Raw genomic sequence first — 57671 nt, forward strand, 5'->3', positions numbered from 1 at the left:
CGCTTCGTGCTGGCCGGTCCGGACACCGGCGCGCTGGCCGGCACCCTCGCCCTCGCGCGGAAGCTGGGTGTGGCCGACTCCCTCGACCATGTGGGCCCGTTGGAACACGACGAGGTCCTCGCCGCCGACCGCGAGGCCGATGTGTACGTGCTGCCCGCGATCGAGGAGCCGTTCCCGGTCTCGGTGCTGGAGGCGATGTCGGTCGGCACCCCGGTCGTCATCACCCGCACCTGCGGACAGGCCCCCGATGTGGCGGCGGCGGGCTCGGGCCGGGTCATCGACAGCCGCGTCGGCGAGGACGCGGCCAACGCCCGGAAGGTCGCCGACGCCATTCTGGAGCTGCTGGCGCCGGAGGCGGCCGAGCAGGCGGGCAAGGCCGCCTGGGAGCTGGTGAACGAGCAGTTCACCATCGAGGCCATCACCGCCACCCTCCGGCGGACCTACGAGGACGTGGTCCGCCGGAGGCGGGGGTGAAGCCGTACCCGTCAACGTAGGGGCTTCTCCCTGGATTTGAGAGCGATCTGCCAGCGGTAGAAGCTCATCGCCAGCGCGAAGTCGAAGCCCGCGCGGCCGTCCAGGAACCCCCGCTTGTAGAGATACATGTAGGCGAAGGACACCACCGGCTTGAACGGCGCCTTGTGGAACAACTGCCCCTGGCGCGACTTGACCTGCCGCACCTGCTCCTTCACCTCGGGGTGATGCTCCAGCCAGGCCTCCCAGTCCGAGTAGCGGTTGTGCCGCTCGAACCAGGCGGTCACCGGGTCGAGGTCCTGGTGCTCGATCGGATGGGTGAGCGTCCCCACCGTCGCGGCGACCGGCTGGTAGTGGCCCTCCACCTCACCGATGCCGGGGGCGTCGAGGTCCCCGACCTCCGGGTAGTGGCAGCGGGTCCGGTCGGTCAACGACCGCTTGCGGATGGTGTATCCGTGGCGCAGCCGCTTCCCGGAGAACCAGTAGCCGAGCGGTATGTCGTACGCGGCGGGCTTGGGCGCCGCCGGGTTCCGGAAGGTCTCCCGCAGTTCGGCCAGCAGCCCCGGGCTGAGCCGCTCGTCGCCGTCGAGCAGCAGGATCCAGTCCAGATCGGTACGGACGTTCTCCAGGCACCACTGCTTCTTGCGCGGGTGGCCCCCGTCCCAGGTGTACGTGACCACCTCGGCCCCGCACTCCTCGGCGATCTTGACGGTGTCGTCGGTGCTGTGGGAGTCCACCACCACGACCGCCTCGAAGTGGCCGAGCACCGATCTCACCGCCTCCGCGATGTTCAGGCCCTCGTTCTTCGTGGGGATCGCCACGGCTATCGGCAGCTTCGGTGTTCCTGCGGTCATCCCTCGGCTCCTTCGGGCAGCCAGGCGTAGCAGCCTGTGGAAGTGAACGTGCGCGCGGACTTCGGGATCGTGATCTTCCGGGAGACGCCGGTGTCGGAGGAGCCCGAGGACAGTTCCCTGCCGTCGGCCCCGGTGATCTGCCAGGAGCAGGCCGCGGTGGGGGAGGCGGACCGGTAGCCGCCCGGCCGGAGCTTCTTCCCGGTGTGGGTGCCGTCCGGATAGGCGTGCGCCGCCTCGTCCACCAGGTCCTGGTGCCGGGGGCAGAGCCCGGCGACCGCGTCCGCCGCGTCCGGGATCTCGCCCGTCGCGATGGCGCCGACGGCGGTGTCCCGGTCGGCCTTGACCAGATAGCGGAGCTTGTCGCAGGTCTCCTGGCCGGTCTCGAGCACGGCGGCCGGGTCCATGCCCTTCGGCACCCGGTCCTCCAGGTACTCCTTCTGCTTCTTCGTGAACGTCCCGGTGGCCGGGGTGATCGCGTCGGACGGCGTGTTCGGGCCCGTGGCCGGAGCGGAAGGGCCGGCCGTCGGCTCCTCGGGCTCCCCGGCGGAGGGCGTGGCGGGCGGGGCGGGCGTGGAGGCGGACGGGCCGGGGACGGCGGGCCCGGAGGCCGCGGGACGCTGGGCGTCCGCGGCCTGCGGACCGTTCCCGTCGGCGGACGAGCCGCAGGCGGCCAGCGCCGCCGTCATGACGACGACGGCGCCGGCCAGGAACGGGTTCCTCATCTGATCAGCTGTTCCTCAGTGCGTAGTGCGCGCTGACCTGCGAAGCGCTCAGCGCGGTCGGGTAGACGGCGGTCTCGTCGATCTGCCCGGCGAAGAAGTTGCTGGTCGGACGGTTCGGCCAGCCGGACAGGTTGTCACCGCCGACCCGCCAGTAGCCGGGGTTGCCGTCGTTGTTGGAGACCAGGATGTTCGACGCGCGCAGCTGGCCGTCGACGTACAGCGCCATGCCCTGGCCCAGGGGGCCCTGGGTGGCGACGACGTGGTGCCACTGTCCGTCGTTGTAGGCGGCCGGGGTGGTGATGGTCCGCGCCCCACCGCTCTGGACGCCGAACACGAGCCGCCCGTCGTTGCGCATGTAGACGTTCTTGTCCTGACGGGTGCTGTTCTGCTGGGTCTTGTTCCCGAAGCCGATGATCTTCCCGCCCCGGGTGGTGGTGGTCCTGATCCAGGTCTCCACCGAGAAGCGGGCCGGTGCGGCGTGCTGCCGGTTGCTGTACGCGTATTCATCGGTGCCGTTGAAGCCGATCGCCGTCGAGGGGCCGGAGACCGCCGCCGGGGTCTGCCGGTAGGCGGGGCCGTTGCGCAGGAAGCCGTTGTTCAGGTTGCCGCTGCTGTCGTGGGCGAACGTGGACGTGTCCTCGTCGTAGCGCCAGTAGAGGTGGGCCCCGTCGGATCTGACCCGCGCCGGGTACGCCTCCGTCGCGTTCGCCACGGTCGCGGACCGGGCCGGGGACTTGGCGCTGGTGTTGGGGCCGTCGCTCGCGGTGATCCGGTACGAGTGGGTCTCGCCCGGCTCGACGTCGGTGTCCGTCCAGGTCAGCTGGGGCCGGTCCCAGAAGACGGAGTAGCCGGTCGTCGTGTGGACCGGGGTGTTCGAGCCGTCCTTGTAGATCCGGTAGGTCAGCTCCCCGTCGTCGGTGTCGAAACTTGTCTGCCAGTTCACGTCGATCTGCCCGGGCGTCAGCGTGGACAGGCTGACGTTGGGCACCCAGGGCGAGCCCGTGTCCGGGCCGTCCGCGAACCGGGTCAGCCCCTGCTGCGGCCTGCTGTTGACGGTGGTGAACTCGCCGCCCACCCACAGGTAGTGGCGGCCCCCGCTGCTCGCCTGGCTCATCACACGCGGCCCGACCGGCTCACCGATGCCGTCATTGGTGTCCGGGAACCACGGCAGCAGCTTCGGATCGTCGACCGACTGGGCCAGCAGATGCTTGCGCTGCTGGTCGGGGAAGGCTCCCATACTGGCGCAGTCATGGGCGTGGCTGCCGCTGTACAGCACGCCGGAGTGCACCAGCACCGCCTGGGTCGCGCCGAGGCAGGTGTCCCGCCAGCGCTGCTGGAAGTCGTCGAGGTTCAGGGCGATCCGGCCGTCGAACACGCCGCCGCCGGTGCCCTCGTTGCCGGTGTAGAAGCCGGTGGCGTCGGTGGTGATGTCCTGCACGGTGGAGTTGTTGTGAATGAACCCCGGGTAGGACTTGGTGAGTTGTCCGGTGGTCGCGTCGACCACGGCCAGGGCGTGGGTGGTGGTGCCGTTGATGCGGAAGAAGTCGCCGCCGAGCAGCACGTGTCGCCCGTCCGGGGTCAGCTCGACGGCCCGGGCCACCTCGTCGGCGTTGGCCGTGAAGGGCAGCAGCGACGCCCCGGCGGCGGTGACGGCGGCGAACTTGTTCCTGGTCTGGCCTCCTACGCTGTTGAAGTCCCCGCCCAGATAGACCGTGTCGGCGGTGACGGCGAGCGCCCGCACGGTCGCCGTCACGGAGATCTTGAAGTCGTGGCGGGGAGCGCAGGTCGCGGTGTCGATCGCCACGATATTGCTCACCCCGACTCCGTTCACCGCCCCGAACTGACCGCCCGCGTACAGGGTTTCGCCGTCCGGGGACAGCGCCAGGGCCCGGACGGTCGCGGTCCCCGAGGAGATGGTGAAGGACAGCGAACAGTCGGTGGGCGCCCCGGTCGCCGCGTCGAACGCGGCGAAGTTCACCGCGGGCTGTTCGCCCGTACCGGGAGCGGCCGTGGGGGGCCGCAGGGTGGAGAAGGTGCCGCCCGCGTAGACGACGCCGTCGCCGGCGGCCATCGACCAGACGATGCCGTTGGTCTGCCAGGTGGTGAGGTCGTCCGCCGTGATGGCGACCGGCGGTGTCAGTGCCGCCGCCGCGGTGGTCCCGGCCGCGGTCGCGGTCAGGGCTCCGGCCAGCAGGCCGAGAGCGGCGGCAGCGGCCCGCACACGGCCGCGTCCTCCGGTTCTCTGCCCCGTACTTCCGTTCATCATTCAGCTCCGAAGGTGAGATTCGTGCTGCGGCCGGGAGGCCGCGGATCCTGCCTCGTCCGACCGGGCGAGCGGACTGTCCGTCCCGCTGCCGGTCGGTACGAGTGAGTAGGCGGAGCCGAGGGGCCCGCCCGGTGCCGGCGCGGAGAGCTCCACCGAGGGGTCGGTGGAGACGGCGGTCGCGCCGGTGATCGTCCCGGGCACGGACGCGGCACGCGCCGGCCGGGAGGCAGTGGTGAGTGCTGGATCGGGCCGGGCGCCGGGGAATCCGGCGCCCTGTGTGCCGACTTGTCGGCGGAGCCGGACACCGGGCCGGTCGCGCCGACCGGGCGGTCGCGCGCCACCGTGCCGCCCGGCCGGTTCATCGGTCCACCCGGACGGCGGCCCCGGTCAGCTGGTCGTCCAGCCGGCGGATGTCGGCGTCGACCATGATGCGGGCCAGCTCGCGCGACTTCACCGAGGGCTTCCAGCCGAGGAGCGTCTCGGCCTTCGACGCGTCCCCGATCAACGCGTCGACCTCGCTGGGGCGTTCGTACTTCGGGTCGTAACGCACGTGCTCGCGCCAGTCCAGCTCCGCGTGCTCGAAGGCGAACTCCAGGAACTGCCGGACGCTCACGCCCTCACCGGTGGCGACCACGTAGTCGTCGGGGGCGTCGCACTGGAGCATCCGCCACATGGCGTCCACGTACTCCGGCGCGTATCCCCAGTCGCGGACCGCGTCCAGGTTGCCCAGGTTCAGACGGTCCTGGAGCCCGGCCTTGATCCGGGCGACGCCCCGGGTGATCTTCCGGGTCACGAAGGTCTCGCCCCGGCGCGGCGACTCGTGGTTGAAGAGGATCCCGTTCACCGCGAACATGCCGTACGCCTCGCGGTAGTTGACCGTGGCCCAGTAGGCGTAGACCTTCGCCACGCTGTACGGGCTGCGCGGGTGGAACGCGGTGTCCTCGTTCTGCGGGGGCGGGCTGGCGCCGAACATCTCGGAGGACGAGGCCTGGTAGATCCGCGTCTGGATGCCGCTGGCCCGGACCGCCTCCAGGAGCCGGACGGTGCCGAGGCCCGTGACGTCTGCGGTGTACAGCGGGGCGTCGAAGGACACCCGCACATGCGACTGCGCGCCCAGGTTGTAGACCTCGTCGGGCCGGATGTCGCGCAGCAGGTTCACCAGGGCCACTCCGTCGGTCAGGTCCGCGTGATGCAGGACGAAGGAGCGCTCCGGCTCCTCGGGACCCTGGTAGATGTGGTCGATCCGCTCGGTGTTGAAGCTGGAGGAACGGCGTATGAGCCCGTGCACCGTATACCCCTTGTCGAGCAACAACTCGGCCAGATACGAACCGTCCTGGCCGGTCACTCCGGTGATGAGCGCGGTCTTCACCACGATTCCCCCTTCTCTGCTGGTCGCTTCGACGGCGACGTTCACCGACATTTCGGTATTGGAGCGTTCTGCGGTGACGCGTCACCGCAGTCCCTTTCTGCTGGCACAATCCGAGCCATGACGACCGAACTCCCCGTCCCCTCCAAGGAATCCGCCCGCTCGCTACTGCGGCCCGGCTCCCGCGTGTTCGTCGCGGGACACCGTGGCCTGGTCGGCTCGGCGGTGGCCCGCCGCCTCGCCGACGACGGTCATGAGGTGCTCACCCGCGGCCGCGACCTCCTCGACCTGCGCGATGCCGCGCGGACCGGGGCGTATCTCAAGGAGGTCCGCCCGGACGCCGTGGTGCTGGCCGCCGCCAAGGTCGGCGGGATCATGGCCAACAGCACCTACCCGGTGCAGTTCCTGGAGGACAACCTGCGCATACAGCTCAGCGTGATCGCCGGCGCGCACGCGGCCGGGACCGAGCGGCTGCTCTTCCTCGGCTCCTCGTGCATCTACCCCAGGCTCGCGCCCCAGCCGATCCGCGAGGACTCGCTGCTCACCGGCGAGCTGGAGCCCACCAACGAGGCCTACGCCCTCGCCAAGATCGCCGGAATCGTCCAGACCCAGTCCTACCGCCGGCAGTACGGCGCCTCCTACATCAGCGCCATGCCCACCAATCTCTACGGACCGGGCGACAACTTCGACCTGGAGACCTCGCACGTCCTGCCCGCGCTGATCCGCCGCTTCCACGAGGCGCGGCGGGACGGGGCCGACGAGGTGACCCTGTGGGGATCCGGCACTCCGCGCCGCGAGTTCCTCCATGTCGACGACCTCGCCGCCGCCTGCGTGCGCCTGCTGGAGGCCTACGACGGCGACGAACCCGTCAACATCGGCTGCGGCGACGACCTCACCATCCGTGAACTCGCGGAAACGGTCAAGGAAGTGACGGGCTACCAGGGGCGCATCGGCTGGGACACCACGAAGCCCGACGGGACGCCCCGCAAGCTGCTCGACGTCACCCGCCTCACCTCTCTCGGCTTCACGCCGCGGATCCCGCTGCGCGACGGCATCGCCCGCACCTACGCCTGGTGGCTCGGGCAGCTCCCGCCCGGACAGTGACCGTTCGCCGCCGCCGGGAGGCGTCTCGCGGCGGCACACCGGTCGCGCTCCTCGCATCCGCACGCCCGCCGCTCTCAGTACGCCCCGCGGCCGTCGGTGACGGCGCGCACGGTGCGGGCGAGGAGTCCCATGTCGATGGCCACCGACCAGTTGTCGACGTACCAGAGGTCGAGCGAGACGGTCTCCTGCCAGGTCAGATCGGAGCGGCCGCTCACCTGCCACAGGCCTGTCAGCCCAGGCTTCACCGCGAGCCGGCGGTGTTCGCGCTCGTCGTACCGCGAGGCCTCCTCCGGCAGAGGCGGCCTCGGGCCCACCAGTGACATCTGGCCCAGCAACACGTTGAAAAGCTGCGGTAGTTCATCGATCGACGTCCGCCGGAGCATCCGTCCGACCGGCGTCACCCGGGGGTCGCCGCGCATCTTGAAGAGCGGTCCGTCGACCTCGTTGCTCGCGGCCAGCTGTGCCTTGAGCTTCTCCGCGTCCGCCACCATCGTGCGGAACTTCCACATGGTGAAGGGCCGGTTGTGCCGCCCGTGCCGGACCTGCCGGTGGAAGACCGGGCCCCGCGAGGTCAGCCGGACGCTCAGTGCCACCGCCAGAAGCAACGGGGTCAGCACCAGCAGCCCGAACAGGGCCCCCGTACGGTCCAGCGCGTTCTTCAGCACGGCCTGCGGGCCCCCGCGCAGCGGCGGCGCGATGTGCAGCAGGGTGAGCCCGGCCGCGGTGACGGGACGCACCCGCTCGGCCGCCACCCCGGACAGCTCCGAGACCACGGAGAGGGCGACGCCCCCGTCGTGCAGCCCCCAGCCGAGCCGGCGCAGCCGGTCGCCGGTCAGCTGGGGTCCGGGAGCCACCAGTACGAGGTCGGCCGCGTGGGCGTAGACGGCACCGAGCACCGTCGTCACGTCGTCGTCGGCCGGGCGGGACGCGAGGCGCCCCGGCACCTGCACACCGTCCAGCTCCAGCCGGGCGGTGCCCACCGGAAGGGCGGCGACCAGGGAGTAGCCGTGATCCGTACGGGAGTTGAGCAGCTCGGCCGCCCGGCCCACGCTCGATGGCTCGCCGACCAGCAGCACCCTGCGGGTCGGGTGGCCCCGGCGTCGGGAGAGAGGCCACCGGCGCAGCCCCGCCACCGCTGTGGCGATCAGCAGCCCCGGCGCCACGGCCACGACGGCCGTGGCCGGGTCCACCGGGCTTCCCGCCGCCGTGTGCAGCACGGCCAGCAGGCCGATGAGCGCGAGCCAGTCCCGGGCCGGGCCGAGCGCGCCGCCGGGCCCGGCCCCCGGCCGGTCCGTGTACCGCCCCCGGGCGCCGCGCAGCCCGGCCCAGATCAGCCCCGCCACCGCCGCGGCCACCAGCGGGCGGGGCTGGTCGCCCGCCCGCAGCAGCAGCCAGGCCGGACCGGCCAGGCCCAGCAGGTCGGTCAGCGCGGCCAGGGCCGGGCCGGGCGCCGGCTTCCGCCGGGCGGGCGCCCGCCCGGCCGGGTCGCGCTGTGCCGTCGGGGCCCTCCACAGCTGTTCCAGGGCCGCCGTGCGATTCCGGGACGCGGGGGTCCGGGGGCGCGGCGCGCCCCGGATCCCCACCGTTCCGGGTAGGTCGGTATCAGGTATTTCGACATGCCCCATGAGCCCCCCAGCCACAGTCGCACCCCCATGAACGGGACGTATCCGCCGATCCCATGGGGTGACGGACGCGCCCTCGCTCGGTGCACGATATCCACACACGTGGCATTTCGCTGGAGTTCCCGTGAAGTTCAGACGGCTCGGTCCAGACGCCTCCGTTCGGCTGGAACCGTCCGATGTCGCCCTGTGCGCACGGATGTTGATGGATCGACAGACGGGTAAGCGCTTGTGCCGGGCGGCGTCGGGGGGCGGTCCGCGGAGGCCCTGGCTCCGGTGGGGGCGTCCCCGGCCGTCGTCGCCGCCCCGGCGATGTCCGGGGGGCCACGGAAGCCGGCGCACTCCGCCGTGCTCGCCGCGCTCACGGCGCGACCGGCCCGGTTCCTCACCCGCGGATCCCGCCCCGCCCGGGAACGGCACAACCGCGGTGCCCCGGCCGCGCCCGCCGGCCCGTGGTCAGCGCACCCCGTCGGGCCGGAACTGCACGCTGATGCGCGGCCCGACGGCCCGCGCGGTCTTGGGGACCGCGTGCTCCCAGGTGCGCTGGCAACTGCCGCCCATGACGATCAGGTCGCCGTGTCCGAGCGGTCTCCGGACGGGGGCGGGGCCCGGGCGGCGCGGTCGCAGCGCGAGGTGCCGGGGGGCTCCCAGGGAGAGGATCGCGACCATCGTGTCCTCGGTGCTGCCCCGGCCGATGGTGTCCCCGTGCCAGGCGACCCCGTCCCTCCCGTCCCGGTAGAAGCAGAGCCCCGCCGTGGTGAACGGTTCGCCCAGCTCGGCCGCGTAGTGCTCGCCGAGCCGGGTGCGGGCCGGCTCCAGCGCCGGGTGCGGCAGGGGGTCGCGGCGGCCGAAGAAGGCCAGCAGCCGGGGGACCGCCACCACACGCTCGTACATGACGCGCTGCTCGGCCCGCCAGTCGACCTCGCGCACCAGCGTCTCGAACAGGGTGTCCGCGCCCCGGAGCCATTGCGGCAGCACGTCGATCCAGGCCCCGTGGCCCAGATCGGTACGCCGCACTCCGCTCAGGGGGCCGACGTCGGCCTCGGCCTCCTGGTCGAAAAGTGAGCTTTGCAGGTGTACGGCCATGAGGAGAGCCTAACGCTATTCGAGCAGGTGTGCGAATAGGAGGGTCCGGTGGGCCGTCCCGGCGAGGCCGGGACGGCCGGGTGCGGGCCTCCGCGCGGACCGGCCGCCCGTAGCGGCGGACGAGCGCCGCGACCGGAGCGGAGGGCAAGCGCTCACCCCGGACGCCTGTTCGGCTACCGTTCCCCCCGTACCAGCGGACGTCTCCAACCCGTGTCGCTCTCCGAGGAGTTGCCTTCCATGCCGCAGATCACCGTCGACTACTCCGGCACGCTCGCTGCGGCCTTCGACCGTCAGGCCTTCGCGCTCGCCCTGCACCCGCTCGTCGCCGCCACCGCCGACGCCCGCCCGGAGGCCTGCAAGACCCGCTTCCGGCGGGTCGAGGACTTCGTCATCGGCGATCGGACCGAAGGCCATGCCGTCCTGCACGTCGAGATCGGCCTGCTCCACGGCCGCACCGACGAGACCAAGATCCGCCTCGCGGACGCCGTACTGGCTCTGATCGCCGCCCGGGTCAAGCCGGTCGACGGCGTCACCCTGCACTCCTCCGTCGAGGTCCCCAACCTGGACGCGTCCTACCGCAAGCGCTGAACGGTCACCGCGTCGGGCGGGCAGGACCGGAAGGCCGGAACAACGAATGAGTGGAGTGACAGACATGCGTGGAGGCAGCGTCGCCGTGGTCGGCGGCAGCATAGCGGGGTGTGCCGCGGCGCTGGCCGCGTCGCGCGGGGGAGCGGAACGGGTCACCGTCCTGGAACGCGCCGATGCCCGGCTCCGTGACAGGGGCGTGGGCATCGCCCTCCACAGCGACCGGTACGAGGAGTTGAGGGCGGCGGGATATGTCGCTCCGGAGATGCCCTGGGCGCCGCTGACCCGGCGGGTGTGGAGCGTGCGGGACGGCGAGGCCGATCACGGCCGGGTCGTCGGCGAGCAGCCCTTCCCCTTCCGCGCCTACAGCTGGGGTTCCCTGTGGAGCGAACTGCGCCGCCGGGTGCCCGAGGAGGTCTCCTACCGGTCCGGCGCGGTCGTCACCGAGGTGGAGCCGGACGCCGACGGGGTGACGCTGCGGCTCGCGGACGGGCACCGGGAGCGCTTCGACGCGGTGATCGGGGCGGACGGTTACCGCTCGGTCGTCCGCGAGGCCATGTTCCCGGGGGCGGCCGCCACGTACGCCGGATACGTCGGATGGCGCGGGACGTCGCCGGACGTCGCGGACCTGCCGTCGGACGGCCACGACGCGCACAACATCGTCTTCCCCGGCGGCCACTGCATGATCTACCGCATCCCGGACGGCGTCGGCGGACACGTGCTCAACTGGGTGCTCTACACCGCGCCCCCCGAGGCCGACGGCCACCACCCCGACCTGCGGGCCCCCACCTCCCTGCCGCCGGGCCGGCTCGACTCCGAGCTCACCGCGCACCTGCGGGCCCTGGTCGCCGACCACTTCCCGCCGTACTGGGCGGCCAGGGTCCTCCGCACACCCGCCGAGACCACCTTCATCCAGCCCATCTACGACCTGGAGGTACCGCACTACACCTCGGGACGGATGGTGCTCGTCGGCGACGCCGCCAGCGTCGCCCGGCCGCACATCGGCGGCGGCAGCGTGAAGGCGCTCCAGGACGCCACCGCCCTGGAGGCCGCCTGGCGGGCCGGGGGCAGTTGGAAGGAGGTCCTGGAGAGCTACGACGCCGGGCGCGGGCCCGTCGGATCGGCCATGGTCGCGCTCGCCCGCCGCATGGGCGCCGCGCAGGTCGAGAACACACCCGACTGGTCCTCCATGGGCCGGACCGAGTTCGACGCGTGGTGGCAGGAGCAGAACAGGGGATCCGACCGGCGCAGCGGCTTCGGCGGTCACAGCATGAGGGCCGGGTAGCCCGTCCCGGGCGGGAGGAGGGCGGTCCCGTACGCGCCGCGCCCCTCCCGCCCGCGGGTCAGACCGCCGTCGGCGCCAGCTCCAGCGCCGCGTGCAGCGCGGTGCCGTCGGCGCGGGCGTCCGCACCGTCCATGCGCAGCGCCGTCCGCCCCGAGGTGAGGACCGTGATCGCCCCGGCGGACGCGACGGCCTGGGCGGGGCTGGGGGACACGAGCAGGACGGCGATGCCCTCGGCCGCCAGCGTGGCCACCAGCTCGTGGACCTGGCGGACGAGCACCGGCGCGAGGCCCTCGGTCGGCTCGTCGAGCAGCAGCACCCGCGGCGAGCCGAGCAGGGCGCGGGCCAGCGCCAGCATCTGCTGTTCGCCGCCGGACAGATCCGTACCCCGGTTGCCCCGGCGCTCGCCCAGCCGGGGCAGCAGCTCCACGACGCGCGCGGGGGTCCACACTCCGGGCCGCTCGGTGTCGCCCCGGCGCGGCGGACGGTACGACAGCCGCAGGTGCTCGTCGACGGTGAGCCCGGCGAACACCCGGCGCCCCTGAGGTACGAGTCCGATGCCCGCCCGGGCGATCCGGTGTGCGGGCTGCCCCGTCACGTCGCGGCCGTCGAGGCGTACGGTTCCGGCGCTCGGGCGCGTCAGCCCGGCGACGGTGTGGACGAGGGTGGTCTTGCCGGCGCCGTTGTGGCCGACGACGGCGTGGACCGTGCCGGCGGGCACCGACAGGTCGAGCCCGTGGAGGACGGTGCCGCCGTGGTACCCCGCGGTCAGGCCGGTGATGTCGAGCATCGGGCGTCGGTCATCCTCTCACTGGTGCGGTGGACGGTCCGGCGGACCCGGCCCCCCGGCGCGGTGCGGCGGCGCCGGCTTCCCGGCCCGGGGCGGCGGCCGGACCCGCCGCCGGGCCGGCGCCGTGGTACGCGTCGCGGACCTCGGGATGCGCCAGCACCTCCTGGGTCGGGCCGGTCACGAGAACCTTCCCGGCGGCCAGCACCGTGACGGTGGAGGAGAACTGGGCGACGACCTCGACGTGGTGCTCGACCAGGATGACCGCGACGCTCGGCGGCAGGCCGTCGAGGATGGAGAGCAGCCGCCCGATGTCGCCGTCGGTCAGCCCGGCCGCCGGCTCGTCCAGGAGCAGCAGCCGCGGGTCGCCCGCCAGCGCGGCGGCGAGGTCGAGCATGCGGCGCTGCCCGTGCGAGAGCGTGGCCGCCGGCCGGTGGGCGAGGTCCGCCAGGCCGACGGTCTCCAGATGGTGGCCCGCGGACTCGGTGTGCAGCCGGTAGCGGGACGGGCTGCGCCAGGCCCCGCGACGCTTCGGGTGGTGCGGCCAGCCGGCCAGGACGACGTTGTCCAGCACCGACAACTCACCGATCACCGAGGGCTGTTGGAAGCTGCGGGCAATGCCGAGCCGACTGCGCCTGGCCGTCGGTGTCCGGGTGATGTCGGCGCCTTCCAGGGCGATGGTGCCGTGGTCGGGCCGGTCCGTGCCCGCGATGAGGTTGAGCAGGGTGGTCTTGCCGGCGCCGTTGGGGCCGATGACGGCGTGCCGGGCGCCCGCCGGCAGCCGCAGGCTGACGTCGTCGACGGCGGTGAGGGTGCCGTACCGGCGGGTGAGCCGGGTGAGGTCCAGTACGGGAGGCTCCGGTGCCTCGGCGGTCGGTGCTGGTGTCATGGGGAGACCTTTTCGGCGGGGTTCGGGGCGGGCGCCGACGGGGGCCGGTCCTCGGTCACCGGCGGCCCGGACGGCGGCCCGCTCCCGCCGCCGGAGCCGCCGAGCAGACCCGCGAGGCCGCGCGGCAGCACGTACACGGTGGCGACGAAGAGCACGCCGAGCAGCAGCGGCCCGTGGCCCGGCCAGGAACCGGCGACCCAGTCCCGGGTGGCGACGATGAGCCCGGCGCCCAGCAGGGCGCCGATCACGGACGTCGAACCGCCGATGACCACCGCCAGCAGGGCGAACGCGGCGATCTCGAACCCGACGTCGGCGGGGGAGAGGTACTGCTGGACGGTCACCATCAGCGAACCGCCCACTCCGGCCAGGGCGCCCGCGCAGACGTGGGCCACCAGCAGGTAGCGGCCCACGGGGTGCCCGGAGGCGCGCATCCGCGCCTCGGCGCCCCGGGTGCCGGTCAGCAGCTTCCCCGCCGGCGAGCGCAGGACGAGCAGGGTGACGGAGACGGCGACGACGGCGACGGCGAGCGCGTAGTTGTACAGCTCGCTCTCCTCCAGCATCCCCTCCCCGCCCCACAGCGCCCGCGTGGCCGGGAAGCCGACGAGACCGTCGGCGCCGCCGGTGACGGACTTGAGCTGGTTGACGACCGCGCCGGTCAGCTCGCCGATGGCGAGCGTGATCATCAGGACGGTGGTGCCACGGGCCCGGATCACCGCCGGCCCCACCACCGCGGAGAAGACGGCGGCGGCGAGCGCCGAGAGGACGATCTGGACCGGACCCACGGTCCACCCCGCGTCCGCGAGGTTCGCGGTGGCGTACGCGCCCACGGCGAACGGCGCGGTCTGCCCGAGGGTGGGCAGTCCGGCGTAGCCGGTGAGGATGGTGACACTGACCGCGAGCAGCCCCAGGGCCAGGGCGGATCCGGCCAGCGAGATGCTGTACGCGTCGAGCAGGGCGGGCAGGGAGATCAGCACGACGAGCAGGACGAGCAGCGGGGCCGCCCGGCGCCACGCGGCCCCGCCCGGCAGCCGCCCCGTCCACGCCGCCAGGCGACCGGCGTGCCCGCGGGGCGCCGCGCCGGAACGGTCCGCCCCGGTCGCCTCCGACGCGGCAGGTGTCCCCGACGCCGCTGCCGCTCCCGGCGGCCGGGGCGTCCCGAGCGGCCGTCGTCGCAGACGGCCGGCCAGGTGACTCCGGAGCCGGGCGACCGGATCCGGGGCGGGGCCCTCGGGCCCGTGCGCCGTCGCCGGCTCCGCGAAGCGGGAGCGCAGCACCAGCACCGCCGCCATCGCGGCGAAGAGCAGGTACGGCGCCAGATCGGGCGCCAGCGAGACGCCCAGCGTCTGCACCTCGCCCACCGCGACCGCCGCGAAGAAGGTCGCCCACAGGGAGCGCAGCCCGCCGAGCACGACCACCACGAGGGACAGCATCAGCACGTTCTCGGACGTACCGGGGCCGGGGCCGATGATCGGCGCCCCGAGCACGCCCGCCGCCCCGGCCAGCGCGCCCGCCGCCGCGAGGACACCGGTGTGCACCGCCCGGGGGTTGTGACCGGTGGCCGCGAGCATCTGCGGATCGTCGGCGGAGGCCCGTACCGCCGCACCCATCCGGGTCCGGGTCAGCACCCAGGTCCCGAACGCCGCGAGCAGCACGGCCATCACGATGAAGCAGAGCCGGTAGGCGGGGTAGCGGTGCCCCAGCAGCGTCACCGAGGAGTCGAGCGCCTCGGGGACGCGTACGGGCAGTTCGTCCGCCCCGAAGAGCTGGATGAGCAGATCACCGCCGATCAGGGCGAGCCCGAACGTCAGCAGCGCCTGCGCGAGATGCCCACGCCGCGCCAGCGGCGCCGTCGCGGCGGACAGCCCCACCCCGGCGACGCACGCCGCCGCGGTTCCGGCGGCCAGGCCGAGGGCGAGACCACCCCAGGTCCCGTCGCTCAGCTCGGCCCCCGTGTAGGCGCCGATCGCGTACAGCGTGCCGTGCGACAGATTCAGCACACCGGCCGTACCGAAGGCGAGGCTCAGGCCGGCGGCGACCACGAACAGCAGCAGCCCGAAGGCCACTCCGTCCACCGCCGGTATGAGGTGGGCATCGAGGAGATCCATGTCAGCTGCCGAGCGTCGCCAGGTCCTGGACCATGACGTTGGCCAACTGGGAGCCGTCCGGCCGCACCTGGCGCAGGTACCACGTCTGTACCGGCGAGTGGGCCTTGTCGCCGAACTCCCAGGCGCCGCGCGGGCTGTCGATCTGGCCGAGACCCGCGATGGCCTTGTTGATGGTCTGCGGCGTCACGTCGCCGTCCTTCGCCGCGTCGGCGATCGCCTTGTCCAGTACGGCGGCCGCGTCGTACGACGCCATCGCGTAGGTGGTGGGCTGCGTGTCGTGCTCCGCGGTCCAGTCGGCGGCGAACGTGCGGTTCGCCTCGTTGTCGAGGTCGGCCGCGTAGTTCAGGACGGAGTAGATGTCCTTCGCCGCGGCGCCCTGGGCCTGGAGAACGCTTCCCTCGGTGACGAAGGCCGTGTACAGCGGCAGATCGGCGATGTCCGACTGGGCGTACTGCTTGGCGAAGTCGATCGCGGCCTTGCCGGCGTAGAAGCAGTACACCGCCTTGGCGTCCGTCTTGGCGATCTCCGCGAAGTACGGCATGAAGTTGGTCGTCTTCGGGAACGGCGTCCAGGTGGTCTCGCCGTCCGGGTTGGCGAGCTTCCCCTTGATCCGCTTGAACTCGTCGGTGAAGCCGCGTAGTTCGTCGTGGCCGCCCTGGTAGTCGGGGCCGATCGCGTAGACCGGTCCGTCGACCTTTTCCTTGATGTACGGGGCGATGGCCCGGCCCGGCTCGTCGGACAGGAAGCTCGTCGTCCACACGTATTCGATGTCCTTGACCGGCGGCCGGGCGTTCGACCCCAGGAAGGGGATCTTGGCCTGCTGGACCAACGGTAGCACCGCGTTGACCGAACCGCCGCCGACCAGGCCCGTCAACACGTCGACCTTGTCCTTCTTGACCAGCTTGGTGGCCGCCGGCACGGCGGTCGGCGGGCCGTCGCCCTCGTCCGCCACGATGAGCTCGACCTCGCGGCCGCCCAGTTTGTTGCCGTGGGTCTCCAGATACAGCTTGAAGCCGTCCCGCAGCTCCGTGCCGACCGGCTCGTAGGTGCCCGACAGGGAGGCCACCAGACCGATCTTCACGGTGTCGTCGTCGGCGCCGCTGTCGCCGCTGCAACCGGTGACGGCTGCCAGGCCGAGGGCGAGGGCGGCGGCGCCGACCGGCCGGAATCTGCGGCGGCGGGGGCTGGAGTGGGCGAAGAACATGGGGGCTCTCATCACAGTGTCGGGGGCGGGAGTGTCGGGAACGCCGGTCGGGACGGGCATGGCGGGCGGCCGCCGCCCGGGGGAGTCCGACCGGCGCGCGGCGCCGGGGGCGGGAGGAGATCCGGACCGGCGGTCAGCGAAGGGGCGGCAGGTTGGGATCGCGGACCTGGGGAGACAGCGAGTCGCCGACCTGGTTGATCAGTTCGGACATCATGTAGCTGACCTCACCGATGTCCGCGTCCCTGGTGGTGGTGACGAGGAGTGAGGCCCCGCTGGAGACGGCCATCGAGAACATGTAGCCGCCCTCCATCGCGGTGAGACTGTGCTCCACGGGGTCGGTGTTGGTCAACTGGGCCGCCGCGGAAAGCAGGTTGACGACGCCGGACGCGATGGCGGCCAGCCGCTCGGCGTCGTCCCGTTCCACACCGGTGTACGCCAGCGCGAGTCCGTCCACGGACACGGCTACCGCCTGGGTGACTTCCGGGAGACGCCCGGCGAAATCGCTCAGGATCCAGCTCAGGTCGGAGGAGGTGGTCATTTCTCGGTCCGTTCGGTGTTGTCGTCCGGGGCGGAACGCCCCCGGTGGTTCGTGCTCCGGTTGATCCCCTGGGCGTAGGCCGCCAGCACGTCGGAGACCTGTCGGGAGTCCCGGCGGCGGGGTGAGGGCCGGGGAGCGCCGGCTCCCGGGCGCTGGTCCGCGCCCTCCCGCCTGCCCGCGGCGGGCCACTGCTGAGGCGCTCTGCGCTTCCGCACGGGCAGCCCCGAGGAGCTGACGCCGGCGACACGTGACACCGGCTCCTCGTGCACGGGGTGCGGCGCGGGCGTGTTGCCGTGTTCCCGCTCGGCTGTGCCGCCGCGGGGCCCCTCGTGGCCGGTCCGGGCGGTGCCGACGCCCGCCCCGACCGGAGTGCTGTCGCGGCCGGGGCGCGCGTTCGCTCCGGCCGGCTGCCGGCGGCCCTCCGGCCCCGGCGGTGTGATCGGCCGGGGCGCCTCGTAGCCGACATCGTTGCCGAGCGCGCCCGGCGTCGGCCCGTGGTCTTCCTTCAGGTCCAGCGCCAGCACCTTCGCGGGCAGCGTGACCTCGGCGATCGTGCCGGGGCCGGAGGAGTCGCGCAGTTCGACGACGATGCCGTGGCGCGCGGCGAGCCGCGCCACCACGTGCAGACCCATGGACCGTACGTCGCCGATGCCCGCCTGCGGTTCGAGCAACGCGGCGTTGTGGACCGCGCGGCGTTCCGCCGTGATGCCCACGCCCTCGTCGACGATCTGTATGACGGCCCGGTCCGCCAGCCGCCAGACGGCGACCCCGACCTGCTTGTCCGGGGGCGAGTACCGGGTCGCGTTGTCGAGCAGCTCCGCCAGGATGTGCGCCACGTCGTGCACGGCGCGGGCGGTGACACCGATCCCCGACTCGATCACACCGAGGGAGACGCGGTCGAACCGCTCGATCTGCTGGGCGGCGGCCACGATGACGGTGGAGCACCCCACGTCGGCCGAGCGCACCCGGGCGTTCCCGTAACCGCCCAGCACCAGAAGGTTGTTCGTGTTGCGCTCCATGCGGACGGCGAGGTGGTCGAGAGCGAAGAGGGTCTTCATCCGCACGGGGTCGGCCTCGTCGCGCTGCACCGTGTCCAGCTCGGACACCATGACAGCGGTCAACCGTGCTCCCCGGCGTGCGACGCCGACCAGCGTCTCAGCCAACTGTTCATGGACATGCGCCTGTTGGGCCGCGAGGCGGACGGCTTCGTGGTGGACGGCGTTGAACGCCTCACCGACCTCGCCGATCTCGTCCTCGCCCGTGGTCCGGACCGGGTCGCCGGTCCGCCGGGCCACCTCCTCGGGCGTCGCGCCGCGCAGCGCGCCCGGCTGGGACAGCTCGCTCATCACGGCGGGCAGTCCCGAATGGGCCACCTCGTGCGCGGCGTTGCGCAGATCGCGCAGCCGGCGGACCATGACGCGGCCCAGGCGGATCGCGACGACGACGACGCCGACCAGGGTCAGCACCACCAGCGCGACCTCCGCGCCGGCCGTCCAGATGAGGGTGGCGCGTACGTCGGAGACCTGGGCGAGGACGGCCGCGTCGACCCGCTTCTCGACCGAACGCAGCAGCTCCTGACGGTCGTCGGAGGCCTTCTGCCATTCCTCCGGGGTGACCGTGATGTCCTTGCCGGTGCCCGTCCGCCCGATCTCGTCCTCAAGGCGTCGCGCCTCCAGCGCCTTCGCCCCGGAAAGGGTGCGCTCCAGCCAGGTCCGCCATTCGCCCGGTCCGAGGTCGAACATGGCGCCGGTCGACTCGGTGTAGCCCATCCGGCCGGCGTCGAAGGTCCGCTGCGAGGCGGTGGTGAAGCCGCCCGCGGCCTGCGCCCTCATGACGGTGACCTGCTGCTGGGCCGTGTGCTCGGCGGCCTCCGACAGGGCGGCGGCGGCGCGGATCCGGTCCGCGATGTCGGCGTCCACGCCATCCGCCTGCGCGATGCCGTCGCGGTAGCTGTTGAGGTCGGCGATCACGATGCGATAGCCGAAAGCGAGGGCGGAGACGGTGCTGCTTCCCGAGCGCACCTGGGCGCGCAGGCCGGGCATCTCTTCGACGAAACGCTCGATACGGTCCAGAGCGCGCTGTGCGTTGCCGGGTACCGAGGAGAGCCCCTTCGTCCTGCTGCGGAATCCGGCGATGCTCTCGTCGGTCGCGTTCGCACGTAACCGGAAGGCCTCCGCGTCGCCCTGCCCGGAGACCAGGGCGGTGGCCGCCGCCCGCTCACGCTGTAACCGGCTGGCCAACTCGCTCGCCCCGTCGGCGGCTTCGACCATCGAGGTCAGCCGGTCCGCCTGGAGCGCCTGGTTGGTCTCGGGTGCCAGGGCCAGCACCGAGAAGGCGACGGCCACGGTGAGCGGCGCGGTGACGAGGAGTACGAGGCGACGATTGATTTTCACTGCGCGGCTCCGTCGCCGGAACCGGGCTTGAGTATCGGTGACACGCAGATACCTGTACCTGTTTACGGATGGTGGGGGGTGTCGGTGAGGGCGTGCCGCCGGGAGCGGTGGTGCTGGTGGGACAGACGAGGCCCCAGGGGCGCGCGGCATGATCCTATGCCGTAGTGCGCGCCTCCCGATGGGTGAATCCGCGAAAATCTGCGCATGGATTGCACGGAGGTGCTCCGACTTCGCTCACAAGTGAGCACAAACCAAGGGTTTTTTGACCGTGCGCGGCGCCGGGGGGCCGGGGCGGCCGACGGGGCGGGGCAGCCCGACGGGAACGTCCACCGGGGCCCCGCCGACCACGAAGTCCGACACGTGTCCCGGAAGTTGTGCGGACGCCGTCGCTCAACCGGTGCGCAGGCGCTCCTGCGGAGAGTGCGTGGGACGGGGCTGGTGCAGCAGCACCGCGGCCGGGACGGGAGCCGCGTCCGCCGGAAAGAACCTGGCCAGTTCGTGCCGGCCGTTGATGCGCAACTTCCGGTAGGAGTGCGTGAGATGGGACTCGACGTTCCGCAGGCTCACCTTCAGGAGCTGGGCGATGCCGCGGTTGCTCAGGCCCCGGGCGGCCAGCTCGGAGACCTGTCGTTCGGTCGGGGTGAGCAGCGACTCCGCGGAGTCCTTGCGCGGGTCGGGCCGCCCGCCCGCGTGCCGCAACTCCTGCTGCACCGCCTCCACCAGGCCGTCGGCGCCGAGCGAGATGGCGACCTCGTTGGCCCGGTGGAGCAGCTCGCGGGTACGGCGGACCTTGCCGCTCCGCCGCTGGGCGCTCCCCGCCGCGAACAGGGCGTGGGCGAAGACCAGCGGAGCCGGGGTCGGTTCGAGAAGCTCCACGGCACGCTCGGCGAGCTGGAGCGCCTCGCTGCCCGAACCGGCCGAGGCCTGGGCGGTCAGGGCCCGGCCCAGCGCCAGGGGAGCGCCCCAGCGCTGGGCCCGTTCGGTCTCCTCCCGGGCCGCGCTGCGGGCCGCGGCCACATTGCGGAGGGACAGCCGGAGGGTGGACAAGCTGGAGAGCCAGGGCAGGATCGCCGGGTTGACGATGCCCCGGCGGGTCAGCTCCTCCCCGCAGCGGGCGAGCAGTGTGAGGCCTTGCTGCGCCTGGCCCATCCTGCCCAGGGCACGCCCGGCGCTGTGCAGGAGGTGCAGCCGCCACCAGGTGCCGGGTTGTTCCCCGAGGAGCATCGGGGCCTCGTCGAGCAGAGCGCCGGCCATGGCGATGTCACCCCTCTCCAGCGCGACGTCGATGAGGACGCTCCGGGTGAGCGCACCGACGTGGTACTTGTCGGCGTGTATCGACGTGAGCAGTTCGAGCGCCGTGCGGGCGTCGTGCTCGGCCTCCGCGAGCTGGCCGCGGTGCAGCTGCACCAGGCCGCGTACGGCGTGGGCGTCGACGATCCTGGTCGCGGTGCCCTCGGCGTGCGCGAGCCGCACCTCCGTGTCCATGTGCCGCCCGGCCTCGTCCACGTCGCCCGCCCAGAGCTGCGCGAGGAGCGCGTGGTACCAGGTGGTCGAGCCGTACGGGGTGCGCGGCACGGTCAGGATGCGGTCGGCGATCCGCCGTACCGCCGCCGCCGAGTCCCCGGTGGCCGTACGCAGCAGCAGCACCCGCTCCAGCCGGTCCTCCACCCCGTCCCCGTGCCGGTAGGTGCCCTCGTGGATCCGGATGCGGGTGAACCGCTCGCGCAGCCGCGCGGCGGTGGCGGGATCCGGCGTGCCGCTCGCCCGCAGGGCTTGCTCCAGGGCCTGGCGGGCGCAGGCGGGATCGTCCAGCCGCAGGTGGATGTCCGACAGCCGCAACGCCTCCCGGAACCGCTCGACGGGGCCACAGGCGCCGGCCGCGTGTGCCGTCAGCGCGCGGGCGGAGGCGGGCAGGTCCAGGGCGGTGAGCGTCTGGATCCGTAGCGCTTCCGCGTGGGCGGCGTGCTCCTCGGGCACGCCGTGCAGGACGGCCCTGTCGATCAGGCGCCGGGCCCCCGAGGGGTCGCGGCCGACCATTCCCTGGGCGACGTCGAGGAGCAGACGGACCATCCACGGCTCGTCCAGGCGGTGGGAGTGCAGCAGATGGGCGGCGATGTCCTCGCAGGAGGCTCCGTGCCGGCGCATGAAGCAGGCGGCGAGGCGGTGGAGCTCCCCACGCTCGGCGCACGGGATGTCCTCGTAGAGCAGTCCGGCGAGCACGGGATGTCGAAACGTCATCCTCTCGGCGCACAGCAGGCCCGACTCGGTGAGCCGGGTGAGGGTATGACAGGCGTCCTCCGTGGGGACGCCGCAGAGAGCGGCGAGGATGGAGGGCTCCAGGGGGGTTCTGAGGATGCTGGCCGCCCTGGCGATGGCCAGGCCGTGCGGGCCGAGCCGCCTGAGCAGACACAGGATCCGTTCCCTGACCGCCCCCGGGCGCAGCCCCTCGCCCGACGGCTCCGCCGGTCTCCTGTCGGAGGGGTGCGTCGACGCGGTGCGTAACTGCTCGGTCAGCAGGTACGGGTTGCCGCCCGTGTCGGCGACCAGCGCGGCCACGGAACCGTGGTCCTGACCACGGAGCGTGACGGCCAGGTCCAGGGCGGCGCTCGGGCTGAGGTCGTGCAGGTGGATGTGCCGGTCGGGGCGGACGCCCTCCATGATCTCGACCAGGAGGTGCTGGTCGAGCGCCGGTTCCCCGCAGCGTTTGGTGGCGAGCAGCACGACGGGGAGGTTGTCCAGACGGCGGCCGAGGAAGCCCAGCCAGAGCAGGGACCTGCTGTCGGCGTGCTGGACGCAGTCGACCGTCAGCAGGACGGGGGCGCGCCGTGCGGCCCTCCCCAGGCCGGCGCACAATTCCGCGAGGAGCGCGTAGTCCGGGATGTCCGGGCCTCCGCCCGAAGGGGCCCCGCCCGACGCGAACGCTGCGTCCCATTTCTGCGCGGTCTCGGGGAGCGTGCCGAGGAGTTGGTGCACGACTCCCAGCGAGAAGTGCTGTTCGGTGGGGGAGGCCGTGGCGGAGAGGATGACCATGCCCTGCTCACGGGCGGTCTGTTCGGCCCAGCGCAGGAAGGAGGTCTTGCCCGTGCCGATGATGCCCTCCACCAGCGCGACCGAGCCCACTCCGCCTTTCGCGGACTCGAGCATCTCCACGACGATCTTCGATTCCGCACTCCTGCCGAACAGTTCCTGCGGCACGGTCCTGCACCTCTTATCTGAAGAGTGAATCGCCTCGGACGAGTTGTCCGGTCCGGCGAGCAGCATGCTCTCGTCCGCTTGCCGACCGGAGCGGGTGCGCTCTTCATCGGGATGGGGTGGCAGGCCGGTCGATGTCTCGTGTACATACGGAACCAGCACCGTGAGGGTCGTTCGCCGAGCATGAGAAAAGCCGTCGGCTCCCTTGCGGAAAGGGCATCTTTCGACGGTGTGGAGGAAGCCCGGGCCCCCACTTCGATCCCCCGATCGCCGGTGAACGACGTACACCTCTGATGAGTGCCGACGCTAGCACGGTCAGGCATCGAATTTGTATGACTGCTTCCGACCGAAGGGCCGGGAGCGTATTTCTTCGGCCATTGCTTCGGTGCCACCGTATTGATGTGCGCAGGTACCGCACAGGTACGTTCTGCAGGCACCGCTGCGGTGACCTGTGATCCATACGGAAATCAGCTCATGGCGTCCGACGTATTCAGCCGCGGCCTAATGGCGAAAACCTGATGGAGGGATCGGTGCCCGCGTGACCGTGATCAGTGAGGAGCAACGGCCGGCGAGGGCGATCCACCCGACCCGGCGGCCTCGGCCGAACACCCCGTCCGAGGCGGACCGCACGGAGAGATTCGTGTTGTCCCTGAACCGTGTTCTGCCCCTGGTGTACGAGCAGGCCTGGCAGGCCGTCCTGGACGACACGCCACTGTGCCGCACCGCCCTGTTACGGACGCCGGACGGCGGACTGCGCCGTACGGTCCGGGCGCACGCCCGCTTCCCCCTGCACACCGTCGACTGGCGGGCCACCCGCCCGGAGGTGCAGGACGCCCGTCTCCGCGAACGGCTGGCCCGGGAGGCGGCCATCGGACTCCCGCTCGACCGGGCGCCGTTGATGTGCGCCACGCTGATCCGGCGCTCCGACCGGACCTGGACCTTCGCCTGGCGGTACGCCCGGGAACTGATGGGCCGACGGGCGGGGCTCCGCCTCCTCGACGCGGCCACCGAGGCGTACGGGGCACTGCTGAGCGGGGCTGCCCCGCGACACGCCGACACCCGGCCCGGCGCGGCCGGCGGACTCGTGGGGACGGTGGCCCGATGACCGGCGACACTTCGGTGCGGCTGTTCTGTCTCCCCTTCGAGGGCGCGTCGGCGGGCGTGTACCTGCCGTGGGCCGAGGCCCTCGGCCCCTCCGTGGTGGTCACCCCGGTGGAACTGCCCGGACGGGGCCGCCACCCCCGCACCCGCCCCTGCGGCGACCTGGAGCCGCTGCTGGCCGAGATCATCCCGTACGTGGCCCGCATGTGCGACCGGCCCTTCGCGCTGTACGGGCATGGCTTCGGCGCCCTCCTCGCGTATGAGATAGCGGCGCGGCTCGAATGGGAGCACGACGCGGCCGCCGAGCGGCTGTACGTCTCGGGCTCCGGCGTGCCGCACCGGCCCGCGCCCGAGCGGGCGGTCGGCCATCTGCCGGACGCGGCCATGGTCCGCAGGCTCCGCGACCGGGGCCGGATGCCGCCGGTCGGGCGGAGCCCGCGGCGCGCGGCCGGGACACTGGCCACGCTCCGTGCGGACCTCTCCGTCATGGAGGCGTACCGACGCGACCCGCGCCACGTGGTGCACTGCCCGGTCACGGCGATGCGCGGGCGGCAGGACCGGAGCGTCTCGGGGGCGGACCTGGCGGGCTGGGGCCGGTGCAGCCGGCGCGCGCTGCGGGTGGCGGTGTTCCCCGGCGACCACTACTTTCCGCTCACCGCCCGGGAAGAGCTCCTGGGCACCTTCGCACGGGACTTGATCCGCCCGGCAGCCGTGCGCCGCAGCCGGTACGCGGCCGCGTACTGACAGGGCGCCTGCCGCGCTCCGGCCTCCTCCGACCGGCCTCGTGGGACCGGTTGTACGAGGCCCGCGGCGGCCACCGCGGGGGGCGCCCGGACCGGTTGCTGAATCGGCAACAAGAGTTGTCCGGGATGCACGGCGCCCCCATGCTGGCCGCCGGAGGTGACCGTATGACACCCACAGACCGCACCGAGGGCCTCGACGACGAGGCCCTCGGCGCTGCGCCGGAGCACGAGGCGGAACCGCACTCCGGCTTCCTGACGGACGCGGCGCACTGGCTGAGCGGCGTCCTCGGACCCGAGCAGCGGAGTGCGGCGACGATCCGCCGTGTCCTGGACGTGGGCAGTGGGCCCGGGGCGGCCTCCTGCGTCCTGGCCGAGGTCTTCCCCCGGGCGGACGTCGTCGCCGTGGACCGGTCGCCCGCACTCCTCGCCCGGGCCCGGGCCCGCGCCGCGGAGCGCGGGCTGACCGGACGGATCACGACCAGGCGGGCCGAACGGCCCGATGAATTCGGGCGGCTGGGTCCGGCCGACCTGATCTGGACCGGCAATGTGTGCCGTCATCTGGGTGACCAGCAGCAGGCCCTGCGGAGCCTGGCGTCCGCACTGCGGCCCGGCGGGATGCTCGCCGTCGCCGAACGGGGGCTGCCGCCACGCTTCCTGCCCCGTGACATAGGCATCGGCCGGGCCGGGCTCCAGGCACGCCTGGACGTCGCCCTCGAAGCGCAGTTCGCCGACACCCGGGCCGGCCTGCCGGACGCCACCTCCGTGGCCGAGGACTGGCCGTGCCTGCTGGCCTCCGCCGGGCTCGTGCCCGCCGGCACCCGCACCTTCCTGATCGACTACCCTGCCCCGCTGGACCTGTCCGTGCGCCGCCATCTGCAGGCCCGCCTGCAGCGCACACTCACCGAGCTCGGCGAACGGCTCGACCCCGTCGACCGGCTGACGCTGGAACAACTCGTGGACGCCGAGGCCGAAACCGGCGTGCTGTGGCGCCCCGACGTCTTCTACCTCACGGCGATCACGGTGCACACCGCCCGCCTGTGCCGGGACCGGACCTGACCCGACCCGGCCCGGCCCGGCCGACCTGACCGTCCGGATGCCGTCGGCGTGCTCGCCCGGCCCCCTCGCACGGCTCCCGACGTGCGTACGGTCCCCGAAGTCCGAACGGCCCGCGATGCCTTCTGTCGCGGGCCGTTCAGCCATGTCCGCACGTCCGCACGACCGTAGGGCGACCCCCCACAGATTCTTCGGTCAGCCCTACGGTGCGACCGTATTGAGCCCCCCACCCCCGCACTCCTACGTTCCTTCCCAGAGCAGCCGCTTCGCCGGGCCGAGAGGCCGGAGGCGCCTACGCCGGAGACGGAGGACGCGTGAAGATTCAGCTTCTGGGCCCGCTGCACGCCGAGGCGGGCGGAGTTCCGATCGCCCCTACGGCGGCGAAGCAGCGGCAGATCCTGGCGCTCCTCGCCCTCCACCCGGGGCAGTTCGTCCCGGTGACCACCCTGCGGAAGGAGCTGTGGGGGACCGTGCCGCCGCGCAGCGCGCACGCCACCTTCCAGACGTACATCCTGAGACTGCGCCGCACCCTGGCCACCGCCCTCGGCGGCCCGGACGGACCGGCCCGCGCGCGGAGCCTGCTCGTCACCGGGCAGGGCGGCTATCTGCTGCGGATCGCCGAGGAGGACGTGGACGCCTTCGCGTTCCGGCGGACGGCCCAGGCGGGCCACGCCGCCTTCGCGGAGGGCGACAGCGAGCTCGCGTCCCGGCTGCTGCGCCGGGCCCTGGCGTCGTGGCGGGGGCCGGTGCTGGCGGACGTACGGGTGGGAGCGCCGCTGCGGATCGAGGCCGCCGGCCTCGAAGAGAGCCGACTGCTCGCGACCGAGCGCCGTATCGACGCCGAGCTGCGTCTCGGCCGGCACGGAGAACTCCTGCCCGAACTCGTCCGGCTGACCGGACTCCACCTCAACGACGAGCGGTTGCACGCCCAGGCCATGGTGGCGTTCTACCGCTCCGGCCGGCAGTGCGCCGCACTCGACCTCTACCGCGGCCTGCGCCGGCGGCTGATCGAGGAGCTGGGCCTTGAGCCCGCTCCCCAACTCCAGCGGCTGCACCAGGCGATGCTCTCGGTCGATCCCCGGCTGGACACGGTCGCCCAGGGCGGCCGGCCCACCCCGACCTTCGATCTGTACGCGTCCTGAGCGCACCCCGGCCCCGGACGACGGCTACGCCGAGAACACCCAGCACGCACGGACACAGGGACACCCGCGCCTCCGCCCAGGACGGCCGAGCGAAAGGTGACACAGTGACGGACCAGACACCCACCCTCTACGAATGGGCCGGCGGCGCCGAGGCGCTGGAACGGCTCACGGAGGACTTCTACCGGCGCGTCCGCAAGGACGAGCTGCTCGCCCCGCTCTTCCAGCACATGGCCGACGACCACCCGCAGCACGTCGCCACCTTCATCGGCGAGGTCCTCGGCGGCCCCGAGCGCTACACCGAGGAACACGGGGGCTACCCCCACATGGTCCGCCAGCACCGCGGCCGGGCCGTCAAGCCGGAGCAGCGGGCGCGCTGGGTGGAGCTGATGCTGGAGGCCATGGACGCCGTGGGCCTTCCCCAGGACGCGGAGTTCCGCTCGGCGTTCGTCGGCTACATCGAGTTCGGGTCGCGCCGCGCGATGGCCAACTCGCAGCCGGGCGTAGGGCCCACGAGCCGTACGACCATCAAGAAGTGGGGCTGGGGCGAGGCCCAGCCGGGCGATGACTGACCGGGTGGCGGGCCCTCGCGGGCAGCCCGGACGGGCCCCCGGCCGACGTCCCGGAATCGGCAACAAAAGTTGCCCGCTCGCCACGCTCGGTTCCAGCATGGGGACCAGCGGTGACCGCCATGATCCAGCGGGTCGCCGAGGCGCCCGTGCCACCAGGGCGTCCACCGACGGGGCCCGGCGCCGTACTCCCGCCACCTGGCAGCTCGGCGCGCACCCGCCCTGATTCGTCCCCGAACCATCCGAGCAAGGAGTTCGCCCATGCGTTTGACCAGTCCTGGGCCGGTGCGCGATGACATCGCGCACCCGCGTTCCCAGCGTCCCCCGCGGTCCCCCCGGCAGTCGGCCCCCCAGCTGTCGGGAGGTGGCAGCCGATGAGCGTCGAGACCGACGTCCACGAGCCCGCGTCCGGCAAGGCGAGCAACAGACTGCCGTTCGCGGTGTACCTGCTCGCGTTCAGCCTGTTCGCCATGGGCAGCGCCGAATTCCTGCTCGCCGGTGTCCTGCCGGACATCGCCGACGACCTGAACATCTCCCTGTCCTCCGCCGGCGCGCTGATCTCCGCGTTCGCCATCGGTGTGGTGATCGGTGGCCCGCCGCTCGCCGTGCTCACCCTGCGCTGGCCGCGGCGGACCACCCTGGTGGTCTCGCAAGTGGTGTTCGCCCTCGCCGTGGGCATCGGCATCCTGACGGACAACTTCACCGTGCTGATGGTCACCCGCTTCATCGCGGGCCTGGCCTACGCCGGGTTCTGGGCGGTCGCCGCGGTCACCGCGATCGGACTCGTCACCCCGGACCGCACCGCGCGGGCCTCCGGCGTGGTCGTCAGCGGGCTCAGCATCGCCATGGTCGGCGGCGGCCCGGCCGGCGCACTGCTCAGCCACTTCACCGGCTGGCGGGGCGGGTTCTGGGCAGTGGTCGTCCTGACCCTGATCGGCGCGATCTCGACCGCCATCGCCGTACCCGCGACCCGCGCCGCCGAGGAACCCAGCGTGCGGCGGGAACTGCGCACGATGCGACAGCCCCAGCTGTGGGTGGTGTACGCGGCCACCCTGCTCAGCACGGCCGCCTACATGATCACCTACAACTACCTCGCGGCGTTCCTGACGGACACCACCGGAATCGACTCCGTCTGGGTGCCCCCGATCCTCGTCCTGTTCGGTGTCGGTGCCTTCGTCGGCATCTCCGTCGGGGGCAGGATCGCCGATGGACGACCACACCACGCGCTGCTGATCGGCGCCGGCGGGATCCTCATCACCTCCGTCCTGCTCGCCCTGCTCGCCGAGTCGGCCATCTCCGTCGTCGTCCTCGTCCTGCTCCTGGGCGTCGCGGGCTTCGTGCTCAACCCGGCCATCTACGGGCGGGTGTTCACCGTGGCGGCAGAGGCGCCCACGCTCGCCGGAGCCACCGCCGTCTCCATGTTCCAGCTCGGCATCAGCATCGTCCCCGTCATCGCGGGCATCGCGCTGGGGGCCGGCGCCGGTCTGACGTCGATCCCCTGGCTGGGTGCCGTCCTGGCCGCCATCACCATCCCGGTCGTCCTGATGGACCGGACGATGGCCCGCAACCGGGCCCGGAGCGCCGCGACCGGCGAGAACTGACCCCCGCTCCGAGCTCGTCGCTTCCCGTCCGGCGTGGCACGTCGCGCTCCGCCGGCAGCTTTCCATCGCCAGGAGCCGCAGAGAGACACCGAGAGGGTTTCTCTGCGGCTCCCCTTGAGGGAGGACCGCATGGACAACAAGCTCGGCTACGAATTAGGCAATTGGGTGGTGTCACAGATCCAGAGCCCGGACCGTCCGACGCAGACGACCTTCTCACTGCTGGACATGGAATGGGACCTGCTCCCGGAGGTGTTTCCCCCGTACACGGACCCGGGGCCCGGCCTGTTCGCCTCCTGGGTGCCGTACCGGAGCGACGGCCGCTTCCTGGAGATGGGCTGCGGCGCGGGCGTCGCCTCGGTGCTCGCCGCCCAGCGCGGCAGCAAGCACGTGGTGGCCCTGGACATCAACCCGGCGGCGGCGGAGAACACCCTGCGCAATGCCGCCCGGCACGGAGTGTCCGACCGGGTCACCGCACTGGCCAGCGATCTCTTCGACGCACTGGAGCCCGCCGAGCCGTTCGACCTCGTCTTCTGGAACACCCCCTTCATCGAGGCGCCCGAGAACCGCCCCTACGCCGGGCAGATGGAGCGCGCGGTCTTCGACCCCGGGTACGAGATGGTCCACCGGTTCTTCCGTGACGTGGTTCCGCACCTGGCGGCGGACGGGCGCGTCTATCTCGGCACCAGCGAGGCGATGGGCAACAAGGAGAAGATGCTGCGGGCCGCCGCGGAAGCGGGTTTCGAGGGCCACCGGTACCGCAGCGAGTCCGTCGAGCTGCCCGCCGCGGAATTCGGCGACTCGCCGGTCGTCGCGGCCCACACCAACGAGCGCGGAATCGTGGACATGGACTTCACGATGTACGAGTTCCAGCGCAGCTGACCTTCTGTTCCAGGCCCGGCCGACCATTTTCCTGTTTCGAGCCCAGGGCCACCGGTTCCGACTAATTCGATTCACGACTGGGCGACACGAGCGCCCCGGAGGATGGGAATGTCATGAGCGCCAACGGGAACACGAACAGCACCGGCTTCGATGTCGTCATCGCCGGCAACGGAGTCCTCGGTCTCTCGCTCGCCTGGGTCCTGGCACAGCGGGGCAAGCGCGTCGCGGTGCTCGGCGAGCCGAACCGCCCCTGGGCCGGTTCGGCCGCGGCCGGCGCCATGCTCGGCTGTTTCGGCGAGGTCACCACCTCGCTGCTGGCCACCGAGCACGGCCGCGCCAAGCTGGAGCTCGGCATGGAGGCCACCAAGCTGTGGCCCCAGTGGCTGGCGGAGCTGGAGGACGGGACCGAGGGTGCCGGCGTCAAGACCGCCGAAGGCACCACCGTCGTCCTCAACACCATCGGCACGGCCGAGATCGACGACGCCAACTACAACGCCATCCGCGCCGAGCTCACCCGCTACTCGGAGCCCTTCGAGGACGTCGAGCCCGCCGACCTCGACTGGGTGGACGCCGAGCCGATCTCCCGCCCGCTGAAGGCCTTCCACATACCGGGGGAGCACGCGGTCGACGCCGCCGCCCTCCTGGAGCGGCTGGAGTCCGCGGCCGTCCGGGCCGGGGTCGTCCTCGTCCCCGAGTCCGCCACCCGCGTCGAGTACCGGGGCGAGCGGGTCACCGGAATCGTCACCTCCTCCGGCAGAACGATCGCCGCCGACCAGGTGACGCTGGCGGCGGGCGCGCGTACCCAGGAACTTCTCGACAGCCTGCCCGTCGGCCCGCGCATCCCCCGGCTGGTCAGCGGCTACGGTGTCTCGGCCCTGGTCAAGTCCGTGGACGGAAGCACGCCGGACAGCGTCATCCGGACCCCGAACCGCTCCTTCGCCTGCGGACTCCACGTCGTCCCCCGAGGCGAGGGGCATGTCTACCTCGGCGCCACCAACGTCATCTCCGTGGAGCCCCGCGACACCGCCGAGATGCGCGACCTGGTCTTCCTCCTCCAGTGCGCCCACCGCCAGGTCCGCCGCAGCCTCTGGAACAGCGACGTCACCAAGGTCCAGGTGGGCAACCGTCCTGTGTCGATGGACGGGTTCCCGCTCCTCGGCGAGGGCGGCATGCAGGGCCTGTGGATCATGACGGGCACCTACCGTGACGGGCTGCACCTCTCACCGCTGCTGGCCCAGGACTTCGCCGCCCGCATCCTGGGTGAGGAGCCGCTGGCCGACCTGGACCGGTTCGCCCCGCTGCGTCAGCCCATCCAGGCGGGGTCCCGCCAGGAGATCGTGGACCTCCTCATCGACCACCAGATGGGCATCGGCTACGAACAGGACTGGACGATCCCCGTCGAGTGGCACCAGTGGATCGAGATGGACCTGCGGCCGGCCACCCTCGCCTGGGCCAACGAGCTGGACCCCGAGTACACGCCGCCGGCCGAGCTGCTCTTCGCCTCCCGCTTCGACCCCGAGGTCGTCAGCCTGCTGCGCAAGTACTACGCGACCTGCCGCGAGTACAGCTGACCGGGCGGGGCGCGTCCCACCGCGCCCCGCGCCGCCCCTCGCACCGATGACCGCCGCGCGGGCGGATGCAGGTCCGCCGCCCGCGCGGCACTTTGAGAAAGGACATGCCATGGCAGTAGAAGCGATCGACCCACCCGGCCTCCCGAAGCCCTTCGGGTGGCGGCAGCTGGCCGTCGGCACCGGCACCCGGGTGGTGTTCCTCAGCGGTCAGACGCCGCGTACCGCCGACGGTGAGCCGGTGGGTCTGGGAGACCTCGCGGCCCAGACCGAGCAGGTCTACCTCAACATCGCCACCGGTCTCGCCGCGGCCGGTGCCACGTTCGACGACGTCCTCCGTCTGACCGTGTACGTCGTGGACTGGTCGCTGGACAAGTGGGCAGCCGTCACCGCGGGCGCCGAGCGCGCGGCGGCCAAACTGGGCGCCGACGTCATCCGGCCCACCACCCTGGTCGGGGTGGCCACGCTCGCCGAACCCGACTTCCTCATCGAGATCGAGGCGACCGCCATCGCCTCCTGACGATGCCCGCACAGCCGTACGGCCCCGCCGGATCCGATCCGGCGGGGCCGTACGGCTGCGCGGGTCAGTGCCGCTTGGCGAGGAGCTCCCGGACCACCGCGGCCACCGACTCCGGTGACGGCAGATCGGGGTGGTGGCTGGCGGTCCCCGTGGTCGGGTCGAAACCGTCGTGCCACTCCGGCTCGTTGACGAGCCCCCCGTCCTCGCGGATCCGGGCGATGTTCCGCTGGACGGCCGGCTTCTCCCACATCCGGGCCCCCATCACCGGGAAGTAGACGACCGGGCAGTCCACCGACAGCGCGACCGTCATCAGACGGTTGGGCGCCGCTCCTCCCGCGGCCGCGGCGAGCGTGTGCGCGGTGGCCGGCAGAACCACCAGCACGTCGTGGTCGGCGGCGAGCCGGGACGGCTTGTCGGTCGGCCAGTCCGCCGGGGATTCGCCGCTCACCACCCGCTCGGCGAACAGCGCCACGCTCTCGGGGGAAATGAACGAGGCCGCGGTGTGCGTCAGCAGAACCGTGAACGTGCTGCCCGCGATCTCTCGGCGCATCGTCCCGACGTACGAAGGAAGGCGGGACACCGCGATGGATCCGGTGCCACCGACGAGTATGCGATTCCCGGCTGTCCCCGGGGATTTCTGAGTTCTCATGCTTCGATGATGTCGTCGAGTTCCCGGTATCGGTCAATGGGCCCTGCCGGGCTGGACGGGGGAAGTACGCCGCCGGTCCAGCGGCGGTCGAGCGCGGGCCAAATCCTACGGTCGTCCCTACGGTCCGACCGTATTGAGGCTCTTTACCCCCATTGCTTAGCCTCGATTTCCGTACGAATTCGATAGCCCGCCAGGGCGTCCGATGAAAGGCGGAAATCGATGGAGGATCTTTTCGCGAAGCTGCGCGGCGGTGCCGGCCACCCCGGTCGGAAGGCGGTCCGGCTGCCCGATATCGAGCCGCGGCCGGAGCGTCGTCACGAGCCGTTCCCGCTCACCGACATTCAGCAGGCCTATCTGATCGGCCGCCACAAGGGCCTGGAACTGGGCGGCATATCCAGCCAGTTCTACCTGGAGTTCGACTGTCCGGATCTCGACGTGGACCGGTTGGCCGAGGCCCTGGACAAGGTCGTCGCCCGGCACGACGCGCTGCGCACCGTGGTGGGGCCGGACCAGACCCAACGCGTGCTGCCCGCCGACGAGGTGGAGCCCTACCGCATGCGTGGCACGGACCTGCGCGGCCGGACCCCGGACGAGCAGGAGGCCCAACTTCAGCTAATACGTGATGAGTTGACCGACGAGGTGCTGCCGGTGGACCGGGCGCCGCTGCTCGATGTCCGGACCACGCTGCTCGACGGCGACCGGGTACGGCTCCACCTGGCCGTGGATCTGCTCTTCCTCGACATGCGCGGCCTCTACCGGATGCTCGACGAATGGCGCCGGTACTACGACGCCCCGGCCTGGCAGCCGGAACCGCTGGAGCTGGCATTCCGCGACTACGTGCTCGCCCAGGAGGAACTGCGGGGCGACACCCCGGGCAAGGAGGCCGCCGCGTACTGGGCGGACCGCCTGGACAGCCTGCCCCCGGCGCCCGAGCTGCCACTGGCCACGGCCCCCGAACAGCTCGGCACCCCGCGCTTCGTCCGACACCGCGCGGTGCTCGCACCGGGACGCTGGGAAGCGCTGCGGGCGACGGCCGGCCGGCACGGGCTGACGCCGTCGGCCGTGCTGCTGGCCGCCTACGCGGAGGTGGTGCGGACCTGGTCGCGGCGGCAGGAGTTCACCCTGACCGTTACCCAGTTCCACCGGCTCGGCCGCCACCCGCAGATCGGCCGGATCATGGGCGACTTCCTCGCCCCGAGCCTGCTCGCCGTCGGCGGACGGCCCGAGGAGACCTTCGAGCAGCGGGCACGGGACCTGCAGGAGCGGGCCCTGGAGGACCTCGCGCACTCCGCGCACGGCGGCATCCAGGTGCTGCGCGACCTCGCCCGCCGCAGGGACGACGGCCGGGCCTCGATGCCCGTCGTCTTCTCCAGCACGCTCGGCGCCGACGACGACGGCGAGCCCCGCCCCAGGAGCCTGGAGTCGTTCGGGGAGCTGGTCCACGACTACAGCCGGACCCCCCAGGTGTGGCTGGAGAACCAGATCCTGGAGCTGGGCGACCGGCTCTCGGTGAACTGGAACGCGGTCGAGGGGCTCTTTCCCGACGGCGCCCTGGAGGCCATGTTCGAGGCGTACGTGACGCTGCTCGACCGGCTGACGGACGACCCCGCCGTATGGGACGCCACCCGCGGGATCGTGCCGCTGCCCGCCGCGGACGCCGCGGAGCGGGAACGGGCCAACGCCACCGCCGAGGACATCCCGCCTGCCCTGCTGCACGAGCTGGTCGCCGAGGCGTCCGCGCGCCGCCCCGACGCGATCGCCGTGATCACGCCCGGCGAGGAGACCACCTACCGCCGGCTCACCGAGAACGCGCACCGGATCGCGCACCGGCTGCTCCAGGGCCCCGGTGCCGGGCCGAACGAGATCGTCGCGGTGTCGATGCGACCGGGCGCCGCCCAGTTCTCCGCGCTGCTCGGCGTGCTGCACACCGGTGCCGCCTACGTGGCCGTCGACCCGGAACTGCCCGAGGAGCGGCGGCTGAAGCTGCTGGCCCGGTGCTCGGCGCGGGCCGTGGTGACCGAGCCGGGGCTGCGCGACGAGCTGGCCTGGCCGGCGGATGTGGCGGTGGTGACCGCCGACGACGAGGAGACCCTGGCGTGCTCCGCCGAGAGGCCGGAGCGCCGCCAGGGCCACGACGACCTGGCCTACGTCATCTTCACCTCGGGCTCCACCGGCGAACCCAAGGGCGTGATGATCACCCACCGGAGCGCCGCCAACACCGTGCAGGACATCAACCGGCGCTTCGCCGTGGGCGAGGAGGACCGGGTGCTGGCGCTCGCGCCGGCCGGCTTCGACCTGTCGGTGTACGACGTCTTCGGCGTCCTGGGCGCCGGCGGCACCGTCGTCGTGCCCGACCCCGCGCGCGGCAACGACATCGCCCACTGGTCGCAGCTCATCGGCCGGTACGGCGTGACCATCTGGAACAGCGTGCCCGCTCCGATGCGGATGTGGATCGACTCGCTCGGCGAGGGGAACGTACCGCGCGGCTGCCGGCTGCGACTGGCCCTGCTGAGCGGTGACTGGATCCCCGTGGACCTGCCCAACCGCATGCGGGAGAAGGTACCCGCGATGCGGGTGATCAGCCTCGGCGGAGCCACGGAGGGATCGATCTGGTCGATCCACCATCCGATCGAGACCGTTCGGCCCGAGTGGTCGAGCATCCCCTACGGGAAGCCGCTGGCCAACCAGACCATGCACGTGTTCAACCAGTGGCTGGAACCGTCTCCCGTCGGCGTCACCGGCGAGATCCACATCGGTGGCGTAGGCGTGGCACAGGGCTATCTGGGCGACCCCGAGCGCACCGCCGAACGCTTCCCCGTCCACCCGGTCACGGGAGAGCGCGTCTACCGCACCGGCGACCTCGGCCGCTATCTGCCGGGCGGCGACATCGAGATCCTCGGCCGCGAGGACTTCCAGGTGAAGATCAACGGCTACCGCGTCGAGCTGGGCGAGATCGAGGCGGCCCTGGTGCGCAGGCCGGAGGTGCGCACCGCACTCGTCACCGCGCCCGCCCACGCCCGCACCGGGCAACGGCAGATCGTCGCGTACGTGGTCCCCGAGCCCGGGACGGAACCGGACCCGGCCGTGCTGCGCGAGGCGCTGACCGCCCGGCTGCCCGGCTACATGGTGCCCAGCCGCTTCCTGACCCTGGACACCCTTCCCGTGACGGCGAACGGCAAGATCGACCACAAGGCGCTCCCCACGCCGTGGAACGAGGACTCCGCCGGCGTCTCCGCGCGCGTGGCACCACGCAGCCGGGTCGAGGAGAGGCTGTTCGCCCTCTGGTCCCAGCAGCTGGAGCACAGTGACTTCGGCGTCGAGGAGGGCTTCTTCGACATCGGCGGCGACTCGCTGCACGCCGTCGGCCTGCTGGCGCTGCTGCGCACGGAGTTCGGCACCGAGGCCGACATGGAGCAGGAGATGGTCGAGGGCCTGTTCATGAACGCGTCGATCGCCTCGTTCGCCGAACTGATCGCATCCGTCGAGGAGTCCGCAACGTGACCGCCACCCCTGAGCCCGTCGCGCCGGTCCGCGAGTGGGAGTACGTGATCGTCGGTGCGGGCTCCGCCGGAGCCGTGACCGCCGCCCGGCTCGCCGCCCGTGACGCCGGGGACGTCCTGCTCCTGGAGGCCGGCGAAGACCAGCCGCGCCCCCGGGACCGCACCCACCCCCTGGCCGACGCCGGCCGTCTCGTACTGTCCGGCCACAACTGGGACTACCGCGCCAACCTTCGTACCAGCGACAGCAGTTGGGAGGAGGTGATCCAGGGCCGCGCCGGGGGCCGCGCGGCGGCCCGGGCCCTGTGGGAGCGTTTCCCCTATCAGCTCGGCAAGGTCGTCGGCGGCGGCTCCGCCGTCAACGGCGCCATCGCCCTGCGGGGGCTGCCGCGCGACTTCGCCGCCTGGGAGGCGGGCGGCAACCCGGACTGGTCGTGGGAGCAGGTGCTGCCGTTCTACAAGGACATCGAGAACGACGCCGACTTCCCCGGCCGCCTGCACGGGGACAGCGGACCGCTGCCGATCCGCCGCACCCCGCGCGCACAGGTGCACCGGCTGGACGCGGCCTTCTGGGAGGAGTGCAACCGCCAGGGCGTCACCGACCTCCCGGACCTCAACGCCGGCCTGGAGGGCGGAGTCGGCCCGATCCCCGGCAACGCCGTGGACGGCGAACGCATCGACGCCTCCACCGCCTTCCTGGCCGGCGTCCGCGACCTGCCCAACCTCCACCTGCGCACCGGCGTCCGGGTCACCCGCCTGCTGTTCGAGAAGGACCGGGCCGTCGGCGTGGAAGCCGAGATCGACGGGACGCCCACCACGATCCGGGCCCGGAACATTCTGCTGACCGCCGGTGCGGTGGGCACGCCCGTGATCCTTCAGCGCTCCGGCGTCGGCGGCGCCGGACTGCTCCGGTCCCTCGGCATCACCCCCGTGGTGGACCTGCCCGGGGTCGGCCGTGACCTGGTGGACCACCCGTCGGTGGTCATCTGGTCCAAGCCGGCCGACGGGGTCTGCACGGCCGGCCTGCCCTGGCGGCAGGTGGCGGCCCGCATGAGCAGCGGCTTCGACGACGACGTCGACATCCAGGTGGGCCTTCTCAACAACGTGGAGAGCCACACCATCCCCGGCTTCGTCGACCGCCTCGGCTGGCCGCTCGTCGTCGGCATCTCCGTGATGCTGATGCGCCCGCGCTCCCGGGGCCGGGTCTACCTGGACAGCGCCGACCCGCAGGCCGCGCCCGTCATCGAGCTGGGCCTGGGCACCGAGACCGAGGACGTGGACCGGCTGTGCCACGGCGTCCGCCGGGCCTGGAGTTTCCTGCGCTCGCCCGGTCTCTCCGGCAACCTGACCCGGACCCAGTTCTGGAGCGACCGGATGGTCGCCAACGACGGCGTACTGCGCAGCGGAGTCCGGCACATCATGAACCCCGGCTGGCACGCCGCCGGTTCGTGCCGGATGGGTCCGGAGAGCGACCCGTGGGCGGTCGCGGACCAGGAAGGCCGGGTGCACGGCATCCGCAACCTGCGGATCGCCGACGCCTCGCTCTTCCCGGTCATCCCCAGCGCGCCCACCAACCTGACCACCCTGATGCTGGCCGAGAAGCTGGCCCGGAGCACGAAGGAGTGAAGGTGCAGTCAGTACCCAGCCCCCCACTGCGGCTCTACTGCTTCCCGCACGCCGGGGCGACTTCACTGGTCTACCGGGCGTGGCAGGCCCAGAGCGAGCCGCACGTCCTGGTCCGGGGCGTGGACGCACCGGGCCGGGGCACCCGCCGCCGGGAGCGGAAGGCCGCGGGATTCCACGCCCTCGTACGGTCCATGGCCGAGCCGGTCGTGGCCGATCTGCTGGCCGAACGGGAACGGACCCCTGGCGTACGCTGGGCCACTTTCGGCCACAGCTTCGGCGCGACGATGGCCCTGGCGGTGGCCGCGGAGGTGGTCCGCCAGGTCGGTGCGGCGCCGGAGCGGGCCGTGCTGTCCGCGGCGATCCCGCCCCGGCTCCAGCGACCGGGAACGCTGCTCGACTCCGTACCCGACGAGGAACTGCTGGCCAGGACCGCCGCCGACGGGGGAACGCCGTCCGCCGTGCTCGCCGATCCGACGATGAGCCGCATCCTGCTGCGGATGCTCCGGGAGGACGACGCCGTACGGGCCGAGTTCGCCGAGGAGGCCTCCGGGCTGCGGGTCGACTTCCCGCTCACCCTGATCGCCGCCCGCCAGGACGTGCACGCGCCGCCGGAGAAGGTCTGGCAGTGGTCCCCCTGCACCTCGGCCCCCGCCCGCCGGGTCGCGATCGACGGCGGTCACTTCGCGGCGGTACAGCGCCCCAAGGAAACCCTGACCACCATCGTCGACGACACCGACCCCGGGAAGGGGTGACCGCGTGGCACGCAGCAGGTACGAGGCGGAGCACGAGCAGTTCCGGACGACGTGCCGGGAGTTCCTCCATCGCGAGGTCGTGCCGCACCACGCCCGGTGGGAGCGGGAGGGCATCGTCGACCGCGAGGTGTGGCGCAAGGCCGGGCGCACGGGACTGCTCGGCATCGGCGTGGACCCCGCGTACGGCGGGGGCGGCGAGAGCGACTACCGCTACCCCGCGGTGTTCTCGCAGGAGATCATGTGGGCCCGCGCGACGGCACCGGGCTTCGTGGCGCACAACGACGTCATCGCCACCTATCTCGCCGGGCGGACCACCGAGGAACAGCGCAAACGATGGCTGCCGGGCCTCTGTTCGGGCGAGCTGATCGCGGCGATCGCGATGAGCGAGCCCGACGCCGGCTCCAACGTCGCCGACATCCGCACCACCGCGCGCCGCGACGGCGACTCCTACGTCCTCAACGGGCAGAAGACGTTCATCACCAACGGTGAGAACGCCGACGTCGTCGTGGTCGCCGTCAAGACCGCCCCCGACCGGGGCGCGCAGGGCATCAGTCTGATCGTGGTGGAACGCGGCACGCCCGGGTTCACCCGCGGGCGGCGCATGGAGAAGCTGGGCTGGCACGCCAGTGACACCTGCGAGCTGTTCTTCGACGACTGCCGGGTGCCGGCCGAGAACCTGATCGGCAAGGAGAACGCCGGTCTCGCCTACATGATGGCCGGGCTGCCCCGGGAGCGACTGAGCATCGCCACCGTGGCGGTGGGCGCCATCGAGCGGATGCTCGCGGACACACTGGAGTACGCCAAGACCCGCGAGGCGTTCGGCCAGACCATCGGCAGCTTCCAGCACACCCGCTTCCAACTGGCCACGATGGACACCGAACTGACGATCGCCCAGGTGTTCCTCGATCACTGTGTCGCCGAACTCAACGCAGGCCGGCTCTCGGTGACCCACGCCGCGAAGGTGAAGTGGTGGACGACGGAGCTCCAGGTGGACATCGCGAACCGTTGCCTCCAGATCCACGGCGGCTTCGGGTACCTGAAGGAAAGCGCGATCTCCCGGGAGTGGGCCAACAGCCGGGTGCAGACGATCTACGGCGGCACCACGGAAGTGATGAAGGAGCTGATCGGGCGGTCCCTGGGCCTCTGAAACAGCCCGCGGGCACAGCCCCGGAAACACCCGCCCCCCGTCCCCGGCCCCCCGAGCCGGGGACGGGGTGTTGCCGAACCGGCACCGTCGGTTGCGATTCCCGGATTCAGTCGGTCTAATGACGGCGTGGAGCAGTCCTCGACCATCACCCAGGCCCTGTCCGCTGTCGGACCCCGGCTCAAGCGGGTGCGCACAGCGCGCGGTGTCACCCTCGCCGCCCTGTCGCAGGCCACCGGCATCTCGAAGAGCACGCTGTCCCGCCTCGAATCGGGGCAGCGCCGCCCCAGTCTCGAACTGCTGCTGCCCATCGCCCAGGCCCACCAGGTCCCGCTCGACGAACTGGTCGGCGCCCCGGAGGTGGGCGATCCGCGCGTGCGGCTCAAGCCGCACGCGGTGAACGGCAACACCGTCCTGCCGCTGACCCGTCAGCCCGGTCCGCTGCAGAGCTACAAGATGGTCCTGCCGGCGAGCCGCGCCACCCCGGAGCTGTGCACCCACGAGGGGTACGAATGGCTGTACGTGCTCTCCGGGCGGCTGCGGCTGGTCCTGGCCGACCACGACATCGTGCTCGACCCCGGCGAGGTGGCCGAGTTCGAGACGCGGCTGCCGCACTGGTTCGGCAGCACCGGGGACGGCCCGGTCGAGGTCCTGAGCCTCTTCGGGCAGCAGGGCGAGAGGATGCACATAAGAGCCCGGCCGACACGCCGGACGCCCGCCTCCGGCACCTGAGCCGGGGCGGGCGCTGGGCGAACGCGGAGGTGAAGGTCTCCGGTCGGGCCACTCAGGACGCGGGTACGGGCGCTTCCGTCGACCGGTCGGCGGAAGCCCGGTGCTCAACGAGAGCGCGCTCGATCTCCTCGTCCACCAGGTCGTGGTTGAGGGCGAAGGCCGCGGCGGCACCCATACCGGCCGCCGTGACGGCCTGGGCGCGCGAGTCCACCACGTTGCCGACGGCCCACAGGCCGGGGCGGCTCGTGCGGCCCGCCCGGTCCGTGACCAGCCAGCCCTGCTCGTTCTTCTCGCAGCCGAGCCCGTCGAAGGCCCCGTCGTTCGGAGTCATCGTCGGGAAGAGGAACACGCCGGCGCACTCCAGCGTCCGCCCGTCGGTGAGTTCCACCGCGTTGAGCCGGCCGTCCTTGGCGAGCAGGGTGGACACCGTCCCCTCGGCCACCTCGACCCCCCGCGCGTCCATCCGCTCCCGCTCCTCGTCGGTGAGCGGCCGACCGTGCGGGACGTACGTGATGTGGCTCGACCACTGGCGCAGCAGCAGAGCCTGCCCGGGGGACGCGGGGTGGACACCGAGCACGACGATCGGCTGGTCACGGACCTCGTAGCCGTGGCAGTACGGGCAGAAGTGCACATCCTGCCCCCACATGGCGCGCACGCCGGGAAGGTCGGGCAGCTCGTCGTGCAGCCCCGTGGCGAGCACGACGTGCCGGGCGTCCAGCGTCGCGCCTCCGGCGAGCCGCACCACATACCCTCCGGTCTCCGCGGCCTCCACCTGATCCACCCGGCCGTCGACGTGGACGGCGCCGTAGCGCGCTATCTCCGCACGGCCGACCTCCAGCACGGTGAGCGGGGGAACACCGTCGCGCGAGAGGAAGCTGTGCATATGGGCCGAGGGAGCGTTGCGGGGCTCCCCGGCGTCGACGACGGCGACGGTTCGACGGGCCCGGGCGAGCACGAGCGCTGCGTTCAGCCCGCCCGCCCCGCCACCTATCACGATGACGTCATACGAAGTCCGGGTGTTCGTGGTGTTGTTGGCGCCGGTCATGGCGATCACCTCCGCCGCAAGGGTGCGATGCGGACCACCACCGCGCAATCTTTGTTGCCGTTTCCGGGACACGGGCCGGGCGTCCCCCCGCCGAAGCGTGGCGGGGTGCGGCCGGCCCGACGATGTGTCAGTGGTGCCTCCTAGGTTGATGGTCACGACGGGTGGTCGGGGAGATCCGACCGCCCCGTCCGTCACGCCCTGCGCGGAAACGGTCCGTGCGGGGCGAAGAGGAGGGGACCACACAGATGAAGACTCGACGACGAGTGGGCAGGGCCGCGCTCACCGCGGCCCTGGGGCTGTCGCTCCTGGGCGTCGGGGCGCCCGCCGCGAGCGCGGACGCCAACAGCGGCGCACTGCCGATCAGCTCGTACAAGGACATCGTGGTCGACGGCGACCACCAGCACGTCTTCCTCAGCGACCCGGTCGGCGGGAGCGTCCTGGTGACCGACTACCAGGGCCGGGTCGTGCGGCGTATCGACGGCGCGGCCGGCGCCTGGGGGCTCGCCCTGTCCGCGGACTCCGGGACGCTCTACGTGGCGTTGCGGGACGCCGGGGCGATCGCTGCCGTGGACACCGCCACCCTGCGGGAGACCGCGCGGTTCGAGACCGGCACCGGGGCGGGCGCGTACGCCGGCCCCACCTCACTGGCGACGGCCGGCGGGCAGCTCTGGTTCGGCTACGCCAAGGACACCTGGACGGGCGCGCTCGGCTCCGTGGACCTCTCGGACACCGAGCCGAAGGTCACCCTGGACCATGTCATGGACGATTTCGGGGGCTTCCCGCACCTGGCGGCCTCCCCGGCCGACCCGGATCTCCTGGTGGCCGCCGAGGCCGACGGCAACTCGGTCGCCGTCGCGTTGTACGACGTGGGTTCCGGGCGGGCCGAGCGGCGCGAGCAGCAGGTCGGCCCCGGCCCCGCGGGCTGCTCCAGCCTCCAGGACCTCTCACTGACGCCGGACGCGCGGCAGGTGGTCGTCTCCTGCGCCGAGCCCGACGCGCACCAGGTGTTCAGCACCACGGACCTGACCCACCAGGGCCAGTACGCGGTCGGCGGCAACCCCGTCGCGGTGACCGTCGCCCCGGACGGCACGATAGCCACCGGCACCTACGCCGGCGGCGGACAGCCGGACGTCTCGCTCTTCACGCCGGGCGAGGAGGCGGCGTTCAAGGACTGGGACCTCCCGGCGACCTCGGAGGAGTTGTACGCGCCCGAGGACAGGCTCCGCCCGGCGGGCCTGGCCTGGGCGCCCGACGGCGGGCGTCTTTTCGCGGTCACCGAGATCGGCGCGGGCCCCTCCACGTCCGTGGGGCTGCGGGTCCTGGACATGCCGCAGGTCGCCACCAGCCTCACCCTCACGGCCCCCGCCACCTCACCGCGCAACCACGACCTGACACTGACGGGGCGTGTGGTCTCGCCCGTCCCTCTCGCGGCGGGCAGCACCGTCGACGTCGTACGGCTCGATGACCCGTCGCTCGGCGAGGGCATTCACATCGGCACCGCCCCCGTGGCCGCCGACGGCTCCTTCAGCTTCGTCGACGTGCCACGCGCGAAAGGCTCCGTGCGGTACACCGCCCACTATTACGGCGACACGCGGCACGCCTACTCGTACGGCTCGGTCACGGTGGACATCGTCTCGGACTGACCGCCGGCGGGCCCGAAGTCCCAGAGGTGCCGCCGCACTCCCCACCGACCTGCCGCGTCGCAGGTCGGTGGGGCAAGCCGGCCGGTCCCGTGCCGCACCGCACGGTGTTCGCGTCATCCGAATGGAGCGGCCCACGGGTGGCGAGGGGCCGGCCGGCCGAAAATGAGGAGGAGCGGCAGACGCCATCGGCCGGGATTCCGGTTCGAGAGCGTTGACGATCAAGAGAGAGGGGACGTCTCCACGTGGGTGATGCCGTCGGACAGATGCTGGCTCCAGCCGTCGGTATCGCCATCAGTCCCGTCCCGCTGATCGCGATCGTGCTGATGCTCTCCACCCCGAGGGCGCGCGCCAACGGCACGGCCTTCGCCGTGGCCTGGGTGGTGACCCTGGGGGCGATCACCACCGTCGTCCTGCTGTTCGGCGCCGGGGCCGGAGCCGACACGGACTCCGGCCCCGCCACCTGGACCGCATGGCTCAAACTGGCCCTCGGCGTGCTGTTCCTGCTCCTTGCCGTCAAGCAGTGGCGGGGACGACCGGCGCCGGGCCACGAGGCGGCGACACCGAAGTGGATGACGACCATCGGCTCCTTCACCCCCGGCAAGTCCGCCGCGATGGCCGCGGTACTGGCCGGACTGAACCCGAAGAACCTCGCCCTGGCCATCGGCGGTGCGGTGTCCATCGCCTCCAGCCCGACCACTGCCGGAGGTGAGGCCGCCGCGGCGGCGCTGTTCGTCATGGTCGGTTCCCTGTGCACGCTGCTCCCGCTGGGTGTCTACTTCCTCGGCGGTGAGCGCGCCGTCGGAACGCTGCAGTCCTGGAAGGCGTGGATGGGCGCTCACAACGCCGCGATCATGACGGTTCTCCTGCTGGTCCTCGGAGCCAAGTACCTCGGGGACGCGATCAGCGCTCTGACCTCCTGAGTGTTCCGCGCGCCACCACGCCGAGGCGAGCCGTGTGGTCACTGGAGGAGGAGGGCGACCACGACGCCGGTGGCGGTGATGACGCCGATGAAGCGGTGGTTGAGGTGGAAGGCTTCGGGGATCATGGTCTCGGCCAGCATCGCGAGCACTCCTCCCGCGGCGAGAGCGGTCAGGCCCGCGAGGAAGGTGCCGCCGGCGTCGGCGAACGCGACGGCACCGAGGACCGCCGCGAGGGTGGAGGTGGCGACGACGGTGCTCCAGACCCCGAGTACGTAGGTGCGGGACCGGCCCGCTTGGCGCATGCCGCTCGCGCTGGAGATGCCCTGGGGGATGTTGGCCAGGAAGAAACCGGCGACCAGGGCGACCGGAGCCCCCGAGCCGCCGGTGGTGGCGACGGTGAGGCCGATCGCGATGGATTCGGGGATCCCGTCGATCAGCGCTCCCACCGCGATCGCGGTGCCGCTTCCGGGCGCCTGTTCTTCGGTGGGTTGGGCCACGCATGCGCCGCACCGCTTGCGGTGGGCGGCCTCGCGTTGTTCGAGCCCCCGGTTGATGGTGGAGAACAGCAGGGCGCCCAGGAGGAACCCGATCGCGGTGGCGGGGGCGGAGCCGTGCTCATGGGAGTCGACGAGCAGTTCGAGGGTGAGCACGGCGATGAGCACGCCGGCGCCGAACCCGGTGACGGTCGCGATGGCGCGGTGGCTCAGGCGGTCGGTGTAGCCCACGATCGCGCCGAGCAGCAACCCGATGGCGGCGAGCAGGCCGATCAGGCCGGCGGCCAGGAAGGTGGGCACGGTCAGCACGCCCCGGAGCGAGGGCGACGGCCGGGAACGGGGACGGTGTGCAGGCCGACGATCCGGGCGAGCCGCCTGTCGAGCCCGCTGACGCAGGTCCGGACCGCGTCGTCGTTCGGGCCGAGGCCGGTGGCCGACGCCTGGAAGCTGTCCTCACGCCGAGGTGCGATCAGCGGTTCCAGGCGTGTGGCGGTGCGGCAGGCGAGGACGACGGCACGGTCGTCGTTCACGGGGCTCTCCTGAGATCAGGCCCAGCATGTTCGTGGACCGCGGGAATCGTCCGGCTGTTGACAGAGCTCGATGAGAAGTATGGGGATATTCGGCGTCATTATCTGGCATTCCGGTCGCAAGGGCGCCGCTCTCCATGGGTGTGGCGGGGGTCGACAGGGTGACGGTGTGGGGCGGTGACCGGGTGTGCTGTGCGGCCGGACCTTCGAGCGGGATGCCTGCCCGTGGGCCTGTTCGGTCGGTGGCCTGACGGGCTCGGCATCCGATCCCTGGGCGCACTCGTGCGCGCGGGTGATACTCGGCGGCTCAACCAGGTGATCCGCCCGCACGGGGTGGTGCCGCCGTGGTGATCCGCCGCCCTGCTCGTGTTTCCTCCTCGGGTGGTCGTGAGCTCGGCCGTGCGACCGCCGGCCCCGAGGAGGAACGGTGTCCGTTGACGCGTAGAGGAACGGGTGCGGCGGTGGTGCTGGGCACCCGGCCCGAGGTGGTGAAGCTGGCCGGCGTGATCCGCGGGCTCGGCGACGCGGCCCGGGTCGTGCACACGGGACAGCACTACAACGACGCCCTGTCGGGCGGAATCTTCCGCGGGCTGGGACTGCCGGAGCCGCAGACGAGGATCCGGCGGATCGGCGGTCTGCCCCGCGTCGGGCAAGTGAGCTCCATGATCGACCAGCTCGGCCGGGTGTTCGAGGCCGAGCGTCCCGCCGTCGTGGTGGTACAGGGGGACACCAACTCCGCTTCGGCCGCCGCCCAGGCCGCTCACTACCTGGGTATCGAGGTGCTCCACGTGGAGGCGGGGCTCCGCTCGCACGACCGGACCATGCCGGAGGAGATCAACCGCCGGATCATCGGCGTGCTCGCCGACGTGCACTGCGCGCCCACCCGGGGCGCCGTCGCGCATCTACGGGCCGAAGGCGTCGCCCGGGAACGTATCCACCTCACCGGCAACACCGTCGTCGAAGCGGTTCTCGCCTCGCTGCCCGGTCCCGTAGCGAGGGCGGCCGTGCTGCGGGAGCACCGGGTGCGCCCCGGCGGGTTCGTCCTCGCCACCGTGCACCGCCCGGAGAACACCGACGACCCGGTGCGGCTCGGACAGCTCCTCGGCGAACTGGCCGGGCTCGGGCTGCCGGTGCTGCTGCCGATCCACCCGCGGACCGCCGCGCGGGCACGGCAGTACGAGCTGGGCCGGCGGCTGTCCGCGTTGCGCGTGGTCGATCCGGTCGATCACGCCACCTTCCTCGCCCTGGCGCACGGGGCACGCCTGCTGATCTCCGACTCCGGCGGCGTACAGGAGGAGTGCACGGTGATCAAGAAGCCGCTGGTCGTCGTCCGCAACAACACCGAGCGCCCGGAGGCGATGGACAGCGGCTTCGCCGTGCTGGCCGCACCGGGCCCGGAAGTCGGTTCGCGGGCCCGCGCCCTGCTCGCGGACCCGGGTCTCGCGGCCCGGCTCGCGGCCCGGCCCTCGCCCTTCGGTGACGGCCGGGCCAGTGAACGCATCGTGGAGATCACCCGCGCACTCGTCGAACGAGCGCTGCCCCGTACACGCCGGGCCGTCGAGCAACCAGCCGTGGCGGCTCCCGGCGCCTGTCCCGCCACGCTGCCCCTTCCGGTCGGAGCTCCGACCGGCCCTCATCCTCCTGGAGGCAACCCATGTACCGACCACCCCACGCCGGCGGAGCCGCGGCCGGAGGCGTTCTCGCCGCGACGGGAAGCGGCGACAGTCTCCACCTCGTCGTGCTGAGCATGGTGTCCCTGGCCCTCGTCGTGTCCGGAGTCTGGATGATCCGTGCCGCGCGGAGCCGCATGGCGGGCGTCTGACCGCCGTGCACAGGGCCGCCGCCCACCGGCCGCCCCGACGCGGGCCGGTGGACCCGCCCGTGTGACCGGTCACCGGGCCGGCCCCGAGACGTCGTGCGGGACCGGCCCGCGTGACCGATTTCCCAGGAGGGACCCACGACATGGGTGATTCCCCGAGCACCGTGGTCACCGCCACGATGACGCTCTTCCTCGTACTGGCCGTCCTCTCCGTCAGCTATCTGCTGGCTCTCGTCGTCCCCTTCGTCCGCAGCAGATCCCGGCCACCGGGGGACGCGTCACGCTTCGACTGGCACATCCTGGTGCCCTGCCTGAACGAGGCCGCGGTGATCGGCGAGACCCTGACCCGGCTGCGGGACGCCTTCCCCCACGCCCACCTGTGGATCGTGGACGACGCCTCCGACGACGACACCGCCGCCATCGTCACCCGGTACCGGAGGAGCGATCCCCAGCTCCACCTGGTGCCCCGGCGGCTGCCCCACGCCCGCAGCGGCAAGGGCGACGCACTCAACGCCGCCTACCGCGCACTGGTCGCCACGCCTGCCGGGAGCAGCCCGTCCGGCAGAGTGGTCGTCGGGGTCTTCGACGCCGACGGCATCCCCGCCCCCGGCTGCCTGGACGTCGTCGCCTCGCCCCACCTCCTCGGCGACCCCGCGGTGGACGCGGTCCAGATCGAGGTCCGGATGCGCAACAGGAACGAGCGACGCCCGTTCCCCGACGCGGGCCCGCTCCGCAACCTCGTCGCCCGCACCCTCGTGCGGATGCAGGACATCGAGTTCCGGGCCGCCGTGCCCGCCCTCCAGGCCGGCCGCGCCATCACCGGCACCGTGTCGCTCGGCGGCAACGGCCAGTTCGTCACGCTCGACGCGCTGCGCCTGCTCGACGACGACCCCGGCCGGGGCGGGCCCTGGCACAACTCGCTGCTCGACGACTACGAACTCGCCCTGCACCTGGCCCTCGCGGGCCGCAGGACGGCCTTCACCCGCGACACCTGGGTCGAACAGGAAGGTCTGTGGGACGCGGGCCGGCTGCTCGTCCAGCGCACCCGGTGGAGCCAGGGCACGATGCAGTGCGCCCGCCACCTCCGCACGGTCTGGCTCTCCCGTCGGCTGTCCACCCCGGCCGCGGCCGAGATCAGCTACTCCCTCCTCCAGCCGTGGCTCCAGCTCCTGGTCAGCGCGGTCTGCCCCGCACTGGTGCTTCTCGCCGCAGTCCATGCGATCGGCCAGGCGGGCGGCACGGGCATCGTCGGACAGGGGGTCCAGTGGTGGCCCATCGCGGGCTACATCCTCCTGGCCGTGGTCCAGTTCGGCATGTGGGGCCCGCTCTACCGGGCAAAGTGTGAACCCGCACACGGATTCTGGCGCAGTGTCGGCTGGGGCTTCGCGTACACGGCGTACGTCTGGTGCTACTCGGCGGCGACCTGGCGGGCGCTGATCCGGCACGTGCGGGGGCACGGGGCGTGGGCCAAGACCCGCCGCAACGCCGAGGGCGCCGTCCCCGCACAGGCCCCCGCCGCGCCCCTGAAGGAAACCGAGCTCCTCTGACCCCCGCTCCACCGACGAGGCCGGGCCCACCCGTCGGAATCCGGCCGGCCGGCCACGGCCACGGACTGGCGGCCGAGAGCCGCGATCAGTCGGACCGGACCACTGAGGCCACCGCATCGACCGGCAGCCCGCCCCCGGAGACCGGCTCCGCGCCGCCGCCGTTCCCCTCCTTCGGCCCGCTCCCGCCGGAGCCGTCGGCTCCGCGCCGCTGCTCGGCCGACTCCGTGCCGGCCCCGGACCCCGCGGTCGCAGCCGCGGCGCATGCCAGCACGAGGGTGAGCCCGCAGGACAGGACCGCGAACACCAGGTGCTTGGTGTTCTCGATCGCCTCCCCGTAGACCGCCGTCAGGAACTGCGTCCACGTGAGCGTCGCCGCGCACAGTACGGCCGCCACGAACGCCCGGCGCCGGGGGTCGGACGCACGCCGCCACCACGGGACCGCCGCGACCCCCAGCAGAGCCACCAGCGTCAGCATCAGCCCGCCGCCGACATCACGCACGAGCATGCTGAACAAGGTGAGCCGCGACTCCTGCGCACCCGCGGGCAGCCCCGCCTCCACCGGGTAGGAGCCGAGGTAGTCCGGGCGGGCCGCACCGAAGTCGTCCAGCGCGTGGAACGCGATCCGGGCGGTCACCGCAGGATGGGTGACGAGGAAGGACGCGATGTTCCCGTACGTCATCCGGTCCTCGTACCGTTCCCAGCGGGGATCGCCCTGCGGGGGCTCCTCCACCCACCAGCTCCGTCCCTCGTACCGGGCGAAGTCCGCCGGGAGCCCCAGGTCGACCGCCGCGGCCCGGGGATCGTCACTGTGGGCGAGGAGGCCGACGAAGACCATCTCGGTGGGATTGATCCTGCGGAACTCCTCGGGCTGCGCGGCCAGCTCACCCACGGCCGCGCCGGTGATCAGCAGGGCGGCCAGCATCGGCGCGGCGCGGCTGCGCCACCCGGCCGCCCACCGTCCCACCGGCACCCGGGTGAGGAGGAGAAGGACCACGAAGGGCACCGCCATGGTCGCCGACTGGGTCTTGGAAGCCACCGCCAGCACGGCACCCGCCGTGAAGGCGGCCAGCCCCAACAGCCGCGCCGCGGGCGCCCCTCCGAGATGAACCGCCCCGGCGAGCGCCCACACCATGCCGGTCAGGCCCGCGAGCTCACCGTACGGAGAGGCCGCGTACCCGGCGAACGTACTGTCCCCGACCACCACGAACAGCGCCCCGCACACCAGTGCCTTGCGGAGGAGGCTTCCGGTCAGTGCCGCCGCGAACACCGCGAAGGCGCCCGCGATCAGCAGACAGAACACCAGCGCGAGCGCCCGCAGATCCAGGGCACCGGAGAAACCCGGGACCCCGCTGACCAGGTCCGCCGCCCGGAGCAGCCAGTTCCCGCTGCTCGGGTAGACCTGTTCCGGGTCGCAGCCGTCCTTCGGCGCACGGGTGTACGTGAAGTGGGCGTACGCGAGCCACGGCTCCACGCCCGGGGGGACATGCGTGACGATGTCGAGCGAGCACATCCGGCGGAAGCCGTCACCGTTGTCGGCCATCCCCACCGGGGACGGTACGAACAACCGCAGCGCCATCAGGGCACCGGCGGCGGCACCCGTACCGAGGGCAAACCGAAGGGGAGACCCCAGTCTTTCGTCCGCTTTCGTGCCATTCATGCGGCCAATTCAACGGCCCGACGGGCAGCCCGCAGGGACGACACCCCGAGCTCCGAAAGTCACACATACCATCCGCCGCCTACATGCCCGGATGTCGTCCGTGCTGCTCCGGGGTCCGCTCACGGTCACGGCCGTTCATGCGCAGCGACCGCGAGAGGGGTGACCAGGCCCCGCGCCCCCGGTGAAGAGACCGGTCGAGGTGGAACAGGTCATCCGGCTGTCCGGAAACAGGTGTCGGGCGGCCTGCCTCGCACGGGGCCGGTCCTATCGCATGTGCATGTTGAATCCCTTGATCTCGCGGTCGAGCAGTCCCTGCAGCTCTGTCCAGGCCGCCACGTCGCCGGTGGTGGCGCTGACCGGCGTCGTGCCGTCCAGGTCGGCGGCGGTGAGCTCGACGACGGCGTCGGCGTCGTCGGCGACACCGTCCTGGACGACGAGTACCTGGTGGCGGACCCGCACGGTGACCTCGTCGCCCGTGTCGAACCGCAGCCCGACGGCGAGCGTACGGCCGGCGGCCTTCTCGGCATCGAGGTGGTAGCGCCAGCCGCGGACGGTCTCCACCGGGCTCTGCGGTGCTCCGAGGAGCCCCAGCATGGCCCGCAGCAGATCCCCGGTGTCGAAGGCTCCCTCCAGCTCGAGCGCCCCGGTGAGATACCAGGACCGGGCGATCGGGTTGAGCTCCTGGTAGCCGCGGGCGCGCAGGGCGGCCGCCTTGAGCAGTCGTGCGTCCTCGTGATCCGGGTCGGCCCGGACGGCGAGCTGCGTGAGCTCGGCCGCGAGCTGGTGGTCGCCCGCCTCATGGTCGGCCTTGGCCGCCGCGACCACGGCGTCGGCCCCTCCCATGAGCTCGACCATCCGCCTCGCCCTGTGCGCCGGCGGGGACGGGAACAGCTCGGTGGAGTCACCGCTGAACCAGCTCACCCAGCCGGTGAAGAACTCCGGGACGGTCGTGAACGGCGTGCCGTACATCGGCACCACGTAGGGGGCGTCCCAGACCCCCTCGGGCAGGTCCTTCAGCGCGTGCTGGAGCTCCGTCGGGGTGTAGCCCTTGTTGATGAGCCGCACCGACTGGTCCCACAGGTACTGGGTGGCGTCCCGGTACTTGGTGACGACGTCGCGGATCCTGTCCTCACCCTCGATGGGCTGGATGTGGGAGCCGAGCAGCCAGTGCGGGCCGATCTCCAACACGCGGTCCAGCGCGGTGAGGTAGTTCTCGGGCATGCGCGGCTTCGACCCGCGGATCGTGTGCATGTTCGGGATGCCGGTGAAGAACTCGTCGGCGATGATCACCGCATCCAGGTCGGGCAGGTGGATGCCGAACTCGCTGATCGCCTCGCCGCCCGTGTAGAAGGCGTCGATCCGCACGCCGGCGATCGTCAGCGTCTCGTCGCCGTGCAGCAGATCGGTGGGCGGGATGAACCCGGCCTCGCCCCCGGCGGGAACGGTACCGATGCCGTGGTGGTGTCTGTCCTCCGGGGACAGGAACGCGCCGCCGTAGTAGGCCGAGCCCATCGACTGGCGCGGCAGGATCTCGCCGAACTCGTTGTCACGCTCGGCGATGAAGTTCTCCCAGGCGTAGATCTTCACGGCCCCGGACTCGACGTCGGCCGGGTCGACGAGGGCGCGCGTCCCGTTGTAGTGGTCCGTGTGGTGGTGGGAGTAGAAGATCGCCTTGATCGGCTTGTCCGAGATCTTCGCGATCTCGGCGGAGATGACCCGGCCGGCCTCCATGTTCACACCGGTGTCGTAGACGATCAGGCCGTCGTCGCCCTCGATGACCGTCGAGTTGCCGAGGTAACCCGCCGGGCAGTAGACGGTCCACATCGGCAGTTCCCCGCACCGGTAGGTGCCCTGCTGCTCGACGGTCAGCCGGCGGTGCTCCAGGAAGTAGTCGGGAAAGCCGCGCTCGACGTCGTAGGGGTTCACCATGGCTGCTCCACGTCTTGGCAGTGCGACGGACACCACCAACCTACGATCGACAGCACCCACTCGCGACCGAAGCTCCACGCCCCGCCCCCTCCGTGTCACGCCCCTCCGACCCGTGCGACAGGGTGCTGCGCAGAACCGGCGGAAGCTCCGGCCGGCGACCGCGGCAGCTCGTAGGAGCTTCCTGTCGGGTGTGCCCGCGTCGGTGAGCGGCAGGATGGCGGCCACACCTTGTCCGACCTGCTGACCAGCAGGTCGGACAAGGTGTGGCGGCCTCCTCACATCAGATGTCCCGGAAGAGACCAGCCGCGCGGTGACCTGCCACGATGAGGGGGATTTGGTGGCTGACCTGCGCGAATGGTCTTTCAGTTGTTTCATGCTCGTGCCGGTTGATGAAGCCAGAAGTCCCTCAGGTCGGAGATACCTTCACGGAGGTCGTACGCCTCCAGGCGCAGTACGCGATGGGGCGCGGCCTTGCTCACCAGCAGACGTCCTGCCGAGGTGTCGACGCCGAGTGCGGGTGTTCCGTTCACACTCGACGGACGCTGCGCTGACGAGTTCGAGAGTCCGGAGCCCTTTGCCGGCGGCGACTTCTCCAGGTCGGTCAGGGCCTTGTCCAGCACGGCGGCCAGCTTCGGCGGGGCGACGGTGCGCGCCAGTGCCTCGTCCATGAGCTCCGAGCCGTCGTCCAGTCCCACGATCCACTCACTGGGCGGGGCCTTCGCGCCTTCCTTCACGTCCTCCTTGGGCGCCGGGTCGTGTTGCCACCGCATGAATGTCTTGCCGCCTACGCGCAGCACGTCCCGACCGTGGTCGTTCCCCCGACCCGAAGACGTGCTGCCGAACCGGCTGCCGCTCGCGGTGACGTTGATCTCGTTCTCGGTGATGCCGAAGGACGAGGTGTCCTTGTAGCGCAACCCCGGCGCTGAGGCCAGATCGTCGACCGCTTCCCTGAACGGCCGCAGGTCACGGTGCGCTGCCTGTGTCTCCTTCGAGTCGGAGGACGAGGACGTGAGCGACAGGAGTCCGCCGATCAGGGCGAGAACCAGCACCGTGAGGCCGCCCAGGACAACGGCACGCCTGCGCCCGGAGCCGGCCCGTAGCAGCCCTGGTGGGGGGGACCACGAAGTCGTCCCCCCTGGCACCGTGGGCGGAGGCAGCGGTCCCGGAGGAGGCGCCGTCGGATCTGCCGCCGAGCTCGGCGTCACCGGACCGTTCGGCGCCTGCGCTGTGTCCGGTTGGGGAGTGGGACGGGGGTCGTTGTCGTCCGCCATTGGCGCTGTGACCTTTCGGGTGTGGGGGCTGGAGTCCTGCGAGGGTGTTCTCACCGCGCGCTCTCCAGCGCGCGTTTGCAGACCGTGCCGCATGGGCGAGCGAGGGAGCCGCGTGGGGCCCCGGGCCGCCCAGATGCATGTCCGCGGAACGCGACGGCCTCGAAAGGGGAGCTGTGGCCCGAGACGACGTCGGTCTCTCGGGCTGCTGGTGGCCTACCGCTGACAGGCGGCGACGATGACCAGCAGGAGGAGGGCGATCCCGAGTATCGGCAGGCACCCGAGGGAGTTGGGGTTCTTCTGGTTGATCTCGACGACGCCGCCGAGTGCGAGGCCGGGGTGGGTTTCGGCGTAGTGGGCCGCTGCGAGATCGCCGACCTCGGATTCGGTGGTCCACCGGGTGGCGAACCTGCATTCGCCGCACCGGTACCGGTGTGCCATGACAACTCCTTGGTGCCGTGAGTCGTAGGGAATGGAAACCTGAACGGGCGGTCGGTGTGCGCTCCCCTGTTGCGTCGGCCGTCTGCTGCGGGGAGAAGCGGCCGACGACGCGCACACCGGCCACGTCAGGTGGTGGTGATCCGCTGCGATGATCGAGGTCTCTGCGCGGGAACGCCGGGTGTCGGCGTCAGTCGCGCTGCGGTGCGTTCTCGCACAGCGCCGCGTCCAGCAGCCGCCGTAGCTGCGCGTCCGGGCGCTGGCCGATCGTCACCAACATGTTGGTGACGATGGAGACGTAGCGGCCGTCGTCCATGGTCAGGGTGAAGGTCTGGTAGCCCGGGGCGCCACCGGAGTGGCCTCGCGCCGTACCGCCGCAGGAGGGCTCGTACGTCTGGAGTCCCAGGCCGTAGCCCGTGCCGGTGTTCACCTGCCGTGCGGTGCGCATCTCGGCGAGGCTCTTCGCGGAGAGGAGCTTTTCGGTGGCCAGCGCCTGGTAGAAGGCGCTCATGTCCTCCAGCGTGGAAACCATGGCTCCCGCGCTGCTGAAGAGCGAGGGGTCGTACGAGACCGCCGGAACCCACACGTAGAAGGAGCCCACCCGGAGGCCGTGGTAGCCGTTGACGGCCGGTGTGGGCAGGGCGCGGTCACCGGGTGCGGGGAAGAGGGTGTGCGGCAGGCCGAGCGGTCCGATGACACGTTCGGTCACGGCCTTGTGCACCGGTTGTCCCGTCAGCTTCTCGATGAGCATCCCGAGGACGAAGTAGCCGGTATTGGAGTAGGTGAACCCTTCGCCGGGGACGGAGACCGGGGGCGAGGCGTCCAGCGCGTACCGCACCATCGTCGACAGGCTGAAGGTGCCGTCCGGGTTCGACGGGGGTGTATTGAGCCCGGGGGAGGCGTTGTAGGCGCCGAGACCGCCGGTGTGCTGGAGCAGATGGCGCACGGTGATGCGGGTGCCGTCGTAGCCGTTGCCGGTGACGACACCGGGCAGGTAGTCATCGATCGGTGCGTCCAGGGAGACGCGGCCTTCCTCGACCAGCTGCAGCACCACCACCGCTGTGAAGGTCTTGGTCTGACTGCCGATACGGATGTGCTCGTCGGCCTTGATGGGGCGGTCGGCGTTCACGGTTCCCGTACCCGCCGACAGGGTCCAGGACTCGCTGCCGTTTCCGGCGTGGACGGCGGCGCCGGGCCCCGCCGCCGCCTGGAACGCCTTGAGCGCGGTGAGCGTGTCGGAGTGGTCGGACTCGGCGGTGGCAGCGTGTGCCGCCGAGCTGGACAGTGTCAGTACCGTCGCGCACAGGGCGCCGATGACGGAGGCCAGTTTCGTACCGTTTCGGGTGGTCATTCGGTGTCCGCTCCTCGGGGAGGTCTCGCTCGGTCGGGTGCGTGCCGGTCCTGCCGGCTCAGTTCTTCGCAGCGGCTTCGAACGCGGCCTCCAGCCGCGGGACGTAGTCCGCGTAGGCCGGACCCCAGCACTTGTAGGTGTGGCTGCCGTCGCACTGGGGCGACAGGGAGGCCCCGTTGCCGTAGTCGACGAGGCGGCTGGGGATGCCGAGCTGGTCCAGGCGGTTCTTGACCGTGTGGGCGGCCATTGCCGTCTGACCGTCGATCAGGCCCTGGTTCCCGGTGTAGAGGGTGACCTGGGTGTTCTTGAGCTTGGACAGGTTGGCCGGGGCGGCGGGATCGTAGGCGTTCCAGCGGTGGTCCGCGCCCAGGACCGGATACGGCGAGCCGAAGATGGCGTCGCTGTCGACGGACGGTCCGTAGGTCGGGCAGCCCTGGCTGCTCGATGTGCTGAGCGCGCACCAGGCGCCGGGCAGGTCGAGCTCGGTGGCGAGTACGGTCGCGCGGACCGTGGCCATGGAGAAGTCGATTCCGCCGGAGAGGGAGGAGGCGTGGCCGAAGAGGTCGGGTCTGGCCTGGGCGTAGTGGAGTGCACCGGATCCGCCCATGGACAGCCCGGTGACGGCCCGGTGTTCACGGTCGGGGAGGGTGCGCAGGTTGGCGTCGATGTAGGGGACGACCTGTTCGAGGTGGAAGGTCTCCCAGTCGGCCGCCCCTTCGGCGGTGTTCTGCATGTACCAGTCGGCGTACCAGCTCTTGAGACCGCCGTCGGGGACGACGGTGATCATGGCATCGGAGTGCAGCGCCGGAGCGGCGGCGGCATCGTCCACGTTGCCGCCGCCCCCGTGGAGGAAGTACGTGACGGGCCATCGCCGGTCAGGATCGTCGGCGTACCCGCTGGGCAGGAAGATCCGGATACGGTGCGGGCCGGCCACCTCCGGTGTGGTGACGGTGATCGTGAAGTCGGTGCCGGAGCGCACTTCGGTGCCGTCCGCGACCTGGCTCAGGCCGAAGCCGTCCGTGAAGTCGGCGCCGGGGACGGCCGGGGAGTCCGCCCAGGCGGCCGGTCCCAGGGACACGGCCGGAAGCAGCGCCGCCGCGACCAGGGCGACGGCGAGGCGACGGTGGCGGGCTGATGGAGGTCTCACTCTGGTACTCCCTTGTGTGAGGTGGCCGACGGGCCGCCGGCACGACCACGATGCGGCCCACCGGGTTCGGAGAACAGGGCATGTGCAGGTCAGGGGGAGGTCATCGGTGACCGGTCATCCGTGACCGGTCGTCCCGATACGCTCGGGCGGTACCGGTGTCCACGGAAGGTGAGAGTCCGGAGTGAGCAATGAGTTAGGCACGCGTATGCGTCACCTGCGCAGACGCGCGGGCCTCACCCAGGAGCAGCTGGCGGAGCGGGCCGAGGTGAGCGTGAGCACGATCGGCCGACTGGAGAACGGCAGGCTCCCCGAGCACCGGCTGAGGACGCTGCAGAAGGTGGCGGAAGTCCTGGACGTGAAGCCGGAGGAATGGCAACGACTCACCGCGACCATGGACGGGCCACAGCCGGCCCTCGCCGATGCGGCCGAGGTGCTGACACCCGCCGGTACGCGAGGGGAGCCGACCCCCGCTGCTCGGCCCGAGGATCCGGCACCGCCCGTTCGGCCCGAGCAGCCGGCGCCGCCCGTTCAGCCCGGGACTCAGGCGGGGGCCCCTGCACCTGCCGCGCCCACGCCCGCACCTGCCGCCCCCGCCCCCATCCCCGTCCCCGGGACGGCCGTGTCGTCGCCGGCCGGCCCGCTCGCCGACGCCGCCGCCTCACTGGCCCGTGAGGTCGGCCGACGCTGGCAGCGGGAGGAAAAGCACCGCCGCGTCCACGACCCGTTCCCGCTGCCCGTGCGATACCAGCCGGCTCCCGCCGCCCTGATGGACCGTCCGGAGAACATCCAGCGTCTGCAGCCGGGAGTCCCTGCCCGGGACCTCGACCTGAACGGCGATCTGCGGACTGTCGCCGACACCTATCGGAGTATCGAATCGCAGCGACTGGTCATTCTCGGGCGCGCCGGCTCGGGGAAGTCCATCCTGGCCATCAAGTTCGTCCTTGAACTTCTCGCGGCCCCGACTCCCTCCCTCCGGGTGCCGGTCATTCTCAGCATCGGATCCTGGGACCCGCTGGCCATCACGCCGCGGGACCTGCTGGTCGACCATCTCCTACGGGACCACCCGCATCTGGCCCGTACGACTCCCGAGGGCGCGACACTGGCCGCCGAACTCGTCGACTCCGATCTGATTCTCCCCGTCCTGGACGGTTTCGACGAACTCGCCGAAGCCCTGCGCGGCCCCGCGCTGGAAGCACTCAACGCCACGTCCCACCCCGTGGTCCTGACCAGCCGCCAGGACGAGTACGCCCGAGCAGTCCGCGACGTGCACGCGCCTCTGGTGCTGGCAGCCTGCGTCGAACTCGCCGACCTCACCGTCGAGGATCTGGCCGCGTACCTGCCCCGGACCGACCGCCTCGGCGACTCCCTGGGCAGCCGCGGAGCCACAGGCGTGTGGGGTGCCGTCCTGGACGAACTACGGGTCCATAACACCCCGGCGAGCAGCCGACTCGGACAGGTCCTGGGAACGCCCCTGATGGTCACCCTGGCGCGGACGATGTACAGCGAGGTGCCCGGCAACGACCCGGTCGAACTGCTTGACCCCGCGAGCTTTCCTACCGGGCGCCACCTTGAGGAACATCTGTTGGCGAACTTCGTGCCCACGGTCTACCGGCACCGCACCCCCGAACGGGCCGACCCCGCCACCGGGCAGCGCAACCGCGACCCTGAGCAGGCCGAACGCTGGCTCGGCTACCTCGCCCACACCCTGACCACCGGGGCCCACGAGCACGGAGACCTCGCCTGGTGGCGGTTCGGCGCGTCCGTACGGCTGCCGATGCGCATCCTGTACACCGCGCTGATCGGCGGACTGTGCATGTTCGCGGCCAACTGGCTTGTCATACTGTTCACCG

General features: G+C 71.9%; 46 protein-coding genes (2 of these 46 only partly in view). 23 read left to right on the top strand and 23 right to left on the bottom strand.

Annotated features, from left to right (window positions below; genetic code table 11):
• Positions 1-474: the 3' portion of a glycosyltransferase gene (locus PSQ21_RS29115; protein WP_274034278.1), read on the top strand. 690 nt of this gene lie to the left of the window's left edge; only the last 474 of its 1164 coding nucleotides appear in the window; its start codon lies off the left edge, out of view; its stop codon occupies positions 472-474.
• 11 nt (positions 475-485) lie between these two features.
• Here PSQ21_RS29115 and PSQ21_RS29120 read toward each other — a convergent pair whose 3' ends face one another.
• From PSQ21_RS29120 to gmd, 4 genes are all read right to left on the bottom strand, one after another.
• Positions 486-1325: a glycosyltransferase family 2 protein gene (locus PSQ21_RS29120; protein WP_443334406.1), complete on the bottom strand. Its 840-nt coding sequence runs from the start codon at positions 1323-1325 to the stop codon at positions 486-488.
• The gene (locus PSQ21_RS29125; protein WP_274034279.1) at positions 1322-2047 is read right to left on the bottom strand and encodes a hypothetical protein; all 726 of its coding nucleotides are present in this window, start codon (positions 2045-2047) and stop codon (positions 1322-1324) included. Before PSQ21_RS29125 ends, PSQ21_RS29120 begins: the two co-directional genes overlap by 4 nt.
• A gap of 4 nt (positions 2048-2051) precedes the next feature.
• Positions 2052-4313, bottom strand: a complete 2262-nt coding sequence (locus PSQ21_RS29130; protein ID WP_274034280.1) for a LamG domain-containing protein — start codon at positions 4311-4313, stop codon at positions 2052-2054.
• A 358-nt stretch (positions 4314-4671) separates the two neighbouring features.
• The gene (gene gmd / locus PSQ21_RS29135) at positions 4672-5685 is read right to left on the bottom strand and encodes a GDP-mannose 4,6-dehydratase (protein ID WP_274035997.1); all 1014 of its coding nucleotides are present in this window, start codon (positions 5683-5685) and stop codon (positions 4672-4674) included.
• Between the two features lie 114 nt (positions 5686-5799).
• On the opposite strand from gmd, the gene PSQ21_RS29140 reads away from it, so the two are divergent.
• Entirely contained in the window at positions 5800-6783 is a 984-nt protein-coding gene (locus PSQ21_RS29140) for a GDP-L-fucose synthase family protein (RefSeq protein WP_274034281.1), read from the top strand.
• 74 nt (positions 6784-6857) lie between these two features.
• Here PSQ21_RS29140 and PSQ21_RS29145 read toward each other — a convergent pair whose 3' ends face one another.
• Both PSQ21_RS29145 and PSQ21_RS29150 read right to left on the bottom strand, forming a co-directional pair.
• Positions 6858-8366 carry a sugar transferase gene (locus PSQ21_RS29145; RefSeq protein ID WP_443334407.1) on the bottom strand — a complete coding sequence of 503 codons (1509 nt, stop codon included), beginning with the start codon at positions 8364-8366 and terminating at the stop codon, positions 6858-6860.
• A gap of 492 nt (positions 8367-8858) precedes the next feature.
• Entirely contained in the window at positions 8859-9488 is a 630-nt protein-coding gene (locus tag PSQ21_RS29150; protein WP_274034283.1) for an alpha-ketoglutarate-dependent dioxygenase AlkB, read from the bottom strand.
• Positions 9489-9725: 237 nt separating this feature from the next.
• On the opposite strand from PSQ21_RS29150, the gene PSQ21_RS29155 reads away from it, so the two are divergent.
• Both PSQ21_RS29155 and PSQ21_RS29160 read left to right on the top strand, forming a co-directional pair.
• Positions 9726-10076: a 5-carboxymethyl-2-hydroxymuconate Delta-isomerase gene (locus tag PSQ21_RS29155; protein WP_274034284.1), complete on the top strand. Its 351-nt coding sequence runs from the start codon at positions 9726-9728 to the stop codon at positions 10074-10076.
• A 64-nt stretch (positions 10077-10140) separates the two neighbouring features.
• Positions 10141-11358: an FAD-dependent monooxygenase gene (locus PSQ21_RS29160; RefSeq protein WP_274034285.1), complete on the top strand. Its 1218-nt coding sequence runs from the start codon at positions 10141-10143 to the stop codon at positions 11356-11358.
• A 58-nt stretch (positions 11359-11416) separates the two neighbouring features.
• Here the strand turns inward: PSQ21_RS29160 and PSQ21_RS29165 are convergent, their stop codons facing one another.
• The 7 genes from PSQ21_RS29165 to PSQ21_RS29195 form a co-directional block, all read right to left on the bottom strand.
• Entirely contained in the window at positions 11417-12145 is a 729-nt protein-coding gene (locus tag PSQ21_RS29165; protein ID WP_274034286.1) for an ABC transporter ATP-binding protein, read from the bottom strand.
• Between the two features lie 10 nt (positions 12146-12155).
• Entirely contained in the window at positions 12156-13031 is an 876-nt protein-coding gene (locus PSQ21_RS29170; RefSeq protein WP_274034287.1) for an ABC transporter ATP-binding protein, read from the bottom strand.
• Positions 13028-15136, bottom strand: coding sequence for a branched-chain amino acid ABC transporter permease (locus tag PSQ21_RS29175; protein ID WP_274034288.1), 2109 nt, complete (start codon positions 15134-15136; stop codon positions 13028-13030). The genes PSQ21_RS29170 and PSQ21_RS29175 overlap by 4 nt, the downstream gene beginning before the upstream one ends.
• 1 nt (position 15137) lies before the next feature.
• Positions 15138-16340 carry an ABC transporter substrate-binding protein gene (locus tag PSQ21_RS29180; RefSeq protein ID WP_274035999.1) on the bottom strand — a complete coding sequence of 401 codons (1203 nt, stop codon included), beginning with the start codon at positions 16338-16340 and terminating at the stop codon, positions 15138-15140.
• Positions 16341-16473: 133 nt separating this feature from the next.
• Entirely contained in the window at positions 16474-16878 is a 405-nt protein-coding gene (locus PSQ21_RS29185; RefSeq protein WP_097872068.1) for a roadblock/LC7 domain-containing protein, read from the bottom strand.
• Complete coding sequence (locus tag PSQ21_RS29190) at positions 16875-19271, bottom strand: sensor histidine kinase (RefSeq protein ID WP_274034289.1); 2397 nt, start codon at positions 19269-19271, stop codon at positions 16875-16877. Before PSQ21_RS29190 ends, PSQ21_RS29185 begins: the two co-directional genes overlap by 4 nt.
• A gap of 390 nt (positions 19272-19661) precedes the next feature.
• A complete protein-coding gene (locus PSQ21_RS29195) occupies positions 19662-22466 on the bottom strand; it encodes a BREX system ATP-binding domain-containing protein (RefSeq protein WP_274034290.1) in 2805 nt (934 codons plus the stop codon).
• 637 nt (positions 22467-23103) lie between these two features.
• Here PSQ21_RS29195 and PSQ21_RS29200 point away from each other — a divergent pair.
• The 9 genes from PSQ21_RS29200 (at position 23104) to PSQ21_RS29240 (ending at position 31636) form a co-directional block, all read left to right on the top strand.
• Positions 23104-23568, top strand: a complete 465-nt coding sequence (locus PSQ21_RS29200; protein ID WP_274034291.1) for a hypothetical protein — start codon at positions 23104-23106, stop codon at positions 23566-23568.
• Entirely contained in the window at positions 23565-24308 is a 744-nt protein-coding gene (locus PSQ21_RS29205; protein WP_274034292.1) for a thioesterase II family protein, read from the top strand. Before PSQ21_RS29200 ends, PSQ21_RS29205 begins: the two co-directional genes overlap by 4 nt.
• A 164-nt stretch (positions 24309-24472) precedes the next feature.
• A complete protein-coding gene (locus tag PSQ21_RS29210; protein ID WP_274034293.1) occupies positions 24473-25363 on the top strand; it encodes a class I SAM-dependent methyltransferase in 891 nt (296 codons plus the stop codon).
• 311 nt (positions 25364-25674) lie between these two features.
• Complete coding sequence (locus PSQ21_RS29215; RefSeq protein WP_274034294.1) at positions 25675-26502, top strand: AfsR/SARP family transcriptional regulator; 828 nt, start codon at positions 25675-25677, stop codon at positions 26500-26502.
• Between the two features lie 104 nt (positions 26503-26606).
• A complete protein-coding gene (locus tag PSQ21_RS29220) occupies positions 26607-27071 on the top strand; it encodes a group II truncated hemoglobin (RefSeq protein WP_274034295.1) in 465 nt (154 codons plus the stop codon).
• 371 nt (positions 27072-27442) lie between these two features.
• A complete protein-coding gene (locus tag PSQ21_RS29225) occupies positions 27443-28669 on the top strand; it encodes a Cmx/CmrA family chloramphenicol efflux MFS transporter (RefSeq protein WP_274034296.1) in 1227 nt (408 codons plus the stop codon).
• Positions 28670-28798: 129 nt separating this feature from the next.
• Positions 28799-29548, top strand: a complete 750-nt coding sequence (locus tag PSQ21_RS29230) for a methyltransferase (RefSeq protein WP_274034297.1) — start codon at positions 28799-28801, stop codon at positions 29546-29548.
• A 113-nt stretch (positions 29549-29661) separates the two neighbouring features.
• Positions 29662-31119 (top strand): NAD(P)/FAD-dependent oxidoreductase, encoded by a 1458-nt coding sequence (locus PSQ21_RS29235; RefSeq protein WP_274034298.1) that lies wholly within the window; start codon positions 29662-29664, stop codon positions 31117-31119.
• A gap of 109 nt (positions 31120-31228) precedes the next feature.
• Positions 31229-31636, top strand: a complete 408-nt coding sequence (locus PSQ21_RS29240; RefSeq protein WP_274034299.1) for a RidA family protein — start codon at positions 31229-31231, stop codon at positions 31634-31636.
• Positions 31637-31700: 64 nt separating this feature from the next.
• On the opposite strand, the gene PSQ21_RS29245 is transcribed toward PSQ21_RS29240, so the two are convergent.
• Positions 31701-32285 (bottom strand): flavoprotein, encoded by a 585-nt coding sequence (locus PSQ21_RS29245; protein WP_274034300.1) that lies wholly within the window; start codon positions 32283-32285, stop codon positions 31701-31703.
• Positions 32286-32504: 219 nt separating this feature from the next.
• Between PSQ21_RS29245 and PSQ21_RS29250 the strand changes: the two genes are divergently transcribed.
• The 5 genes from PSQ21_RS29250 (at position 32505) to PSQ21_RS29270 (ending at position 40036) form a co-directional block, all read left to right on the top strand.
• Positions 32505-35786, top strand: coding sequence for a non-ribosomal peptide synthetase (locus tag PSQ21_RS29250; protein WP_274034301.1), 3282 nt, complete (start codon positions 32505-32507; stop codon positions 35784-35786).
• Entirely contained in the window at positions 35783-37408 is a 1626-nt protein-coding gene (locus tag PSQ21_RS29255; protein ID WP_274034302.1) for a GMC family oxidoreductase, read from the top strand. Before PSQ21_RS29250 ends, PSQ21_RS29255 begins: the two co-directional genes overlap by 4 nt.
• A gap of 2 nt (positions 37409-37410) precedes the next feature.
• Positions 37411-38160 carry a thioesterase II family protein gene (locus PSQ21_RS29260; protein WP_274034303.1) on the top strand — a complete coding sequence of 250 codons (750 nt, stop codon included), beginning with the start codon at positions 37411-37413 and terminating at the stop codon, positions 38158-38160.
• Positions 38161-38164: 4 nt separating this feature from the next.
• Positions 38165-39307, top strand: a complete 1143-nt coding sequence (locus tag PSQ21_RS29265; protein ID WP_274034304.1) for an acyl-CoA dehydrogenase family protein — start codon at positions 38165-38167, stop codon at positions 39305-39307.
• A 126-nt stretch (positions 39308-39433) separates the two neighbouring features.
• A complete protein-coding gene (locus tag PSQ21_RS29270) occupies positions 39434-40036 on the top strand; it encodes a helix-turn-helix domain-containing protein (RefSeq protein ID WP_097866856.1) in 603 nt (200 codons plus the stop codon).
• 52 nt (positions 40037-40088) lie between these two features.
• Here the strand turns inward: PSQ21_RS29270 and PSQ21_RS29275 are convergent, their stop codons facing one another.
• The gene (locus PSQ21_RS29275; RefSeq protein WP_274034305.1) at positions 40089-41081 is read right to left on the bottom strand and encodes an NAD(P)/FAD-dependent oxidoreductase; all 993 of its coding nucleotides are present in this window, start codon (positions 41079-41081) and stop codon (positions 40089-40091) included.
• A 245-nt stretch (positions 41082-41326) separates the two neighbouring features.
• On the opposite strand from PSQ21_RS29275, the gene PSQ21_RS29280 reads away from it, so the two are divergent.
• Both PSQ21_RS29280 and PSQ21_RS29285 read left to right on the top strand, forming a co-directional pair.
• Positions 41327-42724, top strand: a complete 1398-nt coding sequence (locus PSQ21_RS29280) for a YncE family protein (protein ID WP_274034306.1) — start codon at positions 41327-41329, stop codon at positions 42722-42724.
• A 242-nt stretch (positions 42725-42966) separates the two neighbouring features.
• Positions 42967-43644: a GAP family protein gene (locus PSQ21_RS29285; protein WP_274034307.1), complete on the top strand. Its 678-nt coding sequence runs from the start codon at positions 42967-42969 to the stop codon at positions 43642-43644.
• Between the two features lie 38 nt (positions 43645-43682).
• Here the strand turns inward: PSQ21_RS29285 and PSQ21_RS29290 are convergent, their stop codons facing one another.
• Positions 43683-44447, bottom strand: coding sequence for a ZIP family metal transporter (locus tag PSQ21_RS29290; protein WP_274034308.1), 765 nt, complete (start codon positions 44445-44447; stop codon positions 43683-43685).
• Entirely contained in the window at positions 44441-44668 is a 228-nt protein-coding gene (locus tag PSQ21_RS29295) for a hypothetical protein (protein ID WP_274034309.1), read from the bottom strand. Before PSQ21_RS29295 ends, PSQ21_RS29290 begins: the two co-directional genes overlap by 7 nt.
• A gap of 431 nt (positions 44669-45099) precedes the next feature.
• Between PSQ21_RS29295 and wecB the strand changes: the two genes are divergently transcribed.
• Both wecB and PSQ21_RS29305 read left to right on the top strand, forming a co-directional pair.
• Entirely contained in the window at positions 45100-46410 is a 1311-nt protein-coding gene (gene wecB, locus PSQ21_RS29300; protein WP_274034310.1) for a non-hydrolyzing UDP-N-acetylglucosamine 2-epimerase, read from the top strand.
• A gap of 217 nt (positions 46411-46627) precedes the next feature.
• Entirely contained in the window at positions 46628-48031 is a 1404-nt protein-coding gene (locus PSQ21_RS29305; RefSeq protein ID WP_274034311.1) for a glycosyltransferase, read from the top strand.
• Between the two features lie 85 nt (positions 48032-48116).
• Here the strand turns inward: PSQ21_RS29305 and wsfD are convergent, their stop codons facing one another.
• The 6 genes from wsfD to PSQ21_RS29335 all read right to left on the bottom strand — a co-directional run bounded on the left by wsfD (position 48117) and on the right by PSQ21_RS29335 (position 55821).
• Positions 48117-49688, bottom strand: coding sequence for a glycan biosynthesis hexose transferase WsfD (gene wsfD, locus PSQ21_RS29310; protein ID WP_443334408.1), 1572 nt, complete (start codon positions 49686-49688; stop codon positions 48117-48119).
• A gap of 264 nt (positions 49689-49952) precedes the next feature.
• Positions 49953-51617, bottom strand: a complete 1665-nt coding sequence (locus PSQ21_RS29315) for an alkyl sulfatase dimerization domain-containing protein (protein ID WP_274034313.1) — start codon at positions 51615-51617, stop codon at positions 49953-49955.
• A gap of 371 nt (positions 51618-51988) precedes the next feature.
• On the bottom strand, positions 51989-52666 hold the full coding sequence (locus tag PSQ21_RS29320) for a hypothetical protein (protein WP_274034314.1): 678 nt from the start codon (positions 52664-52666) through the stop codon (positions 51989-51991).
• A gap of 435 nt (positions 52667-53101) precedes the next feature.
• Positions 53102-53326 carry a hypothetical protein gene (locus PSQ21_RS29325; RefSeq protein WP_109177731.1) on the bottom strand — a complete coding sequence of 75 codons (225 nt, stop codon included), beginning with the start codon at positions 53324-53326 and terminating at the stop codon, positions 53102-53104.
• A 187-nt stretch (positions 53327-53513) separates the two neighbouring features.
• Positions 53514-54674, bottom strand: coding sequence for a serine hydrolase domain-containing protein (locus PSQ21_RS29330; protein WP_274034315.1), 1161 nt, complete (start codon positions 54672-54674; stop codon positions 53514-53516).
• Between the two features lie 58 nt (positions 54675-54732).
• Complete coding sequence (locus PSQ21_RS29335; RefSeq protein WP_274034316.1) at positions 54733-55821, bottom strand: alpha/beta hydrolase; 1089 nt, start codon at positions 55819-55821, stop codon at positions 54733-54735.
• Positions 55822-56002: 181 nt separating this feature from the next.
• Between PSQ21_RS29335 and PSQ21_RS29340 the strand changes: the two genes are divergently transcribed.
• Positions 56003-57671 carry the 5' portion of a helix-turn-helix domain-containing protein gene (locus PSQ21_RS29340; RefSeq protein ID WP_274034317.1) on the top strand. Its footprint extends 911 nt past the window's final position, so 1669 of the gene's 2580 nt are visible here — the first part of the coding sequence; it begins with the start codon at positions 56003-56005; its stop codon lies off the right edge, out of view.

Source organism: Streptomyces sp. MMBL 11-1, assembly GCF_028622875.1.
Classification (GTDB): domain Bacteria; phylum Actinomycetota; class Actinomycetes; order Streptomycetales; family Streptomycetaceae; genus Streptomyces.

Bases quoted from the DNA above. Each gene is read 5' to 3' on its own strand.
- PSQ21_RS29225 (WP_274034296.1), top strand. From the start codon at position 27,443: ATGAGCGTCGAGACCGACGTCCACGAGCCCGCGTCCGGCAAGGCGAGC.
- PSQ21_RS29140 (WP_274034281.1), top strand. From the start codon at position 5,800: ATGACGACCGAACTCCCCGTCCCCTCCAAGGAATCCGCCCGCTCGCTA.
- PSQ21_RS29150 (WP_274034283.1), bottom strand. From the start codon at position 9,488: ATGGCCGTACACCTGCAAAGCTCACTTTTCGACCAGGAGGCCGAGGCC.
- PSQ21_RS29155 (WP_274034284.1), top strand. From the start codon at position 9,726: ATGCCGCAGATCACCGTCGACTACTCCGGCACGCTCGCTGCGGCCTTC.
- PSQ21_RS29275 (WP_274034305.1), bottom strand. From the start codon at position 41,081: ATGACCGGCGCCAACAACACCACGAACACCCGGACTTCGTATGACGTC.
- PSQ21_RS29240 (WP_274034299.1), top strand. From the start codon at position 31,229: ATGGCAGTAGAAGCGATCGACCCACCCGGCCTCCCGAAGCCCTTCGGG.
- PSQ21_RS29180 (WP_274035999.1), bottom strand. From the start codon at position 16,340: ATGTTCTTCGCCCACTCCAGCCCCCGCCGCCGCAGATTCCGGCCGGTC.
- PSQ21_RS29325 (WP_109177731.1), bottom strand. From the start codon at position 53,326: ATGGCACACCGGTACCGGTGCGGCGAATGCAGGTTCGCCACCCGGTGG.
- PSQ21_RS29120 (WP_443334406.1), bottom strand. From the start codon at position 1,325: ATGACCGCAGGAACACCGAAGCTGCCGATAGCCGTGGCGATCCCCACG.
- PSQ21_RS29130 (WP_274034280.1), bottom strand. From the start codon at position 4,313: ATGATGAACGGAAGTACGGGGCAGAGAACCGGAGGACGCGGCCGTGTG.
- PSQ21_RS29280 (WP_274034306.1), top strand. From the start codon at position 41,327: ATGAAGACTCGACGACGAGTGGGCAGGGCCGCGCTCACCGCGGCCCTG.
- PSQ21_RS29315 (WP_274034313.1), bottom strand. From the start codon at position 51,617: ATGGTGAACCCCTACGACGTCGAGCGCGGCTTTCCCGACTACTTCCTG.
- PSQ21_RS29205 (WP_274034292.1), top strand. From the start codon at position 23,565: ATGACCGGCGACACTTCGGTGCGGCTGTTCTGTCTCCCCTTCGAGGGC.
- PSQ21_RS29125 (WP_274034279.1), bottom strand. From the start codon at position 2,047: ATGAGGAACCCGTTCCTGGCCGGCGCCGTCGTCGTCATGACGGCGGCG.
- PSQ21_RS29185 (WP_097872068.1), bottom strand. From the start codon at position 16,878: ATGACCACCTCCTCCGACCTGAGCTGGATCCTGAGCGATTTCGCCGGG.
- wsfD (WP_443334408.1), bottom strand. From the start codon at position 49,688: ATGAATGGCACGAAAGCGGACGAAAGACTGGGGTCTCCCCTTCGGTTT.
- PSQ21_RS29235 (WP_274034298.1), top strand. From the start codon at position 29,662: ATGAGCGCCAACGGGAACACGAACAGCACCGGCTTCGATGTCGTCATC.
- PSQ21_RS29245 (WP_274034300.1), bottom strand. From the start codon at position 32,285: ATGAGAACTCAGAAATCCCCGGGGACAGCCGGGAATCGCATACTCGTC.
- PSQ21_RS29175 (WP_274034288.1), bottom strand. From the start codon at position 15,136: ATGGATCTCCTCGATGCCCACCTCATACCGGCGGTGGACGGAGTGGCC.
- PSQ21_RS29330 (WP_274034315.1), bottom strand. From the start codon at position 54,674: ATGACCACCCGAAACGGTACGAAACTGGCCTCCGTCATCGGCGCCCTG.
- PSQ21_RS29305 (WP_274034311.1), top strand. From the start codon at position 46,628: ATGGGTGATTCCCCGAGCACCGTGGTCACCGCCACGATGACGCTCTTC.
- PSQ21_RS29165 (WP_274034286.1), bottom strand. From the start codon at position 12,145: ATGCTCGACATCACCGGCCTGACCGCGGGGTACCACGGCGGCACCGTC.
- PSQ21_RS29160 (WP_274034285.1), top strand. From the start codon at position 10,141: ATGCGTGGAGGCAGCGTCGCCGTGGTCGGCGGCAGCATAGCGGGGTGT.
- PSQ21_RS29230 (WP_274034297.1), top strand. From the start codon at position 28,799: ATGGACAACAAGCTCGGCTACGAATTAGGCAATTGGGTGGTGTCACAG.
- PSQ21_RS29170 (WP_274034287.1), bottom strand. From the start codon at position 13,031: ATGACACCAGCACCGACCGCCGAGGCACCGGAGCCTCCCGTACTGGAC.
- PSQ21_RS29210 (WP_274034293.1), top strand. From the start codon at position 24,473: ATGACACCCACAGACCGCACCGAGGGCCTCGACGACGAGGCCCTCGGC.
- PSQ21_RS29250 (WP_274034301.1), top strand. From the start codon at position 32,505: ATGGAGGATCTTTTCGCGAAGCTGCGCGGCGGTGCCGGCCACCCCGGT.